This is a genomic window from Sulfitobacter sp. M13 (genome assembly GCF_053474885.1).
On sequence record NZ_CM130281.1, the window covers coordinates 1851083 to 1908753 of the forward strand.

The window sequence follows — 57671 nt, forward strand, 5'->3', positions numbered from 1 at the left end:
AATATCGCATGGGCCATGGAGTCGGCACATATTTCGAAGCGGCGGTGGTGATCATAGCACTGGTATTTGTCGGCCAGGTGCTGGAACTGCGCGCGCGTGAACGCACAGGAGACGCGATCCGCGCGCTTCTCGATCTCGCGCCCAAGACCGCGCGGCGTATCTTGCCGGATGGAACTGAATACGACGCGCCGTTGGAAAACATTATGGAGGGCGACAAGTTGCGCGTGCGCCCCGGCGACGCGGTTCCGGTGGACGGGACAGTGATCGAAGGGCGGTCGTCGCTGGACGAAAGCATGCTCACAGGCGAGTCGATGCCCGTCGAGAAAGGCCCCGGCGATGCAGTGACCGGTGCCACAATCAACAAGAATGGCAGCCTCGTGATCGAAGCGGGAAAGGTCGGCGCTGACACTGTGCTGGCGCAGATTGTGACCATGGTATCGAACGCCCGGCGATCACGTGCCCCAATTCAGGGACTGGCGGATCGGGTCTCGGCCATTTTTGTGCCGACAGTCGTTGGTATTGCAATCTTAGCTTTCGTTGCGTGGATGATCTTTGGGCCCGAACCTGCACTGGTTTTTGCGATCGCATCAGCCGTCTCTGTGCTGATTATTGCTTGCCCCTGCGCGCTTGGACTTGCGACACCAATCTCCATTACCACTGCTGCCGGACGAGGCGCGCAAGCGGGCGTATTGATCAAGGATGCAGAGGCGCTGGAGCGCATGGCTGGTGTTGACACGCTGATCGTCGATAAGACCGGCACGCTGACGAGGGGCAAGCCGAAGCTGACGGACACGCTGGTGCTGGGGGATATTTCCGAGGCAGACTTGCTGTCTTTGGCCGCGGCACTGGAACGCGGGTCTGAACATCCTCTGGCCGAAGCGATCGTAGAAGGGGCCGAAGCGGTCGGCGCAGCGCGGCAAGAGGCTACCGACTTTGAGGCCGTCACCGGCAAGGGTGTGCGCGGAGAGATTGGCGGACGCGCAGTCGCCCTCGGCAATGCCGCGATGATGCAGGAAATGAGCTTGGATACGAGCGACGCCGAAGCAAGCGCCGACGCCCTGCGCATTGAAGGCAAGACGGCGATGTTCATTGCGGTCGATGGGGCACTTGCGGGCATCGTAGCCGTCGCAGACCCAATCAAGGACAGCACCGCCCAGGCAATCAAGGAACTGCATGCCGAAGGGTTGCGGGTGATCATGGCGACAGGCGACAACGAGCGCACGGCGCAGGCGGTCGCGGGCAAGCTCGGTATCGACGAGGTGCGCGCGGGTGTCCTGCCGGAAGACAAAAAGACGCTGATCGATACATTACGTCGTGAAGGCCACAAGATCGCGATGGCGGGCGACGGCGTGAACGACGCGCCCGCACTGGCCGCCGCCGACGTCGGTATCGCGATGGGCACGGGTGCAGATGTTGCGATGGAAAGTGCAGGCATTACCCTTCTGGGTGGCGACCTCATGGGCATCGTTCGCGCACGCAAACTTGCTCGCGCTACCCTGCGCAACATCAAGCAGAACCTATTTTTCGCCTTCGCATACAATACGCTTGGCGTGCCCATTGCGGCGGGATTGCTCTACCCCGTCACGGGCCTTTTACTTTCACCAATGATTGCGGCGGCAGCGATGAGCCTATCGTCCGTCTCGGTTATCAGCAACGCGCTGCGCCTCCGGCGAATTGACCTATAAAGGAAAACGGCTGTTCAAGGGTTCAAAAGCAGCATTCGCTGTGCTGCAGAATTTTCGCACTTCGGGCTCACAGCGGTCGTTCGCCGCGCTTACACACTACTTCAGTGTCGAGATGAGAAGCGACAGTCTGCTAAGCGGACCTTCATACCGTTCGCTTCAGGCGCTCTGTTTTCGCTGCGGTTGCGAAGACCTTTGGGATGAAGGGCGGAAAGTGTGAACTCGCCGCAGGTGCGCGATGAAATTGGGTCAACGCCGACAGCCGACATTCAAATGGTAACGGATTCGAGTTCTTTCTGCGGTGTAGAAGGCGGCGCCGAACCCATTCGTCTCAAACGCTGCGATGCAGTAAGCGATGCGTACGGCCTATGGTATTGCGTATTTCGGTGATGTGAAATTCTGGTCTCCAACTGACTTGGAGGTGATTTGTTGCTCGATCATTGATCCACGTCAAAGCGTTGCCAACCAGAGAACCGCCAGTTCTGAACATCCGCTTTCGACCCCCTTCTGTAAGATAGCGTCCGCTTAGGTCAGGAGGGCTTGATTTAGATTGCCACGCGGAAGGGAGCCGGATTCTCCATTGAAAAGTTAGCTACCTTTAAGTCATGTTTCGGGTGTCAGGCATTGGTCAATGCATGATTGTACTTACTCTTCTTTGCGCGCTGTGGCTGAACTGGCTTTGAAGCGGAAGCTATCATTTCCGTTCTTAACGATCTGGCAGCGGTGGGTCAGGCGATCGCGCCGCGCTGTCGTCATCTTGGGATAGCTGATGACCGTAGCCCATTCGCGAAAGCTCAAGTCCCGACGGTCGTCAAAGAACACCTGAAAAATATAGGCACGAAAAAGTCCGCGCTCGCGAGGAACGAACGTATCCTGGCAGAAACGGCCACAAGGTGTACCGGCAATGCAGCCCCGCATTCCGCATTTATTAGCGCATTGTTGTTGGCCTAATAACGATTACACCGTAGGCGCGCCGACTGAATTGATGACGTTTAAGTGCGTCGGCAGGCAACTTTTCTGAATAACAAAGCCCGTCCAGTTCATGATAACCCAAAGTGGATAATGGTTATAATGTTGCAACACGGATCAGGATTGAAAGGTCGAAACAATGGCAAATCTCAAAATCGGACAGGCGGCACGAGCGGCGCAAGTGAATGTTGAAACGATCCGATACTATGAACGCCGCGGATTGCTGACACAGCCGATGAAACCTGTGGATGGCCGCCCGCGTCTCTATGATGCTGCATCTGTAAGCCGGTTGCGGTTCATCAAGGACGCACAAGGCATCGGTTTTTCTCTTAGCGAGATCGCAGATCTGCTTTCTTTAAGGGCGCGTGCTGATGCCAATTGCCACGACGTTCGTAAGCTGGCGGTCCAAAAACGACGCGAAGTTCAGGAACGTCTGGAGGGATTGCAAAAGATCGCGACGCTGCTGGACGAATTGATCGACGGTTGCCCCGGAAATGGCGACCTTGGTGCCTGTTCAATCATCGGTGCCATCGAGCGGCCGAAATGTTCGGTCTGAAAGTCGTGTTATACGAAGACTTTTGTTGACACCGTACCATGGTACGGCGGTTAATCTGCACCAGAATCGACAACCGCAGCAGTGCGACTATAGATCCACGCCCTGTCCTTCGTGAAGATGATTGGGAGGTGCACTGACAACCCCGACCGGAGATTATCATCGACACCATTTCACCAAAAACGCCGTCCCGTTCCCTTGTCCGACGCTGGTTGCCGCCGCTGGTTGGGGCCGTGATCGCCTTGGCTCTGATCTTTTGGTTGTACCGGGATCTGGATTTCGGCCGTTTTCTAACTGGTCTTCGCGAGGCACATCTTGGTTGGGTGTTGATGCTGACAGCCACGATTTTGCTGGAACAAGTTGTGAATGGCTGGAAGTGGCGTCAGATCCTGCATGACGTAAAGCCGGTGCGTACCCTGCGGTTAACCGGTGCATTGCTTGCCGGGTATGGGGCCAATGTGCTGGTGCCGCTGGGGATCAGTCCGCTGGTACGCTCGTGGTTGATCGCGCGGATGGAAGACCTGAAGATGGGCACGGTGTTGTCTACGACGATCATCGCGCGATTCATTGATGGTGTGGTTTTTGCGCTGTTCGCGGGGCTTGTCGCGATGGCGGGCAAAATACCGCAGGTCAGTGGCAATCTGGAGCTTGGACTTGCGGTCGCGGGGGCGATCAATTTCGTCTTGTTCGGGGGGTTGTTGTGGGCGCTGTTCCGGTTTCGGACGTTGCTGGCTCAGGACGGCCCGTTGATTTGCCGCCTTTTCGACTGGGTGGCAAAGTGGTTTCGCGCCAATGGTGCACAGTTGCGCGGCTCGCTCTGTGATGGGGTGGTATGGCCCAAGGCACGCAGGCACCGGTTAAACGTGCTGTTGGGTGCCGTCGCAGCCAAGCTCATCTCGGCCACACACTACGTTTGGGCAGGCCTTGCTGTCGGCATCGTACTTGCCCCGTTCGACTATATTTTCCTGATGGTATTTGCCGGATTTTCCTTGGTTCTGACCCGTTTCATACGGGTGCCGGGCGGCTTTGTGATCGGGTCGGCGTTTGCCTTCAACCTTTTGGGTGTCCCGGAAGAACAAGCGTTGCTGATGATCCTGTTCAACTGGATGATTTCGATCATCGTAGTCGTCGGGGGCGGCCTGATCGTATTGTGGCAATCCGGTATCGACATACGCAGCAAACATAAGGAGATCGCGCGTGACGGACAGTAGGAGACGATCTTTGCCGACTTGTCGGTCGGTGGTTGCCGCCATCGGTATTGCGCTCACGGCTGTTTTAACAGCGACGCTAAATGTGGCATCAGCCCACAGCTTCGTGGTGACATTAGATGCAACTGCGGCTGCGGAGCCTTTGAAACTGGCCCCGACAATCCAAGGTATGCGCGTCGCCACCAGTGAGCGCGACAGCCTTGCGGCGGAAACCTCGGACAGGCAACTTGGCGGTACCGATCTGTTTATCCGCGTTCAACCCGCAAACGCTGCGGAAGGCATCACCTGGCTCGAAGGTGCCCCCAGGACTGCCGCAACGGTGATCGTGAATTTTAGCGGAACGGATGTCGCACCGTCGCGCATTTCTGACGACGGGACCTTGGTCATCTCACCGGGCACGCTGCCATCCGCTGAGATCTGGATCGGCAATGCGCTCTCCTCCACAAACAGATTCGCAGCGCGTTACCACGTCGCGTATGATAGCGCACCCGACCGGCAGGCAGCCCAAGGGTACAACGCAGCCCTGCGCATTGATCGTGCTGTCCGCAACAGCGGTGGCGTGCATGATATAGCTGCTTTGCGACAAGCGCTCGGTCGATCCACCGACGGAATAGATTGGCCATGACCATGGACCGTATGCAACAAACCTGTGCTGGGGCCATGTGATGGGGAAGTCGAACCCCACGACCGAGCGCGGCCGCTTCTGGCGCATCGCGGGCGCAGGTGCTGCCTTTCAAGCGGGAAGTACTGCGATCGATTCCGCTACCATCGTGGCAAGCCTTGTTTTCCAACTGACGGGCAGCGCGTTTGCCGTCGGCTTTGCCAGCGCTGTGCTGCGTCTGGGCTGGCTTCTACCGCAACTTGTTGTCGGCTTCTTGGCTGAACGCGCGGATCGTCGCATGCCGTTCTACGTTTTTGGTGCGTTGGGGCGGGCGTTGATGGCAGGGTTGATCGCTCTGCTTCTTTGGTTTGGTGCTGGCATGTCTGCGGTCGCACTGGGATGGGTATTTCTGGGGCTATGGACGCTCTACGCCTTTGTCAGCGGCGTCGTCGCGGTGCCGTATAACGATATCGTTGGACGGTCGATCCCATCAGAGGCGCGCAGCCGGATGCTGGCGTGGCGGTTTTCGGGGGCGGTATTTTTGGGCTGGCGGTCGCCGCCTTTGTGCGGCTAACGCTTGATATCTTGCCGAACCTTCAGGCCTACGCTCTAATTTTCGGATTGGCAGCACTGTTGATGGTCCTGTCTTTGATGTTGTTCGTCTCGGCGGGTGAACCGCCGATAATACCCCCTAAGGTTGGGCGCAAACCACCGCAGGATGTTCGGGCGTTCTTAAGCGGTGGTTGGCATGTCCTGAGGACTGATAACCGGTTCCGGTTGTTCCTCCAGTCCCAGTGGCTGGGAGGCGCGACCCTAATGGCGTTGCCGTTCTATGTCGTCGCAGCGAACGGTAGCGGTGTCACTGCTGCCGACGTCGGGCTGTTGCTGGGCGCGCAGACCGTAGGCGCGCTGGTTTCCAACCCGGTCTGGGGCAAACTTGGCGACGGCGCTGGCAAGTTGCGGATGTTGCAGACCGTGGCGCTTATCCGGATCGTGCCACCGCTGCTGGTACTGGTTTTGCTGGGTCTGGGCACTGGCCTGTGGGGCTACTTGGTGCTCTTTGCGCTGATTGGTGCGATGATGAACGGCGTGACCATTGGCTATCTGGGCTACCTGATGGAAATATCGCCCGATGACAGACGCCCGGCCTATTCAGCGTATTTCAACGCGTTGGCCTCGCCTGCGGCTCTTTTGCCGCTGCTTGGGGCAGTTCTGATATCACTGATCTCGATCCATGCGGTCTTTATCGCTGCCATCCTTGCCGCATGGGCCCAATTGATGCTGTTGTTACGCATCTCGCGTTTTGACCAGGAGGCCCCCAGATGATCGCCTTTCGCCGTTTCTTGAAACGCCTGTGGTTGCCGATTATCCTGCGCTATTGGCCGCTCGCTCAGCTCTGGTACCGCGGATGGGGCCTGACTTTGGACGGCCATCCTGATGACGAGGTCTGGTATTTCGCATTCGGGGCCAACATGAACAACAGCGTTTTTCTGGGCCGTCGCAAGATGGAGCCTTTGGAATGGCGTGTAGGATGTGCGCCAGACTACAGGCTGCGTTTCAATCTTCAGGGCCGGCCACGTGGGCTGTCCGCCCCCGCAAACATCGAACCCGCGCCAGAAGAAGAGGTTTGGGGCGTTCTATACCGAATGACGCGCCGGGATATGGTCTGGCTGCATTCGACCGAAGGCGTGCCGGGTTGGCGATATTACCCGATCTGGCTTGATGCCGAGGATCGTGCAGGCAACCGGCTCCGCGCCTTCAGCCTGATCGCCGACGGCCAGCCCAAGGACGGTAAACCGTCCCTGCGCTACATCACTCTGATCCGTGAGGGAGCGGTCCAGCACAATTTGCCAGACCATTGGATCGGAAAACTGAACGCTGTGCGACATGCCGGAGTCAGCACTTAATGTAGAGAGGCACACGGATGAACCCCGATCGTATAGTCCAATTGTCGTTTCGCTTTTCGCGCAGTCGCCATCGCAATACTGGTTCTGTTGCCCAACTTGTCCGTTGGTAGGTGGTTCTTAAAAACACCCGGACTGCGTCTCGACCCATTCCAGATCGGCAGTAAGTTAAACTATTTGCCGCGCAAACTGCCAAAAGAGATGTATCGATCGCTGACAAGGGATCGTGGGTCAGAGATGGCCGGCCATCGAAAGTTCACCCTGGCGACAAAGATCGACGACTATTTTTGTGACCCTCAGTCAACTTTGCAAAGAGGGAGTAATGAAAACACCAATCGACTTCTTCGCCAATACTTCCCGAAAGGCATTGATTTATCGGGCTTTAGTCAGGCCGAGCTGAGCGCCGTGGCCCGCCTGCTCAACGAGAGACCTCGAAAGACCTCGCAATATCAAACCCCCGCAGAGAAATTTGAAGCGTGTCTTGCGGCGATCCGTTGAAACCACAGCGCTGACCGACGCTTAACTTGATAGAATGCTGCAGAATGAATAAATGGCCGCAATGACGAGCCGCACTGCAGCATCTTGAAGTCATGGCTAAGGTCCGCAAAGGGCCACCCATGTCAGGATGATTTTGCCGCAAACGCAAAATGCTGCGGTAGGGCATTTGGTAAACGGGCTCAAACCGAACTTTGGCTGCGCGCAACCGACGTGGGGCATAACATGATCGTTTTGGCACCAAGCCACTATCTTGTTCAAAGCTTTCGCTGCACTTGTTGTATCGCGATATGCATTGTGTCCTGCATGCTCCTAAGCCTTCAAGCTGTGGGTCGCTTAGTATACACCTATCTCGTGACTATACGGTTTGGGGGTGACATTAGGTCATGATAGCACTCCCGAGACCCTAACTTGATCGATTAAAATGGAGACCTGATGATGACGACTACTGGAAAACAGTTGTTCACGACGCTCGAAGCCGACGGCACGCTGACCGTCGCGGTTGAAGATGTGACCTTTGACGCTCCCACCGGCAATCAGGTTCTGGTCAAAATGGAAGCTGCGCCGATCAACCCGTCAGACCTTGCCATTCTGGTCGGCGGAGCGGACGTCGAAAACGCCGAATATACGCAAGGCAAGTTTGTCGCCAAGATGCCAGAGGCCGCAAACGCTGGATCAAAGGCGCGCCACGGAATGAAGTTGCCCGCTGGTAACGAAGGGGCCGGCACCGTAGTTGAAGCTGGTGAAAGCGGCGCGGCGCAGGCACTTGTCGGGCAGCGCGTATCTTGCGTGCCAGGCAACGCCTACAGTCAATATTGCCTCGCTGATGCCTCCATGTGTCTGCCTCTGGGCGATCATTCCGTCGAAGACGGGGCAAGTGCTTTCGTTAACCCGATGACTGCACTTGGATTTGTCGAAAACGCCAAAGCCGACGGACAGGACGCCATTCTCCATACGGTGGGTGCGTCAAACCTTGGGCAGATGCTGACGCGTATCTGTAAAGAGGACGGACTTGGGCTGGTAAACATCGTGCGCAAGGATGAACAGGTTAACCTGCTGAAGGAGCTCGGGGCGACGCATGTTGTCAATTCATCGGACGATAGCTTTATGGATCGACTGAGCCATGCCATCCGTGAAACCGGTGCGTTCTACGGCTTTGACCCTGTTGGTGGGGGCAAGCATGTTGATATGTCATTCAAGGCGATGGAACGGGTCGCAATCGAGCAGATGACCGAATACTCTCGCTATGGCTCCAACCAACAGAAACGAATGTTCATTTATGGTCGCCTTGATACAAGCCCAACACTGCTGACGCCGTCCTACGGGTTTGGCTGGACGCTGTCGGGTTGGCTTTTGTTCCCCTTTTTGCAGTCCGTCGGGCAGGAAACTATGGGTCGTATGCGGCAGCGTGTACGCGACAATCTTACCACCACTTTTGCCAGCACCTACAAATCACGCGTTTCATTGGAAGGCATGCTGAAGAAGGATGCCGTTATGGACTACCGCGCCATGAAAACAGGCGAAAAATACCTCGTGACGCCCTGGTCGTAACGCATATCGGAGCGGCGCGGCTCATCAAGGGCCGCGCCTGCTTTCCCAAGTTGCCTACTGCGGCGCAGCTTATCTGACGTCAGCACCCTTGGGACAGATTTGAGGATTTGAATAAGGAAGGATTTCGTTCATCTTATCGATTAGGCGATCGGGATGACAAAGAAACCACAGACGTCGAAAGACGCTGCCGAGAAGGTAGTCAAAAATATCTGCCGTAAGACCCGGCAGACAGTTCAGTGCAAAAAGGCAGCAGCGGGTAAAACAGCGCATTGAACCATTCAGCCCTTCCTCCAAGAGGTCTTCTCAACTTCAACGGAAACTATGCGTCCGCAGCGAACGGCAGGAAGGTCTGCACAGCGGACATCGAGCGTGTCAAAATACTGCGCCCTGTTCCAACGGCAGCTTTCGGGAGCTTAGCAAGTCGGATTTTGCTAGGCTCGAATGTCCGGTAAGGGCCGTCTTACCTTTGCAGTGTCAGCTTAAGGACGAACATGCTGCGATCGATCTAACGGTCGAAAAGAGCCCATACGGTAATATGCTGCACGGTCCACCAATAATCTCTTTATAAACGTGTGGAAATTGCACTACAGACTTAAGAGTACGAGCGATGGTGATCTTCAGGAATAGAAAATGGATAAAGCTTGAAGCAGTTTGCGAAAGAGCTTCGCATTGATTTTGTCAAAGGTCCTGTCGCCCATCGCCTTCGGTTTGGCGGTGGTCGTGGTCAAGACTTAGCCAAGGCAATGGGGCTGCGGGAGGGTAAAACGCCCATGATCGTTGATGCGACAGCCGGATTGGGGCGGGACTCGTTTCTTTTAGCGTCTTTAGGTGCGCAGGTCACTTTGATCGAACGCTCAGAGGAAATGCACTCATTGTTAGTTCAAGGCATGAAACGCGCAGCAAGAGAAGGTGGCCAGCTTCGCGAAATTATTGGCCGCATGACACTTTTGAAAGGCGACGCCCTGAATTTGATCCCTGAATTGTCTGCCGAAGCAATTCTGATCGATCCAATGCATCCTGAACGGAAAAATTCTGCACTGGTGAAGTTAGAACTGCGTCAAGTTCGCGAAATCGTGGGCACGGACGATGACGCGGCTGATCTTGTACGATTGGCGATCGCACATGCACGTAAACGCGTAGTGCTAAAGTGGCCGGCTAAGGCTGACCCTCTTGAGGGTGTTCAGAAATGCACCCATCAAATTATCGGTAAAACAACACGATACGATGTTTTTATGGTCGGTTGAGTGGGTCTCGGCGCAACAGTGGAAATCAGCATATTTCTTCTGCATATCCGGCCATGCTATACAAATGAAGTTGTGGCTGTTATCCCAGCCAGTGCCAAGAGTTATTGCAATTTTTACAAGAAAGTTGATGGAAATCACATGCAGGTTAGTGTTCGCGACAACAACGTTGATCAAGCCCTCCGGGTCCTAAAGAAAAAGCTCCAAAAGGAGGGTGTGTTTCGTGAAATGAAGCTCAAGCAGCATTTTGAGAAACCTTCCGAGAAAAACGCGCGTCAGAAAGCGGAAGCGATCCGTCGTGCTCGTAAGCTGGCACGTAAGAAATTGGAACGCGAAGGATGATCTAATTCAAAACTTGCTGTTGAATAGGTAGCCACGTTGTTCGATCGCGGCGGTGGTTTTTCCTACTCGATGAGTGTTTTTGATATCGACAGTCCAAGTTTTAGAATGTCCTAAAGCGGACTTTGCCGCGACCAAGGGAACAACCGCTTTGTCTGTATTGATGACCTCCAGCCAGCCCCAGATGCTGCGCCCCGCACGTCGGCAGCTTTGGGGAAGGCGGCCTATTGAATTTTACTAAGCTCAGAAGTCCGCTCAGGGCCATTTGCTGCCCGTTTGCATTTGTACGAATTTCATAAAATTGGGCGTCGGCGTTTGCTATGTAAGTGGCAACGCATGCTATTGGCGCATGCTGTTGCCAGGCGTTCAAAAGTAAGCGGTACACGAGTTTAGTCTCGTCAAACGTGCTCTGATCGAGCCGTCATTCAATATTGCTGGGAACATGGACATTGTTGCGATCGATGGCAGCACAAATCCCTACTGTGTTTTTATCGAGAAAACTATGATCGATCGTCCGGTTATCAGAGAGCGCTGACGACTATTAGTTTACACTGAGCAAGGCCTTTTCAACAACGTTCCCCTCAAAGTTCGCTGTCAGAACGAATCTGCGATGCGTTCCGCGTCCAATACGATTCACAGGGGATTATCGCTGCTGATGTTTGTATTTTGGCGGCGACACGCGCATCTTAGGCGAGTGAATAGAAAGACGATGACCCCGAAACATCTGCCCCAGCATCCCTTTCAGTAAAACCAGCAAGAAAAGTGGTCAAAGCCAGAGTCCTGAGAATACAACCATCAGCCCCCCCGCGCAGAGTGCAATCGTCGGGAAGGGCCGCCGCGCTCCGATCAGACCGGACGAGAGCAATGTCAGACCCAAGGCCACCCGCGCAGCCGCCAAAAGAGCTGCCAGTGGGGCGTCTGAGAGCCGCAGTATGTCGGGATTGGCGACCATGCCCAAGGGAATGATATAAAGCCCAATGCCAAGTGCCATTGCCGTCAGCGCGACCTTCAACCAGTTCTCGCCAATCATCCCTGCCGCAATGAATACCGCCCCGCAGACTGGGGGCGTGATCGTCGACAAGAGTGCGAACCAGAAGACAAAGAGATGCGCCTGAAGCGGTGAAAGGCCCAGCTCAATAAGCGCAGGCCCGGCCACTGAGACACAGATCACATAGGCAGCTGTGGTCGGCACCTCCATCCCCAAGATTAGGCAGGCCAGCGCCGTCAGCAGCAAGGACGGCCAGAGAAGCCCACCCGACCCCTCCAAAATGAGCGAAGTAATTTTCACGCCGAGGCCGGTGATCGACAGAACGCCGATAATGATTGAGGCACAAAGAATGATCGACGCGATCAGTGAAACCTGGCGTGCGGCGTTCAGAACCGCGCTTGCCAATCGGCTGGCGATCTGACGTGGAAGGAAGGTCAGCTGCGCATTGAAGAACAAAAGCACCGCCGCCGATAAGATCGCCATGGCTGCGGAATACTCAGGTGTGAACTGCGCAATGAACATCCCCCACAGAAGGACTGAGAATGGCACGAGGAAAAACAGTGACGTGATTACCACGTCCCGCAGGGCGGGGCGATCCGCCTCGGCAATACTCTCGAGCGAAAAGCGCCGGGCATAGGCGTTGATGCCCACCCAGACCGCCACGAAATACAGCAGCGCCGGTAAGGCTGCGGCGGCCATAATGCCAGTGTAGGGCACGCCGGTAAGCTCAACCATGACAAAGGCACCGGCGCCCATCAGGGGCGGCATGATCTGCCCGCCCGAGGAGGCCACGGCCTCCACCGCTGCGGCAAGGCGTTTGGGATATCCAAGCTTAGTCATTGCGGGCAGGGTGATCGCGCCGGTGGAGGCGACATTCGCCGAGGCAGAGCCAGAGATCGAGCCGAACAGCGCTGACGACAAAACCGAAACCTTCGCCGCGCCGCCCTTTAATCGGCCTGCCGCCGCCGCCGCGACATTCATGAACCCTTGGCCCGCTTCTCCAGCGTTCAGGACAGCGCCAAAGATCACAAAGATCGCCACGACCGTGACTGATACACCGGTAAGCGAGCCCCAGATGCCGCCCTCGGCTATGGTCAGCGTCCCGAAAAAACTTTCAACAGGCGTGCCGGAATGCCCGAACTCGCCGGGTATATACTGTCCAAACAGCCCGTAGAGCAGCGCGAGTGTCGCCACCAGCGGCAGCGGCCAGCCGATCACACGCCGGGCCGTTTCCAGCACCACCAAGAGCAGCGTCACCGCCACCGCGAGCTGAAAGTTGCTCTCGATAAATCCATATTGGTCCCCGAGCACATTGCTGTTGAACGCCACCCAAAGCGCTGCGGCGATGCCCAGTGCTGCAAGGATACTCCCCGTGATCCGCCGCATGGGCGAGCCTGCGTCAAGGATCAGGGCGAAGGGGAGGATAAAGACCATATGCAGCGGCCTGCTGATAAGGTTCGGCACCAGACCTGAGAACACCAGTGCCAAGTGATAAGCGACCAGCGCGATCGCGAGCGCGATCCAGAAACTCGCAGCCATACGGCTCTCAGGAAGGTTTGTCATGTGGGGGAGGTCCGGCTTTGAGTTGGGGCAGTGCGGCGCGGAAAGCCCGCGCCGCACACCATGTTATTGCGACGCCTTTGTCGCGATCCCGGCTTCTTCGTAATAGCGCAGCGCGCCGGGGTGCAGCTCAGTGGTGATGTTGGTCATCAGCTCTGGCGTGACATTGCCCCACCAAGGCGACGTGTCGGCCATTTTTGCCTTGTTCTCCCAATAGGTCTTGGTCAACTGATAGGCAGTCTCATCGTCCATCTTTGTGGTCGTGAAGGCGGCAACGGGCAGGGAGGTCGTGGTCACATCCTGCTCTTGGCCCGCATAGGTCCCCGCAGGAATTACAATCCGTGTGCGTTTGGATTGCGTGATCTGCTCATCGTTCAGCGAGATCACATTGACGGGGGTCGAAGCCGCGGCCTCAACAACATTGGGCGCCGGAAATGAGCCCGCAGTGACGAAGCCATCGATCTGCCCATTCTTCAGCGCGGCCACGGCGTTGCTCAACTCAGCATCAGCAATCTCTACGCTGTCCGACAACCCGAACATTTCCAGATACTTCGCCCCCTCGGTCGCGCCGAAAGACCCTTTGCCCAGCAAAATGCTTTTGCCCTCGAGATCAGCCATCGACGTGGCTTCGCTGTCCTGAGACATCACGACATGCATGGTCAGTGAGGGGATCGGGAAGAGGGCGCGAATTTCATCAAAGGCCGGGGCCGTCTTGCCTTCAAACATCGCCTTGCCGTCTTGGGCCAGCCCGACAAGCGATGGCGGGGTGGTAAAGACATAGTCGGCACCGCGCGCACGCACTTCCATGACGTTTTGAACCGAGCCTTGGCTCTCTTCTACCGTGACTGAAATGTCTCCGCCGCTGCCCGCTTTCATGGCTTCGGCAAGCTCCACGCCCATTTGATAGTAAGATGAGCCCGATTTGGCAGACTTATACGTCACGCGGGTCTCTGCGCCGGCCGCGCTGCCCAAAAGCCCCACGGCGAATGCCGCGCAGATTGTTTGTCTCAATGCATTCATGGTTTTTCCTCCCTCAAACCCAAAGGCGTACTCTATTCCCACCTACATAGGCGCGGGAATGCCTCCGTGGGACTTTGTGGCAGCAAGCTGTCGTATTGTCGAGAATGCGGTTTCGCTGTTTGGTCGGACGAGAAGTGCGGATTGCGAACATTGGATGCATCCGCACCTACAGCTGTTTTGAGAACCTTGCTACCTTCGCCGCGACAGTTGCATATTCTGCATTCCGCCGTAATGCAGCGCAACGTAGGTTGAAGTGGCGAGCAACGGCTGGCGCTAAGTATCAGGTTGCTAAGACACCGGCATGCTGAACATTCAGTCTCACAGATCATCTCGATCTGCCAACGCAGTCGCAATTTACTTTGCGAGCTCTGCTTCTCTCGAACCGAAAGCCGGATTGCCACGCAAGTAATTTATCGTGCCGAGAACCGAACCGTCACGGATGATCGGAACATTCAACACAGCATTAAGACCAAGCCCCAAGATTGTTGCGTGGTCCGTGAAGGCCTACCTGATATCAGCGGCACCGAAGCCGTTATTGACTCGTCGGTCAATCAGCACCTTTTTTCCCCATTCCGTATCCCGCTTGGGTTTGCGCCCGCTGACGGGGTAGCTACCGGGAAGGGTAGAATGAAGCCTTTCCACCTCCATCGTTTCAGCGTGGAATCGCATTGCGGTGAAAAGTTCGTTTGCGACTGCACTACCGCAGAGATCAAAGGCCATCTGCAATGGCGTATCCTGATCCGCAATGCGTTTGCAAATGTCGGCATTCATGGTTTCGCTCCAGTTTTGGCCGTTCCCGCGCGCCGTGGGTCCGCGACAGCATCCGCATGCGAAATGTCGCGTAAGGCGATGCAAACCCCGCCCGCCATCCAGGTTCGGGCGGGCCATTGTTCAAGGTCGTGTCCGCGGGCACGGAGGCTTTCGATCAAATTCTCCGGCATGTCGGCCTCGAAGAGCACCTTGTTGGGGTGGACGTCATGCGGCGCAAAGCTACCGGGGAATGCATAGGTCGCCACACGTGGTGCCTCAACGGCTTCGCGCGGCGTTCGGCCCAGATCTAACATGCCTATCAATACCTGCGCCATGGCCTGCACTTGAACGTCCCCGCCGGACGTACCCATGGCAAGCCAAGGCTGTCCGTCCTTCAGGCCAAGAATGGGGTTCGGCGTCAGCCGAGGCCGCTTGCCAGGGGCGAGGGCATTGAGGTGACCGGGAATCGCACGGCGCTGTCGATCACGCTGACATGAGAGGTATCTGCGCAGCCTGCCTCGAAGACCGGGCGTTCGCCCGAAGGGACCGTGGCAGGGGCCGCGGGTGCGGGTGCGGGTAGTGGGTCGGAGGTCTCATCGATGCTCCGCAAGCGGTCGGCGATGAAAGCGGGGTCCAGCAGCGCCTCCGGGGCGATTTGCATGAAGCGGGGGTCGGTGACATGCGCTTCGCGATCGGCGAACACTCGTTTCAACACCTCGATCAGAAAATGCAAATTGATCTGGTTTCCGTCTCGGGCAGCGTCTGGGCCGGCTTGTTCCAGCATGGCAAGCGTCTGCGCCATTGAGATGCCTTGACACCAGGCACCGCAGCAGTGGACCTGTGCGCCTCGAAAGTCGATGGCCAAGGTCGGCTCCTCACGCACCTCATAGGACGCGAGATCCTCGGCTCGCAGAAGGCCGCCTTTGTCGGCATGGAAGTCGACGATGCGCTGCGCAATCGGCCCAGTGTAAAATGCAGCGCGTGTGGCGGCCAGCCCAGCGCGCCGATCGCCCCCCTCGGTACGGGCGGCACTCCAGGTCGTCTGTATTGCGTCTTCGCGTTGTGCGGCAAATTCAGCTGCTGCAAGGGATCTTTGACCAGTTGAGAGACGCGTTTTTTCAAATGCAGCGATTTCAACCCGTACAAGTTCGCTCAGCAGCGCTTTGAATGTGTTCTGGTCCATGGTCGGACACCCCCGTGCATAATCGTAGGCAAGGGTGGTCATCGCCGTCAGGCGACCCGAGATATCCCTTGCTTCGGAGGCAATGTCGGTACGTAGCGAAAAAACAAAAAACCGGTTTGATTTGGAGTTTGAATCGAAAGGAAGCCTACGTCGAAAATAGTATTTCTCAGCGCGCTGCTCGAGATACGGGGTGCGATGAAGATCGGTCACGCTGCGACTCCGGTCCGGCTTTGTGCACGTGTTGTGCACCTGGTGTGACTTTTGGAGTGCGCCTATTGTGATCAAAACGAGAAAAGGCACCCAGGAGGGTGCCTTTTTTCATTTAACATCAATACCTTGCGGTAATGTTGGCTCCGACGGTAGGGATCGTAACCTCAATTCTAACGAACTGAAATTAAATGATATTCTTGGCGTGAATCCTGTCCGAATCCACGGTGTGCCACAATCGATGTACTGATTTGTGCCAGTACGCAAGAAGTTTTTTTCATCAAGCCGTTTGATGAAGTCATTCTGCCCAATTGGTGTATGGGTTAACCCACGGAGTTAGACGGCTGTTCAAAAACGGGATGGCACCGAACAGCTTTCCTATTAAGCTGATCAGTCTCCGCGCTCCAAGCGCACCGAAACTTTGTAAGTGGCAGTCTCCGTAATCAGCACATAATCACCTTCTTGTGCTTTCGACGCTTCAAAGAAGCGCCGTACCCAGCCGCGCCCACGAAAGATAGATTTGGATCCATCGATATCGGTCAGGATTGGTGTCGGCCCACCCCAGTCAATTTCAATCTGCCGTGGGGCTTCATCAGATTTGTTTTTGCCGCCAACCACGTCCTGTGGGAAGGCATTCAAGAACTTCGAAAGATTGATGTGATTGTTCCGTACATTTCCACCAGTCAGGCGGCTCCGGCCAAGAACTCTAAACTTGCCTTCTGGCAAAGGTGGCAAAGGACCATTTGCCGATCTGTTATAGACGGGCTTCGCAATAGGGCGCTCCACCTCAGAGAGTTTTGCGCTTTCTTGCAGTGATCGGGTTGGCTTTGGTATGTCCGAGCTGGATGAAGCTCCAAACGCATGGCGAAGACGGTTCAGTTCTCGCGTCTCCTCTGCGGAAAAAGTAACCCAAGTGACCGCGCCTGACTTATGTTGGTAGGGGACAGGGCGCTCCAAAGGAATGATGTCCGCGAGTTTCCAAGGGATGACCCATTTTGCAACTTCACCGCGTCGGATCATATCCTCCGGAATTTGGTGATGGTTGAAATTTGCAATCATCTCTGACGGGGTGAGTGCTTTCCCACAATCAACGAGGCGGGCAAGGCCAACGACATGGCCGCTGCCTTTTTGGATAAGGCCAAACCACCCGCGTATCGAGGTCGCTTGTGACCGCATCTCCCAATCTTTGCGACCTTCAAGAATGTGGCCGATCCAGGGATCGGCGATGATAAGTCCGCGGGTTACATTCATTTTTGTGCCTGTTTGCATGTTCATCATAATTCGTAAGCCCCTTCTGAATTAGGGGAGATAGGGGGCAAGCCGTCCCGATTAAACTGTTCCACCATAATGTCTGCGATGGCCGCATGTTGGCCACGGTTCGGCTGTGCCACAGCCTGCGTGAGGCCGGTGACATCGGCCCTGTTGTCTCCCATAGGCCAAAGCGCCTGTTCTGCCAGCCGCCGTTTGCGTTGCATCAGGCTCTGAAGCAGGCTGTCAAAGCTTTGAGCACCCAGTTCCGGGTGCAGTGCCATGGGAATATGAATGGAAACGGGGTGCGATTGACCGATGCGGTGAACGCGGTCGTTGCATTGCTCTTCGACCGCAGGATTCCACCAGCGGGATAGGTGAATAACATGGGTTGCGGCTGTCAGGGTCAACCCTGTACCTGCCGACTTAGGACCAAGGATCAACATGTCAAAACCGCCATCTGTCTTCAGATGTTGTTGAAAGCGGTTCACGATGTCTTGCCGGCGAGGGATAGGGGTATCGCCATTGATCACGTCAATTTTCTCAAGACCGAACATGTGACGCACGATTTCACCAAAACGGAACTGCATGTCCCGGTGCTCGATGAAAACCAAAACACGCTCATTTGCTTCTTTAATCTTGCGCAGGATGTCGATGACAGCGTCGAGACGTGCGCTCTTTGCGATGAACTGGTCAGGTGGTGTGGCTTCTGTATCACCAGGGTGCACCGAAACTGATCGGATATGATGCAGCATTTTTAACGCGGCTCCTGGGCCGCCATTGGCCAGTTTCAGCTGCGCCAAGTCATATGCATCTGCCTGCACCTTGGGCATCAAGCGCGGGTGCAGATAGCGCCGTTTAACGGGCAGGTCACGCGCGACTTCTTCTTTCAGGCGGCGCAATCCGAGAGGGGGCATCGGGCCGCGGTCCTTAAAGACTCTTGTGTGTAGCTCGGCCATATTTTCAGCATTGGGCGCGGCATAGCGCTCGCGAAATTCAACGCCAGAGCCAAGGCTGCCGGGTGCGATACGATCCATAATGGTCCACAGATCAATGGCTGCGTTTTCAATTGGTGTACCAGTAAGGCCAATTCGGAAGTCGGCGTTCATCGCCTCAACGGCTTTTGAGGCAAGTGTTGAGCGGTTTTTGATATTCTGGATTTCATCCATAACGATGGCAGAAAAACGAACCTTGCCCAAGGAATGCTGATAGTTTGCGAGTGTTGTGTAGGTTGTGAGCAGCCAGTATCGGTGCGCGCGACCGTCTTCAAAGGCCTCGTCCAGCCAATCGAGATCCAGCAGTGGCAGGCCCGATTGCGTTTCTGTTCCCTGTGCACCACTGCGTTTTTGAGATCCCAGCGCCCCGCCATACAGACGTATCAATGATCCGAAACCACGCCCTTCAACATGGTGTTCGACCTCTTGCTCCCAGTTGCGCAAAAGAGAGGTCGGTGCCACAATTAGAACTGGCCCACGGTTCGCCGCATCTGGTTGTTTCATGTGCTCTTTCAGCCACGTCAGAAAGGCAATTGTCTGAAGCGTCTTACCCAGACCTTGTTCGTCCGCATTCAGGATTCCCGGCAACCCTGCTTTCCAAGCCTTTTGAGCCCAATCGAAACTTTCCAATTGGTGTTGATGCAATGGGGTGCGGATCGAGCTGGGTAATTCGGTTGGAACGGTTGCATCGCGCGGTGCAAATTTAGCTTCCCACGAAAGGTCGTCATAGTTGTCGAGCGTATCAAGGATGATCGGGCCATCGGTTTCTGGCGCTGCTTCAGGGGCTTCAGCCGGAGCGTCCTGTGCTTCGCGGTGTTCGATTTCACCATTTATTGCCGCAAGGCGGGCTGGCGTGATCTGCACGGTTTCTCCGGCGATTTCTGCCGGTGTATCCTTGCCGGTTTCCAAGACGTCCGCCATGTGATCCCGTAGGGTGCGCAGCTCCGAGGTGGGCATGGCTTGAATCGCCTCTGACAAATGCTGGGCAAAAGCCTCTGGTAACCACGTGGTGCCGCTGCCCTCGATCTGGTCTTTTGGGCGCTCATAGACGACTACACCGGTCACCCGTTCCGAATATTCACGGCTTTCAATCAGCGCAGGGCCAGCGATCTGTTCAACCATCTCCTCTTGTGCCGCGGCATCGAGATTCTGAAATGCTTCGGACTGTTCAAGGTGTCGGCTCACGGCTTCGGTAATGAAAACGCGCGGGTTTTCGATAAAGGCCTGACGTTCTTCACGTGATGCGCTTTGTACACGCGCCATTTCTTCAAGAACAGGTGCGGCGCCCTTATCAATCACAAGATAGGAATTATTGCCAAGCTGGTAGGCTGGCCGTGCGCCGCGCGCGTGCAGACGGTGTTGAAACACGGCCAAAGCCTCGCCCGTGAGTTCGGCATTATGCTCAGAGATATCATCATCCGAGAGCCCTGCATCGTTAAGCTGTTGTGCGGAATAGGGCACGATTTCAAACTGTCCCAGGGAAGCATTTGGAGACACTGAAAATCTGTCCGCGATGCGGACCTCAAGCCCCCGCAGAAAGGCTGTCATAGAAAGGCCTGCCATTTCCTTATTGGCGGGCATTTCGCTTTCAATAACGTCTTCGGGTTCAATAGCGCGGCGAAAATCGGCCAGCGCCCGCCAGTGCTGTTCAACGGGCTCCGTCGCATCAAATGTATCAGCCAGATCCAAAGCGCGCTTCATCCATAGCGGGAGGCGGCGTGGTCCATTTGACGTATGCAAAATCGCGCCGGTTCTTTTGGGGATTTCGCGCCGGCCCTCACGAGACCATTCATAGTGAAGTCGAAAATCAGGGCGTCCCAATACGCCTGTCACATCGGTTTTCAGCATCAGATCGACAGTTGCAGGAAGGCCGAGGGCCTCGGCAGACGGTGCAGAAAGTTGGGCCGCAGCATGATGGGAGATGCGCAGGTGATCAGCTGCGATTTCAACATCTTCTGGGTGCGCGTCCTCCCAAGCACGCAAATCACCGATCGCAAACAGAAGGTTGCGATCTTCGGGGGCAAGATCGGTAAAGCTGCGCGCGGTTGGTTTTGAGATCAGACGTGTAAGGATGCCTTGTCTCTGCTGCGGAAAGCGGATCTCGATGTTGTTGTCGGTTATAATTGGGCTGGGTGCGCTGTCAGACATGTTGGAGAACCCACTGTGACCAATTTTGAATAGAGTTGTGAGGCTTCGAATTTCGGGAGGTGCGCATAATGTCGTCGCAGTAATATTGGCGCTTATACAGGGCTGGGGCGTTTTTGTCGTCGATTTTGAAAATATGCGTTTTGTAGCTGTGACATCCATCTACAACAATTCTGTTGCCAATCCGCATGATCAGCAGTGATGTGCTGCCGCCGCGATCAAGTTGCCGGGCGAACCGACGGTTCATGTCCGTTTTGCCACCGCGTAACAGATTAGTTTCGGCATAACGACGTGCCTCAGACCCGAATGCGACCCAGGCCTCATCGATCATGTTATCGTCATATAGTTTGAGCCAGAAATCGCGCCGTGGTGGCCACATGTGACTATTCTGAGTGGCTGTGACCATGTTGCAGAAGAACTTCATGTCCTGATGGGTCAACCATCTCAACAGGACCGCGCGTAGATCGGGGTCAAAGCCAGACCAAATGCCCCCGGCATGCAGGCGCGGGTCATTCCATGCGGCGATGATTGCTTCGCTTAGTTCATTGCGCAGGGCATCGGAGGGCGTTTTGGTACGCCAGACCGACAATAGGGCCTCAACCGCAGGACCCGCACCCGCTTGCAGTACGGGCCCATTTTGCGGGGTCAGCCAGTTGAAAAGTTTATGACGAGCTGAAGTATTTGCGAGATCGGGCGCAAGAGATTTTACAAAGAGCTTTTGTGCGGCTCTGGCCAGACCAGAGGTGTGGGGACTGGTCAATCCGATAGATTGAAGTTTGGCATATGCATCGTCTGTTTCAAGCATAAGTTCCGCCAAACCTCTCGGCGCAGCATCAGGCGTGAATACTTGGGGCAGGGCGGTGATTAAATTCCGATGCCGCCCTCGCAAGTCGCTGCCGCGGGCAGACAAGGCTCTTGCAAGATCGCGGGTGTGGTCTGCGCCAATCGTAAAGCTGTCCAGATAGATCCCTACCATGCCGTCGAGAAAGGCCCCTGGTTCACGAGTGGCGATTTCATCTAAGTAAAATTCACGCAGGTCGAGTAAGTCAGGCCGATTGCAGCGTTCTTTGTCGAAGACAGCAACCGCAGCCGAGATTACCCTCTGTGTGGTGATATTTTCCCAACTCCACTCAGCTACACGCAATCGCATGTTTTGGGCCAGGTTTTCTCGATCCCGATCCTCTGGGGCGCGAACCGTATCTGGCCAGCGGCTCATGATGTTGTCGACGGAGCGCTTAATCTGACTGAGCGGTGGCAGGGCCCGTGTGCGGAACGATTGGCCGCGTTGCAGTAAGGCTCGCGTCGATTCACGGGGGCGGTTTGTCTCAGGGGCGTTCACGGCTGGACCATGACGCCTTCCAGCGCCTCTCGGACTACTTCTATCCCGTCGGTATCCTGAGGCGTGACCATGATGAAGCGAAGGTCAATCCGGCGGTTGGTTGCCCGGCCTTTCTGTGTGTCGTTAGGCGCGACAGGGCGATCGGGCCCATATGCGGCGACTGAAAGAACGGGCTGACTCTTCAGGTTCAGGTGCTGCATAACCCCTTGGGCTGCTTGTGTCATGGCAAAGAAAGTGTTGTTGGCACGTGCTGCCGACAGCGTGCGGTTCAGCCGATCTGTCCCAACATCGTCAGTATGACCTTCAATTTGGACGGCCTCGATCATCACAAAGCCGGAATTACATGTATGATCGAAACGTGATGCGTGACCAATTGTAAAACATGGCAGTACCTCATTGAGCCGCTGCGCGAGCCGGGCGACGATGGAACTCCTATCGCTGGCCAAATCTGACCGGCCCGATGCAAAAAGGCCCTCACCCTGAAAGCGTAACGCGTCAGATTCCTCGCTTAATTCGACTTGTAAGTCAGGGAAATCAGCCTTGATTGCGTCCCGTAGTTGCGTCAGCACCTTACGCCTCGTCTGAGTTACCTGCGCCAGATATGCCTCAAGCGGGTCAATCTGTTTTAATTCGGCAAGCTCCTGGCGGAGTTGATCGATCTCGGCATCTTTTTGCTCAATCTCTGCGATCAACTGCCGGAGACGCTCTTCGAGGTTTTTGATCCGCGTTTCTGCGGTTGTGAGGTTGGCGGTCAGCTGCAGGACCAGATCCTCCAATTCCCTTTTTTCCTGCAAGAGCCTTACGAGCTGGGATTCAAGACGTTCAATTGTTTGTTCATGTGTTTCGGCTATCTGTTTCCAGCTATCTCGCGCTTCAACAACTCGGTCGTATTCAATCTTAGACACCGCATCTGGATCCCCGGCTTGGCTCGCGAAAAATGCAAGCAAAATCATCATGATGAATAGGAACCCGACCGTCATGTCGGTCATTGATACGAAGGCGCTTTCTTCTTCCTCTTCGTGGCGTATGCGTTTTGCCTGCGCTCTCATGTTCGCCGCTGCCGTTGTGAAGGCAGGAACGCCTCGGCCTGTTCAACGACGCTTTTGAGGGTGTCCAGTCCAGGAGCAAGGGCATCACGCATTTGCCCAACGTGATCTTGCGCCGACCCGAGAGCAGCCTCCAGTTGCGAATTGTACTCTGTCAGCGCACGGCCAAGCATTTCATCGATCTGGTCAAGCTTCTCTGCTTGGCTCGAAAGTTGGGACATCGCGGCATGTGTCGCCTCAAGGGAGCGGCGGATGCCTTCGCGTTCGTTCCCAAGGGCGGTTTGAGCGGTATCCAGAACGTGAGTGGCATTTTCGGCAACAGAAGCTGAGTTTTGCATCAGTGTCTCTGAGACAGTTTCGACCAGGTCACCAACTCGGCGGAGGTTGGTTTCTATTCGCTCTTGCGAGGCACGGATCGGATCGGCCGCAGCCACGAGGCTTTGGCTTGCGGTGCGGAAACCTTCGGATGCGCTGTGTATCGCATCTGCGCCTGTATTCATGCCCTTTGCCGCACTTTGAGCACCGGTAGCTCCGTGCTGCACAGCTTCGGCCATAGTTTCCAACCGTTTGCTGATAGTATCGAGCCGCGACAAAAGCTCTTCGCCTATGACGCCCCCCATATCGGCACCAAGCTTTGCGATATCTGCGCTGGTCTGATGGAAGCTGTTCATCAGGCTTTTACCGACACCTTCGATTGCTTGCCCAGCCTCTGTGCTGGTTTGTGCTATGCGGTCTCGCGCGGCCTTGCTGCTTTCTTCGCTGGCGCTGGCCAAGGTGTCGCGGAACCCTTCGGCGGCGGCCTGCATTTGTTCGGCAGCGGTGCGCATGGATTCTGCTCCCTCGCCGGTATTGTCGCGTATGCCTTCCAGCGTGTCATTCATGACGGACAACAAGCGATCTGCACCTTCATTCATTGCTTCTGATGCCGTACGACCACTGGCGGCCACTTCGGTGCGCATTTCTGCCATGGCGCGTGCCATCTGATCCAGCGCATCCCGCATCCCGTCACCTGCCTGAGTGTTAGTTGAGCTCATTCGATCAACCATCAGTCCGATGCGGTCGGTCGCCTCACCCAAAGACTCACTGGCACGGGTCAACGCGTTCCCGACGGAGTGGGAGAGCTGATGAGAGAGGTCTCCCACCAGCCCTTCCATGTTACTTGTGCCCATGGAGGTGACACGGTCGAAGATTGGATCCATCCGGTCCGCAATAGCACTCGTGATTTGTTCAGGCAGAGCCTCAAGGGGCTTTCGAAGTTCCGCGACCATTCCCATGCCGATCTCGCGCAGATGTTCGCGTTGTTCGGTTGCTGCGCGCAGCTGGCGAAATCCGATGTCTTCCAAGCTGACGAACACGAGACGTCGTTCTATACCGATGCATAGGCGATGCAGAGCTGCATCCATTGTGTTTTGGCGCGCGCGAAGCAAGAACGTGAACAAGATCGAGCAGAACAGGCCCACAAGTGACATGACGAATTTAGCAGACGCAATTTGCATAAAATTCTGCATCGCCCTATCCATTCCACCTGTCCCAGCGTTCATTGACTGTGAAAATTGGTGCAACGCTGCTACCAACCCCAAGAATGTCAACAACAGGCCAGCTGAGACCAATGTATTCGGCAAGATACGAAAAACCCCTGGACCAAACCCCAAGTCATCGACGTTTAGAAATGATGCGGGCCGGATCGAGTTACGCAGGCTAAGGGGGCCATCTACATCATCGTGTACAATGGTCTCATTAAACTCATCGAAAGCTTCCCAAACAGTCTCCCGTGGACCTTTTTTACGATAGTCGTTTCGAAGTTCATGGATGAGGTCGGAATGGCCATCCGCAAATGCCGAGATGTCCGCAAAAGCTCTAACTTTTTTGTCCAACAAATTAACGGCACTCAGTTGGCGGCTCGACCGAATAAAATACCAAATGGCAAAGATAGTCGTAGCAAAAATGATCATTCCTGCGATCTGGCCGGGTCGGCTGTCAGAGAGAGTTAGCGCCTCCGCAACAGAAATGATTCCATTTTTGAGAAAAAGTCCCAACTGGTCGCTAAATGTCTGAAACACCAAATTCTTCCTGATATATATCAACAGCCGTAGCTAAAGAATTCGATGCTATTTTCCATCTTAGGTTACTTCAAGGCTGAGTTGATCTATCTTAAATAATAAATTTGCTATAGGAACCGCCGCTGCCGTTCTCTTAGAAAGGGTCCGCACATCTATCTTGGTTGAGGTACAGGAAGATCGGTGCAAATATGCACACCAAGCAGATCACCGGCAAAATAACCAGCATTTCTACTCGTAGCTGTACCTTACATTTTTAGGAAATACGACCGATCTAACTGCTTAATTGCAGTTACTAAATCGTTGATGGATTTGAGATATTTAGAAGGCGTATATGCAGCATACGCATCTGCCCCAAGAAGCTCATTCAGCATCCATTTCGACATTAGTTAGGTCCATGGTTTTGGATTTTGCTTTTACCTTTGACAGCGCGTAGGGACCAATATGCAAATAAAATAGAGTTTCAGGACTCACTTTTGCCAGTTTTTCAAGTTCTATGTCGTCTGGAGTGGTCTTAGTAAGGGGCATGGCTGTGTATAGTCCAAAATTGAAATTTGTCTGATTGATAGGTATCAGGTTTGGCTTTTTGTTCAACGCTGTAGGCTGTCAGCTTAAACTGATCCAGTAGGGGTGCAGATAAAAAGTTAGACTATCTTGGAGATAGTCTATGTACAGCTACGAAGAGCGAATGCGCGCGGTTAAGCTTTATATCAAGCTCGCTAAGCGTGCAGGCCACGATCCGTGAATTGGGGTATCCAATGAAGACCACGCTTGTCGCTGGCCAACCAAAAGCCTGCCGAGCGCTTGAGCGATTTGAGGGTACTGCGCACGAAGCCATTGCCCGAACTGTCGACGAAGAATGTGAAACCCATACCCGCAAAATCTCGCTATGAATGAGTGATCGGTGGGGGGCAGGTCAGGGTCTATAGAGCACTTTCACCAAGAATCAGAGAATGAAAAAATCTTTACCGAAAATGTAAATATTTCAACGCAAGTTGGCCTTGAGATCGGAGTAAAGTGCAACGATTTCGGTCTTCGCTATCGAGGCTTGTCCCGCCGTTCTCGCTTTTGCTTCAGTAAAATCGATCGCCCGGAATTTGGCAAGTAGCTCTTCGATTGATATATTCGCGCGTAGAAAGTTGTGTGAGTTTTTCGAAACCCCTGTGAGGCATGTCTTCACTTTGCCCGCATTCTCGCCGACACGCTGTATTGCAAAATCTGCCTCCTCACGGACGACGAAGTCGAAATCTGGATGCACAGTCGGCAACTTAGTTTTGGGTCGCAAGTCATGCCGTCGCTCCCAAACCTGGAAGACGCAAGAAACAGGGTGGCTCTTACCCTCGAACATAAAACTATCGCGCTCAAGCACGCGCTGATTAAGTAGATGAAATTGAGGGGAAAGGCGGTTTTTTATGCTGTCCTTCTCAAATGTTCGCGGAACAATGAACGCTATTTGTTCAGCAAATGTTGCCGCGTGATTGAAAAACAAGATTGCAAGACTGCAGCTCTTACCGAATGGGGGATTGCCGATTACAATGGCAGGTTCGCTACGCTCCAGCTTCAAGAAGTCTTGTCGCGCAATCCTTCGATCTTCCGGCAGAAGGTCATAGGCCAATGTGCACGAAGGCAAGAAGTCAAGGAACGCGCCTGCACCAGCGCTCGGCTCCAATAGGTCAGTTTTCGTGGTGTTCAGATTTATACCTGTCCAATTTTCGAGGTCACCTACACACTGGCGTGCTACCTCTGGCTTTGTGTAAAATTTGTCGAGATTTCGAGACAGCTCTTTACTGCTGATCGAAAGATCGAACTGTGCGGGTATGAATGATTTTTGATTGTGATAGATCGTCATGGAAAGGACTTGGGTCCATGTCGATCTTGCCGGAAATCTGATATGATGATTTGATGCGATCCGCCGAGAGGACTGCGCAAATGGACTTATTCGAGCTTGTGATATCGGCTGTGATGGTCGCTATTGCACACTACGGCCGACGGTAAAGGTCGCTCTCCCTTTTCGGGATCTTGCTGAGCATCACTTTGCCGGTGCAATGGATCAAAATTTTCATCGAACGGATGTGCTGGGAACATAAACAGGCGCTGTAGGCCGTTCGTGTTCAACGACAGCAAGGGCGGAAAGCAGACATTCGCTGCGGTTGCGAAGTATGGATCCAGCGTTTTAGAAAGCGGACGTTCGGCAGCACGTTGCACTTTCAATCGCAGCGAAGGCTCGGTTTAAGCCCAATCTTGCCAAAGCGCGGGGATGCATCTGAGTAAAATTCGTTACCGCATACGTGCTCACTCGCCATGGACAAATGCGGCTTATCGACCGGGACGCAGACCCCGATTACCACGCTTTCTGGCGGGCAGCGCAGCACGACCGCTCTTGTGCCAAGAGCGCATAATACCCTTAGCAACATATCATTCGATGAATGGCAGCGCTTTGATAAGCGTTTCGTACTCATCAGTAATATCAGCGGTTTCTATCATGCGCTCCGCCTCGATGGCTATCAACGGGATACCATCTACAGGTATCTCGGCGGTGCTTTTTGCCATAATCGTCAGGCGTGCCGTTATCTGACGATAAGGAAGATAGATAGTGCAGCTTGCACTGCTCGGGGTTGATTGGACAATCGGCTTATTACATTTGAAAAAATGGGGTGGCACCTCATATCCATCAATTTTTGGACCTATATCAAATAGATAGAACGGATTAGCTTGCCCAATCCACTCATGAACCAAGACTTTATACTTCAAGCCCGAGATAGTCTCGACAACGGTTTCGGCATAATTCTTTAGGTCTTGACCACGCCGACTTTCCCAGTTTTCGTGGCTATCCAAAAATAATCCCCTCGTCACCTTGGTTGTTGAGAGACCCTTTACCAGAGCCGGATTATACGTGAGATGCATTACTTTTCTGAATGGCGATTCCTCCGCCGTTCCCCACCTGCAAATTCGAAAATAATACGGGCCCACTTGAGTAATAGCACCATCCGGTCCGTAGCTCTGTTCCCTGGTCACGGGAATATCACCTTCGCACCATTTTGCGCCTGGGTCATAGGGAGGTGCTGGCCTGTATGGACTCGCATCTGACTCAGCGGCAGCCAGAACTGAAACCATTGCGAAAGCGAGTAATCTCTTGGTCAGTTCCATATGAAATGCCTCAATATATTAACGGCTTGCAGTTATAAACTACAGATGACCGATCAAATTTCAAACACCAAGATCCGTCACGTTCAAGGGTATGTTTTCACTGGACACTGCCCTTCATGCGCATAGCCTGTTTCCGGAAGTTCCCAACGTCTATTGGGAAGCCTAATTGAGCAGTCGGAGTACACAGTTGAAACTGAACCTAAAGAAGGTACGCGGCGAGCACGGTATCAATGATGACCTCATTCTGAGCTACAATACGCAGCAAGCTGCATTTGCGGCAAGCCAACAGGACATGTTCGCAAATATCGAACAAGCGATTTCAAAAACGGATGAGCGAGGTAAGATGCCTCTCTGGGATGGTTACGATCAGATACCTAACTACGCAACAAGCACGGGCCCAGCATCAAAGCGTAAAATCTCCCAGGTAAGGACAGGTCGTGGAATCTGCCAGTTCTATGCCTGGCTTGCGGCGCAGAAGAAGCCGGAAACGATCCTGGAATTCGGCGCAGCTTTCGGTGCAAGCGGTATGTATTGGCTGGCAGGCCTCGCCGTCTCAGGAAAAGGTCAGCTGGTCAGCTTCGAGCCAAACGAATTGTGGTGTTCTATCGCACGTGAGAACTTTAAGTTAATCAGCGACCAATTCCTGCTCACAGCAGGGACATTCGAAGATAACTTGGCGTTGGTTTCCCCTAAAGCAACGATCACCTTGATAGACGCCATTCATACAAAATCTGTGGTGATGGCTCAATTCGAGTTGGTAAAGCAGGTCAGTCAGTCAGGATCTTTGGTGATCTTTGACGATCTGGGGTTCTCCGACGATATGTGGGCTTGCTGGCAAGAGGTTGCCGGGGCACCTGATATCTCATCGGCGTGGCAAATCGGCGATCGGGTCGGGATTGTAGAACTGACTTAGAATTTCGATCAGCAGAACCTTTGAAACCTACAACGAATTGCAGCTACGTCCGCATATCAGGTCTCAACACCCGTGAATGCTGCATATTTTGTCAATGTCTGCTTTTGGGAAGCTGCACCGCAGCAACCTAATCTACGGCAAATGTCCGCTAAGGGCCGTTCGTGCTGATCTACACCAATAGCGGAAACCGGACTTTCGCTGCGCAGCAAACAAAAATGATCCACCTGAAGAAAGCAGACTCTCGGGGTTGCGACGCGACATTTTTCGGGTGCAGGCGCGGCGAAGGACTGGTTCGAGCCGATGCTCATCAGTGACGATCTGCGCAGCGAACTTGCGCCTTGGGTCTACAAAGCCACCATGCAGCCCGTCAGCACAGTCATGAACTCACTCTGCGAAAGATTGAGCGCAGCCTCCCACCACGCGTAATGCTTCAGAGTGATCGACAGGGGGCACGCGTTTCATGCCAGTCCCCGACGATGCCCCCCCCGTGAGGCTGGGACCGGCGCACCCCGGGGTTCGGAACTTCCACCCGCCTGACGCGTTCCAGCCCTATACAGTTTTTCAGAAACCGGCTCGGCCGGAGGGGGAGTTTCGCATGGCAGAGAACGAAAGCTCATCTTGGGATGTAAAAACAATCGGAATCGCGGCGGCGGCAGTCGTTGGGTGGGGGGCTGCCATATATGCATTCACCGACACTGCAGAACTTCAGAAGCAGACCGACCGCACCATCTCGCGCTTGCAAAGCGATATCAGCACGCAGCAGGAAGCAGCCGGAAGCGTCGAGGAATTGCAGGCGGAGCTCGCATCGCTGGAAACGGAGACCCAGTCCCTGCAAAAGCAGCGCGACGGCATCCAGTCGGACATCGACACCTTGCAGCCGAAGCTTGACGAATTGAACGTACAGCAGACCTCAATCGACGAAACGGTGGCGCAGAAGCAGCAGCAAAACAATGAGCTGGAGCAGCAGATCTCGTCGATGCGTGAAGAAATGACCAGCTTTGAAACCCGCAAGGCAGACATCCAAAGTCAAATTGACTCCCAGACGCAGGAGTTGACCGACATAAATACCCGGGTCGAAGAAGCTCGGGCGCGTGAGGCCGAAGTGCAGGAAAGCCTCGCAACACTTAGTGAGGACAACGCGCGGCTCGCCGAAGAAGTCTCCACCGGCGAAGGCGAACTCCAGTCTCTGACGGCGCAGGAAACGAATTTGAGAGACGAGGTCGCAACGCTGGAAAGCAGCCTGAACGACATGCAGGCCCGGCAAACGGAGCTTGAGCAGAGTTTCGCCAGCATGACCGAGCGGAAGACCGCCCTGGAATCCGATGTCGCTGACGCCCAAGAGCAGCGAAACGAAATCCAGAAAATGTTAACGGACCTTACCAGCAATGTAGAAGAACGCTCCAACAAGCTGTTGGAGATTGAAGAGCGAATCTCAGCCGCAGAAAACGGTCAAAGGTCTTCTGCGAGCGGCAACGACAGCAACGGGTCGGAAGACAGTCATTCGGGGGCCGAACCATCCGCCACGCGCGAGATGCAAGGCGCGCCAGAGAATACCGGCAACGGCGATGCTTCGGTCGCTTCCCAAGCGGAAACTTCAAACTCAAACTCCTCCGGGCAGCCCGCCGAAGAGGATGAAAGAGGCGACATGTCGTCCGACGCCGAAGGTGAGGGCGTAACAGAGATCGACAGCGACATTAACGACAGCGCCGACTTGGTGGATTCGTTACAGGAAACTGGCGGCCTCCCGCCCGAAGACCCGTCAGAAGCGGGTAGTCAGAATGCCGGATCCTCCGGCACATCATCGAAAGATGAGATGCAGAGCCCGACATCGAGCAGCGATCAGAAGACTGACACAGCGACCGATGGCGCATCGGGTGATACGTCCGTGATCGAGGGCAACGCGTCTGACACGTCATCGTCGGCGGAGGCGGAAAACCAGAACACCGAAGGCGAATCTGCTGGTTCTGATACCGAAACCGAAAGTGAGAACGCCGCCGAACCGATTCAGAAGCCACAGAAAGCCGGTAACTAAGCACAGATACTCACGCTTTCGGCGATCCGAGGGCTCGTGAGACGATACTTGCGCTAATTTACCGGCAAGACGCAGCCTCCCAAGCAAAAAAAATGCCGATTGATAGGCGCGGAAAATATTGCGAAAATATCAGATTTAGGCACATAAATAACTGCGGCCCGTTGGGTCGTAGTTATTTATTTCATTCGATTGCTCTCAATGAGACTGCATAATAGCCTCCCACCGCGCTGAATGCGTCAAGCATGCATCAACAGCCGCTTCGACGGGCCGCACCGCAGCATCCGGGGTGGTTGCTGGAAGTCGGCTCTGGGCCGTTCGCTTCGGCCGACACCAAGGGCGGTCTGCCGACATTCGCTGCACCTACACCTGCACCTGCACACTAAATCGGAAATTCCTAAGAAAGCAGACGCTCAGTGCCACTACCCAATCTATTCGGGGTGCATCTGCAGCGAAGTCCGGCAGTGAGCCCATTTGGCCTGTCAGTGGTTAGTGCGCCAAAGACCCATAAACTATTGCCGGCCAGCACATGGTGCTGAGTCATGGATTATCACGATTTCAAATAAATCCAGTAGCAGAACATTGCGACAAGCACCAAAACGACCTGTAACACCATTGCGCGGATTAGGAATTTAGAACGCTTGAGGTCGGCATCGACATCGATCTTTTTCATGGGGAAGCCTTTTATAAAGAGCTGTCGCTTACTCTGCAATGCACAGGCAGCAACAACTGAAGTAGTGGCTAACACCTATCACAAAACACTGAGGCTGGCACTTCCAATTTCGACGAAGGGCAGCAAAGCCCGCTCAGCAAACTTTAGTCCTCCGTCAAACTAACTTCTGCAACGAGCTTATATTTCCAGATGCTTCATTGAGCATGAACGTCTGCCTCATACTATTATGTTTTGAGGCGAATACGCTTTCCTTTCAGCACTAAGACACCGTGGCGACAATTCTCGACCACATGCCGCGCGACAACAGTAAGTTGTAGAGCCTATACAAGGGCATCTCGATCTCGGCCCGGAATGCACCCGACCAATGAGGATAAAAACATGACCCGTAACCCAGAAATTGATAAAGCCAATGTGATCGCTTTCTACGAGATGATGTTCAACGACTGTGAACCGTCAAAGGCCATCGCGACTTTTGCTGGGGACGATTACATCCAGCACAATCCACATGTCGGTGACGGCAAGGGCGCCTTTATTGCATATTTCGAGCGAATGGCTGCGGAAAACCCCGAGAAGCGTGTCGAGATCAAACGCGCCATTGCCGAGGGGAATTTCGTGGTTCTGCACTGTCATCAGATTTGGCCGGCGGGGCTGGAATATGCCGGTATCGACATCTTTCGTCTCAATGTGAACGGAAAAATTGTAGAACACTGGGACGTGCTTCAGGAGCTGCCCGACAATAGTGAGAATGACAACAGCATGTTCTAATTTGCGTCTGGAGAGCGGTTGTTCGAAAGCAGATGCTCGACGTTTGGTTTGTCCACTCTGCAGTCATCTATTCTAAAAAATGCTGCACGATGTGCTAATGGCCGCTCCGACGGGCTGCATTGCAGCATGAGGTCGGCGATTGAATGGCAGGTCTGGGCCGTTCTCGTCGATCGACATACGGGGCGGAAACCGGACTTTCGCTGCGTGCCCGAAAGAACCCCGGCCCGACTGCGGAAACGGACATTCAGTCAAGCGCTGGAGCGATCGGCACTGAGAATGATGAGCGGTACTTGCGAGTAGGTCAAAACCACAACAGCTTGGAATATGTTGCAGTCACTGCTACACTTTAAGCTACCGAGTACGAGTTCTCCTATAGCTTGATAGCGCTCGCGGAAGATCCATTTTCAGTTGGATCTGGTAAACTTAATTCAAAGCAAGTGCCTACGCCAACTGCGCTGCTCACGGTGAGGCTGCCATTTTGCAAAATTGCTAAACTTCGGGCAATGGCTAAGCCCATTCCGGTACCACCAGCCCGTCGTGTCGCGGTGGAGTCGACCTGATAAAAGATATCAAAAATGCTATCTAAATCGTCCTCAGGTATTCCTGGTCCGCTATCTTTGACTGAAAAGGTCACAATCCCTTGCGCAGCTTTAATATCCAGTCGAACAAATCCGACATCGGTAAATTTTATCGCGTTACCTATCAAATTAAAGAGAATTTGACGCGATCTGACAATGTCAGCAAACACCAAGTCGGCATTTTGCACTACCTCAAAATCCAGTCCTTTCTCATGAGAAAGTGTTCTAAGCTGATCTATGACGGGTTCTACAATGTCTGACACTGCACACAGCGTCGGTTCGACAACCAGGGTGCCCGATTCCACCTTCGCAACATCAAGCATCTCATTTACCAAAAACAGCAGATGCTCTCCAGATTTGATCAAGCGATCCATCATGCTTGAAAGCTGGTCAAAAACATCATTCACCAACGCCAATGCCTCTGACGGTGATACGCTTCCACCTTCGTGCGCTTCAAAAAACTTCCTGGAGGCGGGCATCAAACGCGCAATCTGAGATATCTTAGCAACCCCAAGTATAACGGTTAGAGGCGTTCGAAGCTCGTGGCTTAAAACCCCCATGAAGTCAGTTTTGGCGTTATTTGCAGTCTCTGCTGTTTTTTTGGCTTGGCTTAATTCCGTAACATCTACGCGGAGGCCAACGTAGCTGCCATTTTCTAAGCGATGGTCCGAAACTTTAACGACTCTGCCATCCGACAAATACTGCTCGCTATCAGCCGGTAGCGCTGAACGGTAAGATGCCAATCGATGCTTCATCCACACGGTTTCGCCAGTTCGATCTTGAGATTTACTTTGTTTTTTCACCCCGGCGTTTAGAAATTGCCTCAGATGCGTCCCCGGCTTCATCAACGACTGTGGGAAACCATATATCTCTCTGTATTTCTCATTACTCATTATCAGTCGGTCGTGTTCATCAAACATCACGAAGCCATCACTTAACGCCCCGATGCCCCTATTTAGTATAGCCTCCGCTTGCTTTCGTTTTTCCGATAGCCAGAGCACGTAGAAAAGAGTTGATATCAGTATCAGGCCGGCAACCGTTATCGCGGTTCGATGCATCCATCTATCTGGGTAAGTTTTCGGCCAACCGCCCTTTGTTATAGCATGAAGCACCCAGTCTTCGAATTCAAAGTCGAACTGTAACTGTACAGTATTTTCTTCGAGCACTGCCTGATTTCCATAAACGAATGTACCTTCATCATCGGGCGATTGACCCGAAATATCGATGTAAAGTTCGTATCTGTCTTCAGCTTCTGTGATACCAGACTTCGCCAGAAACTGATCATAGTCGAGCACCAATGAAGCAACTCCCCAGAACAGTCGGTCAGCTTCGCCGGCTACAACATCATATTTAGCGCCAATCTCGGGTAGATAGACCGGTGCCCTCAAAATTAGTCCGGAGCCACCCTGTGCCAAGGCTACGGGACCGGTGATCATCTCCTCTCCGGACTCGAACATTCTTTTTACCGTGGGGAATTGCTCTTTGTTAGTTCTATAGTCTAAACCCAGCGCGCCTCGATTGCCTTCCAGTGGATGGACTAAGGTGATGATCATATCAGGGGCCGCGGCAATACTTCTTACGCTACCATCCACACCACGAATGTTTGAAACACGCTCCGAAAATTGCTTTTGTGAGATATCTGGATTTTCTCCTATGAAGGTCGAAAGCTCACGCAGAACAAGTGACTGGGAATGGAGTATGCCCTCAAAGCCTTCTCGCACTTCCAAAAGTTCACTATAGGTAGTGGCTCGAACATCTTGAAGATGTGTAGCGTATAGCAACCGATCAATGCGATATGCTGCAGCCGCGATGATCATGAGTGCGACGCAGATGCCTACCAACGCCCATGGCCCACCAATCCGCGTTTGCCTAAGTATTCTTAAGTGCATAACAACATTCAGCCTGCTTGTTTGTGGTTACGCTATCTTGACCATACGTTAAGCGTAGCATTCTAAATAACACAACATTCGCGACGCGCAGTTGCCGTTACGGCACTTTGCATAGGACGCGATATCGTTCTCTGACTCTCACCAATCGAGAATTCTGCATGATGCGTGAATGGCCGGTCTCGGGAAGCCGCAGTGGGCGGTTTGCGGACTTTCGCTGCGTTTGAAATAGATGTCGGCTATGCGGCAAAGCTGCCGTTATTCTCCCCGCGAGTTTAATAAGCGTTTCGGCCTTGAAGCAGATTGAGCCGCGGGATTTGGCTGTGGGTCCGTCAACTGTCCGATGATAGCAGTGAAAGACCTAATCGCTTGGCCGCATCAAGAGCGGCCTCGCTATGCAGGGGCCATGTTTGCGTCAGTCCTTCGATGATCAACAACAGTGTGATATCGGCATCCTTCAGATTGGTCGCTGCTGCGGCCTTTGCAGCGACCTCTGCCTTGTGACGCTCGAGTAGAGCGCGAAGAGGCTGACTTCCCGGTTCGGCCGCCACCGCAGCATGAAAGAGGCAGCCATGCGAGCTCTCGGTCGCCATCCAGTTCCCGACGCGGGTCAGAACCTTGTCGAGCGCCTTTCTTGGGTCCTCTGGCAGGTCATCAAAAACGCGGGCGAGATAGCGCTGGTGCCGGTTCTCCAACGCAGCAAGCACCATTTCCGCCCGGGACGGCGTGTACTTGTAAAGCGTGCGGAGGCTCACGCCCGCAGCATCCCGCAGATCCTCGACGCTGGGCTCGGCAAAGCCCCGATTGGCAAAGGCACGCTCAAGCCCTGCGGATATCTTGTTCATCATATCGCTCATACTTGACGATGTAGAACGATCTCTCTACCTACGCAAGTAGAGTAATCATTCTACACTGGAGTATGCCACAATGACACTTCCTGAAACGATGAAAGCTGTAATCCTCACGGGCCATGGCGGGTTGGATAAGCTTGAATGGCGTGACGACGTTTTGGTTCCGCGGCCGGAAGCTGGCGAGGTATTGATCCGTGTGGGCGCGTCGGCGGTGAACAACACGGACATCAACACCCGAACCGGCTGGTATTCGAAAGCGGTGCGGGGCGACACTGGTTCGGCCGCGACAGAGGGCTATGCAGGTGCCTCTGATGCCGACGGCGCATGGTCCGGTGCGCTCAGCTTTCCGCGCATCCAAGGTGCGGACTGCTGCGGTGAGATCGTTGCGGTTGGTGACGGTGTGGACGCTGCGCGGATCGGTCAGCGCGTGCTGGTGCGGCCTATGCATCGTCCAAACGGTGCCGGACCAGATGCGCTTGTGACCTTCGGCTCGGAGCGCAATGGCGGCTTCGCCGAATACACCACCGTGGGCGACGAACACGCATTGCGGATCGAGAGCCCCCTTTCGGATATCGAACTCGCGTCCTTCCCTTGTGCATTCTCCACCGCCGAAGGCATGATCCAACGCGCCGGACTGGGCGTCGAACGTGTGCTGATCACAGGCGCATCAGGCGGCGTCGGCTCGGCGGCGGTGCAGCTGGCCAAGCGGCGCGGCGCGCATGTCACGGCTTCTACCAGCCCGGCCAAGATGGACGCGCTGAAGGGGCTTGGTGCTGATGTGGTGATGGCCCGCGACGAAGCTTATCCAGATGAAGCTTTCGACGTCGCGCTCGACCTTGTAGGTGGGCCGCGCTGGCCCGAACTGCTCAATACCTTGGTCCCTCGGGGCCGCTACGTGACGTCAGGTGCTATCGCAGGGCCAATTGTTGAGCTTGATCTGCGGACTCTCTACCTCAAAGACCTCACACTGATTGGTAGCACTCGGCAGGAGCCAGGCGTTTTCGCTGACTTGATCAGCTACATTGAAGCGGACGAGATCAAGCCCGTGGTCGCCGAAACCTATCCACTGACCGACTTGCACGCGGCGCAGAAGGCATTTCTGGAAAAGTCACACATGGGTAAGATTGGGGTGGCGATCGCAGGCTGACAGCCACGAGGATGCGATCGGAGCCTTCGACAAGAAGCATGCTTGGGCAAAAACCTCGAACCGGACCTTCGCAGCCTACTATGTAGGGGTCCGGTTTGGGCCGTTCGCTTCGGCCGACACCAAGGGCGGGAAGCAGACATTCGCCGCGGTTGCGACATATGTCCATCGATGACGAAATCGACATTTTCATTCGCTATGCTTTGATAATCTCAACTTTGGGCAGGCGCACGACGGCTGCGAAACCGCGTGGATTGTCCGGACGGGGGCCATAGATCTCGAATTGGCAGCCAGACTGATTGCACAGATCCTGAACGATCGACAGTCCAAGACCGTATCCGTCTGAAACTGTGTCGCGTCGGATAAATCGCTGTTTCATAGCTTCAAAATCGGTAGTGGATAGCGGGGCGCAGTCGTTTGATACCAACACATCTCCCGGCCGACTGGCATCCACGATCGTGGCTGCAGTGCCACAGGCGTGTTTCAGGGCGTTGTCGAATATGTTGGTCAGGATGATACCCAATGCGTCCGGATCGACGCGGCTTAAACAGCGGCCTGTGGGGAATTTCAGCACCAGCTTGTCAGTATCCGGGCATTGATTGCGCAATTCGTTCATCAGGAGCGTGATCACTGGATTTAGGTCTGTCACAGACGCATTCAGGCCCAACCCGGACTGCGCCCGTGACAATTGCAGCAGGCGTTCAATCAAGCGTTCCAGACGTTTCAGACCCGTCTCGATTTCGACAAGGTTGCCGGTTTGGACCGGGTCATTGATCTTTGCCCGAAGCCTTTGCGCCTGGGCCAGGCAAATCGCGACGGGTGTGCGCAATTCGTGGGCGGCATTGGTGGCAAAGGCACGTTCCGCATGCAACGCGCGGTCGAGCCGCGACATCAGCCCGTCGAGCGTGTCAATCGCCGGCGTGATCTCGGCGAATGTATTGTCACGATCAATAGGGGACAGGTTGTGTTCGTTCTTTTCGGCGATGTTTCGGCTGAGCTCTGCAATCATCGCAACTGAACGGCGAACCGCCCAGAATGACGCAAGGGCAAAGAGCAGTCCCAGCAGTGCTAAACCGACAACGACCCCGATGATCACATCGGTTATCGCTTCGCTGCGTTCGATCATCGGTTCGGCCACCACCACGCTTCCCATCCCAGGCTGATCCGACGGCAGAACAATGACACGATGCCCGCGCGTGGTGCTCAGACCTGGAAGCAGTGGTACAGGCAGCGCGAAAGTTCCTACTGTCATGGATCGCGCCATGACCTCACCGTTCACACCGACATACCACAGCAAAGCCCGCTCATTCGGCTTGCGCAGATCGCTTTCGTAGTCCAGCAGATTGCCCGCACCGGTGCCGATGCTTCCCGTGGTCCTTTGGGAGGTTTCGATGATGTCGCGCAGCAGATGGGCCTTGCCAGTGAGGCTGGCATCGAGCAGTTCGTCATATTCGTCCATGAATACATGGAGGACGATGAAAACGCTCACCACCATGACGATCAGTCCGGGCAAAAGCAACGAACCCAGAAGCGACTGAAACAGGCTTTTGCGGCGGTTAATCATTTTGTCAGTGCGTACCCCATACCCCGGTGCGTTACGATCAGGTCTTTGCCCAATTTTGTGCGGAGGCGGCTGATATGTGCTTCGAGAGCGTTGCTTTCTATCTCTTCACCGTAGGCATAGATAGAGGCCTCGAGGCTCTCCTTTGGCACGATCTGTGACTTTCGGCGCAGCAGCGTTTCAAACACACCCCATTCCTTTGCGGTCAGCCGGACCGGTTGCCCAGCACGGATGACACTGTGATCCGACAGGTTGATCACCAGATCGCGCAGCTGGACAGTTTGCGCAATCTGGTTTGCGCTCCGCCGACATACGGTGTGAACGCGCGCTTTTACCTCATCGAGATCGAAGGGTTTTATCACATAGTCATCGGCACCACGGTTCAATCCGTCAATCCGGTCCGAGACCTTGTCGCGCGCAGTCAGAATGATGATCGGCGTCCGCAGCATCCGCGCCCGCAATGAACTGAGAAAGATGAGCCCGTCTCCATCAGGCAGTTTCAGGTCCAAAAGAACCACATCATAATCCAAGGTGCGCAGCGCGGCATCGGCCTCGTCCAGCGTGTCAAACCATTCGACAATGTTCTGATCAGCCTCCAGATGCTCTATGAGCGGCCGCGCAAGTGCAGCTTCGTCTTCAATCAGGAGGATGCGCATTTTGGTCCAGTCCGATCCGATGAGAAGCTTGCCACAGTTCGCCCAACGCTTGATTTCGACTGCCGTTTGCGCATGAGAAACGTCTCCTTTCTCGACCTATCCATCGGATGCCTTTCAGCCTATGCCGTAAGAACGCAAAACCACAGCACACAGAAAAACGCCATTCGCAAACAGCAGGCACATTGTTGCAAGTGATCCCAGATCCTTTGCGTCGCGCGCGAACACCTCCCACTGCGGTGTCAGGTGGTCGACGATACATTCGATCGCCGTGTTCAGCGCTTCCACTGCGATGAGGCCGGAGAACAGGATCAAAAGGATCAGGTAGTCGAAGAGTTCCGCATCCATGACGTACAACAGCACACCACAGAGCGGCAAAGCCACGACGATATGCCGGAACGCAGTTTCTAACCATAGCCTGCGGATGCCCCCGATCGAATATCCTGCTGCGGCAAAGACATGGGCAACCCCGGTGACCCGCGCAGGTTTCTGAGGCCGGATTGCCTTATCAAACTTCATATCTTGGCCAACTCTACTCTGGTTTTGCAGGAAGAAAAGATATCCAGATCGGCATTTCGCTCTGCTGTGTCGATATTAAGCAAACCAAGTAACGAGTGGAACAGGTTGTCATGCGAAAGCGGGTTGTTCTCCTGTTCGGCGACGCAGCTTTCGTCAATGCCAAAGCGGGACTTGAAGGCATCAGACAGCCACAGGATCATCGGCACATGGGTCTGCGTTTCCGGAGCCATGAAATAGGGTGCGCCGTGCAGATAGAGCCCATGCTCACCCAGAGATTCACCGTGATCCGACATATAGATCAGCGATGTGGCCAGGCGGTCATCTGCGGACAGCATGCCAATGATCCGGGCGAGGATATGATCGGTATAGGCAATGGTATTATCGTAGGCGTTGGTAATCTCCTGTGGCGTGCATTTTTTGAACTCTGAGGAGCGGCAGGCCGGTTTGAAACGTTCGAAGTCTTCTGGGTAACGCTGGTAGTAGGTCGGTCCGTGGCTTCCCATCTGGTGGAGGACCAGAACGGTATCTTCGGTGATCGACGCGATGTAGTCTTTGAGGGGCTCAATGAATATTCCGTCCATACATTCACCCGTCGAACAGAATTCCGAATTGTTCAGGTCGGTAAATTTGCGCGTCTTGAACCGCGCGGCAATCCCTTTGTCACCGGTGTTGTTGTCCCACCATTCAACATGCAGCCCTGCGTGCCCCAGCACATCCAGCACGTTCTCGGTCGAAATGCCGTTCTCATACGAATAGGTGTCGCGGCTGAATTTCGAGAACATGCAGGGCAGCGATACGGCTGTCGCGGTTCCGCAAGACTGCGCGCTGCTGAAATTGATGATCGGCAACTGTGCCAACTCGGGGTTTGTGTCAACATCATAGCCGTTCAGGCTGAAATTTTGGGCGCGCGCTGTTTCACCGGCAACAACAATCGTCAGCATGGGCTTTTGCGGCTCGTCATACGCAGCGCCGGTCCGTGCGTCCGTTCCGGTTCTGACGAGGTCCAGCTTGGCTGAACGCGACATCATTTTAGCATATCGGATCGCGGCCACGAGCGGCGCGCCTGGCTGATAGCTGCTCATGAAATCTTTCCGTTCGCGCAGGATGGAAGAATAGGATTTCAGGTCGGCCATCAACAAGCCCGCCGCCAACGCAAAACTTAAAACGCATGTCAGCATCGGTGTCACGGCCGCACTAACGCGCCGCTGCGGTCGAATGCGGACACAGAGCACCAAGAGTGAGGGTAAAATGCCGAAAATAACAAGGTGGGTGATGTAGCCAGCCGTTATCAGATGTCTGGATTCACTCACGGTCGTGACAAAGATATTCTGTATCATGTCACGGTCTATGATGATCCCCAGCGTATCAACGAAATACGACGTCATAGCAGTCAAGATCAGCATCGAGATCAGAAACGGTTTAACTGTCCACGGAAAGGCAAACAGGCTGAATGCCGCCAGCGTCAGAAGAAACAATGCTGCCATATATCCTAACAGGGAAATCAGATGGCCCGAGAAGACATCCGCAGCGATCACCCAGAACGTGCCATTGTCGACACAAAACATGAATGCGATGGTCAGAACGGACAGCAAGAGTGGCGAAATAGTTGACCGCTCACGCAGTTCTGCCGTTCGGCATCTAAGGGAGTGAAAAGTTGGCATTGTAGAGCTCTCGCAAGGTCAATTGCGTGCTCATGATCATTGGAAGCTTACGAGAAGCTTACGAATGAAAACCATTCGAGTTCGAGCGCCGCCTTTTCTGTGAAGTAGCAGGTTCGGCCAGAACAAATTTGCGGTGGGGTCAAGGCTCACATGGTACCATTGACCTGCCGCAGCGCAGCATTACAGCAGGTAATGGCAGCATTACAGCAGGTAATGAATGTCCGCTTCGGGCCGTTCGTGCTGATCTACACCATAGGCGGTGAGCCGATTTTCGCTGCGCGTGCCTTAGGCGGGCAGAGCGACATCAAAAGTCGACGTTGTCTTAACGAAATTTACTATTGCGCGAGTGCAGACCCACATTGGCACATCGATGCCGTCGGGGGGGGCGGTCACATCATCAAAGCCAAGTTAACCTTTTCGTATTGCCTTAGCTGCCGATGGACCGCCATTCGGGGATGACAGTGAACCATTGATCGAGGCAGATCTTGCCGTGCTGATCTTCGTCGCTGTCGGTCTTGCGCCAAGAGACGAGGGCAAACACCTCGGCATAGAACTCCTCTCCGGCCACACCCGGCGAGAAGCCTCTCTGCATCTTGCCGATCCGATGCAGCCCATTCTCGATAAGTGCAAAGACATGCCAGGGATTTCGATCCCGTTGGCTCTGGGTTTTCTTAATCAGGACGCGATCACTGGGCTTCAGCCCGGAGATGACGGCCTTGGTCTTTTGCCTGTCGCTCTCGTCGGAATAGCACCCCGGCCCATCCCAGGCCGGGAAAGACAGAAAGACATCCCGGACAGAGCAGGGGATCAGCGGTGCCTTGGCTTGAGCTTCCAGTGAGGGTCGGTGCGGCTCAAGATCGAGCGGCGAGAGGTGCTCCGACCTCTCTCCCGAGATCAACCGCCTCGTCGGCGCCATGAAGCCCCCTGTTGTCAGGCTCAGGCTATATCGGGCCCGGGTGGCGGCAACATAGAAGAGCCGTCGATCTGCGCCAGTGATCGACAAGCCGTGAAGCCAGTCGCAATCGCAGATGACGACATTGTCGAACTCAAGGCCCTTGGAGCTGTGCGCGGTGAGCACCATCACGCCGTTCTGCTCGGGCCGCCAGCCATGCGCCCATTCGACGAACTCCTCAAGCGCCAGGCGCGGCGAGATCTCCGCCGGCTGTTCCTCGGCAGCCTCGCTTCTCTCGGAACTCCACTCGGGGCCTTCTTCGTGCGCATCCATCTGGTCACGCAGGTAATCCCTGAGCCATTGTGCCACGGCACGCGCCCAGAGGCTTCCATAATGCCGTTCCAGCCAACCGGCGACCCGCTCGATGTCCTCCGGCAGGAGCACTCGGCCTACGCGCTCCTTCTTCTCGAGCCACTCCCTGACCCGGACAGCTTCCTTAACGCGCGCCATGGGCACGAGCCCCTGGAGATCACGCGACACCTCGATCCCGGCACCCACCAGTGCGCGCTCGACCACCGGTATATGCGCGCGCCGGCGCACCAGCACGGCGGTTGATGCCCAGCGCCATTTTTCCTTGCCTACCGCTGCGCGCAGGCGGAGCAGCTCGGCTGTCGCGAGGGCCGCGTGGCTGTCGATGGTTCGATCGGCATTCTCAAGGATCGTTACCCGACCAAGATCTGGATCGCGCGGTCGGTGATAGCGACCTTGCAATGGATCATGGGCCCGGTCTGGATCGATTTCGATCTCCCGGGTCTTCAGGCGATCGGAGCAGTGGGAGATAATCTCTGCCGCACAGTGCAGGATGGCTCCGCTCGAGCGGTAGTTCCATGTCAGCTCAGGCATATTCTTGGGCGTGTTGAACAGCCGGTCGAAAGCGCGGATGTGCTGCCCGCTGGCACCGCCGAAGTCATAGATATTTTGGTCATCGTCTCCGACCGCAATAAAGCGGACATCGACGAGGTCGGCTGCGCTGCGCGCTTCGCTCGCGGCCTTCTTCTGACTCTGCTGGGAGATCTCTTTGATCAGCGCGAAGGAGTCCGCAGTTACGTCCTGAAACTCGTCGACGAAGACCCAGCGGAAGCGCCGCAGGATGAGGTCCGAGAGATTGCCGCCGTCATCGCGTTGCTGGGTGAGCCGCGCACTGGCGCGCGACAGGATGCGATCGAAGGCGCTGGCCTTGCGCCCGCTGTCGGCCTCGGCGTCGGTGAGCCCGACTTCCTCGCCCACCGCGTCATCCGAGAGCTCTGCGAAGGACTGGCCGAGCACCTGCAGGGCAAAAGAGTGATAGGTGTAGACCGAGACGACCGCGCCGCGTCGGCCAAGCGCGGACTTTGCACGCAGGCGCGAGCGGATCTCTTCCGCGGCTCTCCGGTTGTAGCACAAAGCCAGGATCTGGTCTGGCGGCACGCGCTCGACGCCGACGAGCCAGACGATGCGTTCCACCAGCACCCGCGTCTTGCCGGCACCCGGGCCGGCCAGGACCAGCAGATCTTTCAGGCTTGTGTCGTCATGCACGATTTTAGATTGCTTTGCGTCGAGCCTGCTGCGCAGTTCAATCTGCCGCTGGACCGGGGCAGGGCGGTTTTCACGGACCACCTTCAGCTCTTCGCCCTCGAAGAAGGTCGCGAGGCTCTCCTTCGACGGTGTCGCGAAATAGGATTTTAGAAGCTCGGCCGCCTCATCCGGCGCATCGAGCACCTGCCGGGCGTATCCGTCCATGAGGTGCAGCTGGCGGATCTCTTCCTCCTGAAAGGCCTCCACCCCGGTGCGGAACATCTCCTGAGTGTAGGAGCGGACGGTCAGATTGGTATCGCGCGGTGCGATCTCGACGCAGACGGCCTCACTCTTGCTGTAGAGCCCGGCCGAGATGTCGAGCGCCTTGATCCGTGTCAGAAGGCGCAGATGACGCCGCACGAGCCGCTCTGCTGCACCCGCCGCGAGCCTGGAGCCGTCCGGAGCGCGCCAGGTCCCTTCGACATCCATATCGGAACTTGCCACTTCTTCAGCGAGATGATCCGTTTCGATACGCAGGTGGCGCTCGTCGTCCGCAAGCTTTTCGAGCACCTCGAAGACGCGTGATGTCTGTGCACGGTGTTGTTCGAGCCGAGCCCGGAGGCCGTCCGGCTCGAGATCGGACGCGTAGATCGTGAGCTGTCTCGTCAGGTTGGCCGGCGCCACCTTGACGCTGATGAGTTTGAGTCGGCGTAGCTCCTCGAGGAGTTGAAGAGCCTCATTGGCGGTGAGGCGCACGCCTTCTTCAACCTCGCTCTGAACCTTCTGAAGAAGCGCTGCGAGCGTGATTTGGAATGGCCGCGGCGCGGGCTTGTCGGGTTGCTCGCCTTCCTCGACCGCCTGGGTGTCGTCGAAGCTGTCCTCTTCCGCCGCAGCCCGGGCCTCGAACAGGTTGATGATGACTTCGACCACTGCGTTGCTCTTCTCCGCCCAAGTCGAGATGAGGCGCGGCGCAATCCGCGCACCGCCGAGCTTGATGTCGACGGTCTTGTCGAAGTGCAAAAGATTACGCCGGTCCCGGAGCGCGCCCACGGCTTTGCGCACGACCTTCAATCGCCCGGTTTTTCGCAGACCACAGATATCTGCGAGCTCCTCAAGGTCGTCGGGCAGCTGGGGTTCTTCCCCCCTGGCCGCCTGGGTGGAGAAATGTTGGACGATCCGGGTCTGGATACGGGTGAGCCCCTTGGGATCGCGCTGTAGCGCGTCCAGAACCTGACTTTTGACACGGAGATGGGAAAATCCGGATTGCAGCCCGACCTTGCGAATGAAGCCATGGGCCTCGAGTTCATCGACGATGCGGTCGACCCGTGATCTCTGTAGCTCCTCGGCGCGCACGTAGGTCGAGTCCTTCAGAAACCCCAGCACATCTTCAGCGACCACTTGGTAGGGCAGTGAGATCGGAGGGAAGCGGTTGGTCTTGCGCTGCACGCGGCGCTGGATGTCGAGCACATAGGCCAGGACAGCATCGATGTCTTCCTTATGGAGATGCCCCTGGGCGCAAACACCAAGGCGGCGGTCATGCTCATCGGGGTCGTGCAGGAGAATGCAGGTGGCTGGCTTTTTGTCGCGCCCGGCGCGCCCTGCTTCCTGGGCAAAGGCTTCGAGAGAGCCAGAGGGTCCGGTATGGAGCACCAGACGCACCCGCGGGCAGTCGACACCCATGCCAAAGGCGATGGTCGAGACAATGACCTGTAAGCGTCCCTCGGCGAAGTCGCGTTCGACTCGCGCCTTGTCCTCCGGGCTGCGGTCGGCGTGGTAGAACTCCACACTGTGGCCGAGGGCGTCAAGACTGGACGCTATTTGCTGAGTGTCTTTTCGGCTGTAGGCATAGATGATTGCTTGGCCACCTGCGGGCAACAGCTCCGGATCGCGAAGCATGTCGCTCAGCTGCTCGTGCGTTTCGCCGTTACGGGGCAGCACGCGGTAGGTGAGGTTGGGACGTTCGGCCCCACCGTCGATCACCGCGAGCGACCGGCCCATGCCGGTCTTAAAGGCTTTCTGTATGTCTTTCTGTGTCTCGGGCCGGGCGGTGGCGGTCACGCACAGGAGGGCGGCCTTGTCGCTGCCACAGGAGCCACACTCGGCGATCCACTTTGGCGCGCGCCGATAGTCGCCGCGAAAGCCATTGCCCCAAGCTGGAATGCAATGCGCCTCGTCGAAGACCCACATGCCGATGCGCCGGCTCTCGAGCACTGAGCGTGTCGATTTGGAGCCGAGGCTTTCCGGTGCGAGGTAGAGGAGGGCGATCCGGCCCTCGCGGATGTCCGAGAGGATCTCGTCGCGAGTTACGACATCGAGATCGCTGTGCAGCCGCGCGACGCCGGGCAAACCTTCCTCTTCTGCCTTGGCGGCCTGGTCCTCCATTAACGCCTTGAGAGGCGAGACCACCACGGTGAGATCGCCGGTGCGTTCGTGATGCTCGAGGGCGGGCACCTGGAAGCAGCGCGACTTACCGGTGCCGGTGGGGAGAATGCCCAAGGCGGAGCGCCGAGCCAAGGCTGCGTCCATCACGCGTTGCTGATAGGCAATACCCTTCCCGTCGAAGGGCGGCTGGAAGCGCGGGGTCTCGCCCTCGACCGGCGGAAACCACCGGTTCATGCTATGGAGCGATGTATCATGGTCCCGGCAGCGGCGGCAGCGGGACTGGCTGCATCGCCGCTTGCCCAGCTCATCCAGGGTTTCCTGGAAGCCGAGCTCCCCCTTTAGGAGCCACTCGGCCGGTGCCGGCCGCTGGTCGCGATGCCGAACCCAGCTCAGGGCCCAAGCCAGCGGCCAGCCGTTCTTTGCCTCGAAAGCATGGAGAAGCTGGCCGTGCAGCCCGCGCATGCAGACCTGGCCCTGAAACAACCGGATGATCGTGTCGATGATCGGCTTGGCCCCCGTCAGATTATCATCTGAAGGAGTAGAGGCTCGCCCCAAGACGGCATCGAAGAAGGCCGCGTAGCCATTGTGGCTTGCGCCGAGCCCGCACAGCCACCGCAGGACCTTGATCCACTCGCGATCCATCGTCTCGAAAGCCAAGACCTCGGAGCGAAGGAGGGCGATGGTCTCCAAGGTGTCCTGAACGGGATCTGCCAAACCTGTCTGGGCAAGGTAGGGCTTGTTCAGCGCATGCGACTTGAGGGCGGGAAAGGCGAGAGGGCTGAGCCAGATCGTATCGATGAGCTGAAGGTCATCGAATGATCTCCGTGTCAGCGCTTCAAGCTCAGGGAGATCGTGGATCGCTGCATTGTGGCCGATCGCGAAGAGATGACTACGTAGTTCGGCCTCGATTTTCGCGGCCGACAGTCCGCACTTGTTAGCGGCCTCCTCTGGCTCAGCGTCGGCAGGAAATGCGGCGGCGTCACGAAGACGCCCCAGCCCCTTGGCGTCATCGATGATTTCGAGATCGAAGCCAACTGAGGCGGAAAGTAGGTCATCAATGGTTGCATTTGGCGTCGCCGAAGCGGTGGTGCCACTGTGCTCCCTAACTACTTGAAACCCGTCGGACAAAAAACGCTTGAGCAAGTGATACCTCCATGGGGGAGGAGATAGAAACTACAAGCCGAATTCAATCGAAAAAGTAGGTTGCGACCAAGTATGGGTGAAGGTCCGGTATGGGGAAGCAGCGCTGCGGCAATGGTGATCTTGAGTAATGACCGCTATGGGCCGTTTGCGAAGATAAACACAAGGGGCGGGAAGCGGCCCTTTGCTACACCATGCATAGATGTCAGCTGTGCGGGCAAAGCTGCCGTTCGAAGCGGCCGCGCCAAGGTCCGCTTCCTCGATCAGTAAAATAGGGATTTTTTTTAAGCAGACAGATCACTACTATTGCTTTCGAAAGCTCGCATTTAGTTTCAACGGAAAAAAGGAGGATTTCGCCCCTATTAAGACCGTGGCGGGTCTTCATGCGATCCCCGTAAACTTGGTGAACAGCTCTGCTGAGCCGACTACTGTTATGTCCCGCTTATCGCGGTGTCCTGGCATCGTCGGCGCGCAGGCCAGATTTCGAGAACACCTGCGCAGAGCACCAACGCACCGCCAACAAACTCCAAAGGGGAAAGTCGCTCCGCGGCGATCAATGCGGCAGAGGCGGCACCCACCACGACCTCTGACATCAACAACAACCCGACGCGCGCAGGTTCAAGCCGAACCGTCGCCCACATCAGGCTTGCGATGGAGATGCCCCACCATAAGCCACCTGTTGCCAAAGCCCAACCAAGCGGTTTTACGATATCACCACCACCGCTCGGCAACGGGCTGAAGATAGGTGCAAGGATCAGCGCTGTGATTGCTGCGCCACTGGCAAAAATGAATGCTGAGGGGCCCGGGGTCAGATCTGATTTCGCACGCATGCCCGTCGTGCCTATCGACCACAGGATACCGGCGGCCAGCGCCATCCATTCTCCCATCCCGCGTGGAAGAGGAAGCTCTCCTTCCGCGCCGAGCATGATAAAAAGCCCAACCAAGCCCACCAAAATTGCTGCCAGTCGCAGGCGCGAAATGGGCCATCGCATAACGTAACGGCCGATAAGGGCGCTCCAGACCGGCGTCAGGAAGTAGAGAAGGATGATGATGGCCACGCGTCCATATACAAAACCTATCGAATAAAGAGCAAAAGCCGAACCGCCCAAAGCAATTGATGCCAGCGCAAGTGGATCGGCCTGAAATAGCTGTTGGCGTTTATGATATGCGACGGGAGAAAGCAGCATTGCGGCAGCGGCGGTGATTGCCAGCGTTCCCCAAGCCCCCAGCAAGCCAAGCTCGGCCAGCGCCCTTACGGGTATCCAGTAAAACCCCCAAATAGCGCCAGTAAAGACAACAATTAGCGATGCCATAAGCGGTGCTTGCATGTTTGTCATGGCTTCATCTTTCATTAAACAAAGGTTAGAATTTGCGTCACTATCGGTATACTCGCCCCTATATCAATTCATTTGATCTTCAATATGAAGTTAGATTATCTTTCTTTTATGCCGGACTGGTTACCCTCCCTCAATGCGCTGCGTGCCTTCGAAGCGACAGCCCGCCACCTGAGCTTTGTTCTGGCGGCACAAGAGCTGCACGTTACGCCCTCGGCCGTAAAACAGCTCGTGCGGAAGTTAGAAGGCGCTCTGAACGCGCCGCTGATAGAACGGCATGGAAGTGGCTTGCGTTTGACTGCGGCTGGTCATGCAGGATTAGGCAACATTGGGCAGGGTTTTGACCAAATCGCGCGCGGTGTTGCGCAAATACGAACACATGACGGTCGAAAAAGGTTGATCATTTCTGCGGAACCGTCCTTCGCTACGGCGTGGCTTGTCCCTCGGTTAGATCGTTTTCGCAGGGCGTTCCCTGATGTTGATGTGCTTATCGATTCTTCACTCGCACTTGTCGACCTTCGCAAGGGCACGGCAGATGTGGCCATCCGGTTCGGGGCCAGACCTGAGGATGGTTTGGTCGCGCAGCGGCTATTCGACGAAGCACTTTGCGCCTTTTGCGCGCCCAGCCTGACCCAAGGCGAGGGCGCTATCCGGTCTCTTGAAGATCTTGATCGGGTTCCGCTTATCCATTGGGACTTAGCAGATCTTGACTGGGCCAAGGCGACACGGACTTGGATGGGCTGGAAGCCTTGGCTTGACCGGCTTGGGGCCGAGCATATTGACAGCAGTCGAGGGACCAAATTCAGGGATTACAATCTCGCCGTTCAAGCGGCCATCGCTGGTCAGGGTGTAGTGCTGGGCAGCTTGCCTGTCATGCAGGATTTCATATTATCAGGACTTCTGGTTCGCCCTCTTCGGGAAAAAGTCGAAACCGATATTGGCTATGATCTCACGGCGACCATGGCAGCAATTGAAAGGCAAGAAGTGCGAGACTTCATCAGCTGGGTCACGGATGAAACAAACGAAACGAAATCTGCAATCACATGTGCGTGATTTACATGTTTACCGAAAGCAGACTTTAGCCGCACGACAGAAAATCGGTCGAACTGGGCTCGAAGCGGACGTGTCGCTTAGAGGCTTTGAAACGAATAACTGCAAAATGAAATGCAAAGGGCAGGCATGGCACCAACGCTATATCATCTTAGCTGAACCGCAGATCTTTCCCATTACGTGAAACCACCTCACATTGCTGTCTTTCTAAAAGAGCTTGTCGAAGATATCCTCCATCTCCCTTCCTGCAGCGGCGAGCGCTGCTTGCTTGGCTTGATCGCCGGTGTACTTCTTCCGTGCTTGCTGGGATGTGTGATCATTCATAAGCATACCGGCCAACGTCGCATCCTCGCTGATCGCAAATACAACATCGTAAACGATAGACCTGCAGATATGCGCGCCTGTTCCGAATTCCCTCGACCAGATCTGAGAAACATAATTTTCGGATACTGATAATCCATTGGGGTGGACGAAAAGGGGCCACTCGTCTTCTTCAGCCGTGGCTCGCAGTGCGTTCAGGTATTTTTCGTTGTCATCTTGTAGCAGCCGCGCATCCACAAAGCCTTGGACGCTCGGATGAACCGACCCCGGATAGGCCTCTCGTCCAACCCGGTGCCGGGTTTTGCGAAGTTTATAGTCGCGCAAACGGTAGCGTCCCTCTGCCCAAACTAAATCACGGCCGAAACGCAGATCGTGCCACTCCCTTCGAAGTGGCGTCAGCGGTGGTATTGCAATCGCCATCGCACGGTTGCGTTGAATGTGACGTTGTGCAGGATTTTTGTATTTTTGAACTTGGTGCCGAATATTATCGGCACGAGGAAGGATTGTGATAATGTCGATTTTTGCGAGAGCAGTAAATTTCTGCGAAGTCACTATATCTGAGCCATCACGCAGCTTTTTTAGAAGCCGGTTCAAGTCTTCGATAATCTTTGGTGAAAATCCTTTTGAGAGCTTTATAAATTCCCGGAGGTCCGAGAATGTTGCTACGAGCGTTGAGGGGCGCAGAGGTCTTCCCCTGTTAGAAATCCGTGTCGTCTCGTAGACATAGAACGAGTGAAGTTTCGCTGTTTCAAATTCCAGCGCCAAGCCGTTTTCATGAAGAAACCAACCGTACTGGCAGACCTTGCGCGTCATTCGCTCGTAGAGATCCGAGACCAGCCTGATCTCACCGCCTTCCATGCGGTTCCGAATAGAGATAAGATGTTGTTGCCAGCATTCAGGAAGGTCTTCGGGATACAGAGAGATCAGACGTTTATAGTCACGACGGGCTTCTTTTGAGATGCCGGCAAAACGCACGCAGGCAGTGTGCATCTCTTGTGCCACGCGCAGTGCTGCAAGCGGCGGTGCGCCAGTGCCATCGGTCTTGATCATAGCTTTAATAGCATGATCAATTGCTGACGCGTTTTCATTCAGGCGTGCCCAAACATGGCAGTCGGATGGCGTGAGCTCGGGGCAGTTATGTTGGGTCATGAATTCGATCAAACTGTCGAGTGCCCATAGCTCATTGAGCGGCATGCTAAGTAGGACGGGGGACGCCGCATTCGGTTGCCAATGCGGTTTCGAAAGGATTGAGTGTCTGTTCATTTTCCGGCGAGCGCCTCTGCGAGCAAGTCTTGAACTTCCTCCAGTTTCTGCTGCTTGTCGATCCAGCCATAATACGTATCCAACACACCCACTGAGCAGCCCAAATACGCAGCGGCTCGGCCACGATTGCTCCATGATCGTGCCAGAAGCAGGGTTGCAAACCCGTGCCTGAAATTATGCGGAAACATTGGTAGACCAATTTCGGCGCTACTGCGGGTCAGCCACTTGTATAGCATCGCACCGGCGACAGGGTTAGGCGACTGTTCCGAGACAAAGAGGTGTGTAGCCATCGGGCATTCCAGATGTTTACAAAACTTGGGGTTGGCATAGTTGAAGAGCGGTCGCGCGGTTTTCAGATACCAGTCCAGGACCTCGTACCCGCAATATTTATCATCCCTGACGTGAATGGGGGGCAGATCAACATATGCGCCCTTCATATCTTTCTGCGCGATCCGCAACTCAAAGATTCTTTTGTCGCCTGTCGTCTTTCGGAACAAGTTCTGGTTTACGCCTGCGCATTCGATCGCAAGGGCGCTGCCTTTTCTAAGGCCCGCCCCGCGGATCTCGAGAGCGGAAAAGGCTGCGCAGCTTGCAAACCGCCTCGCATCGCGGAGCTGCTGGATAGAAAGGGGTTTGTCTGTGGCGAGGATATCTTGCGCCCGTTCTTTGTAAAGAACATGCTGACTTAGGAATATTCGGACATCGGAAGGATTGTGGATCAGGCGCTCGCAAAATACCCGGTTCTTGGGGGACATCTTTTTTCCGACGGTTTGTCCTTCCCGCAGGTGCGGATTTTTCTTCAGACTCTTAAGCCACTTCTTGGTCTTGAGACCGTTGGCATTGCCGATCTGCGCGACGATCCGTACGTAGTCTGCTGCGGTACGGAGACTAAATCGGGGGTCCTTTTCCGAAAGACCAATCCAATGCCGGATTGCACTGATGCGGATCTCGTTACCGAACAAGTGATCGAGACAATCCAGCGAAGCCAGATCCGCCTGGTTCGTTTCTTGGGCGGCGCGGGCAAGTGCTATCAGCGCGGCCCTGTAAGTCGTGGCCGTTTTCTCGTTGAAATTCTCCGAACAAGATTCCGATACATCGTCGTAGGTGGTACGGTCGAAGCGCGCGTTCTCGACCATGTCGGCGATCATAGCACGGACGGGGTCCGGGACCGGTGTGCACGCGGCCGGAACAAGATATGCCGTGTCGTAGCCTGGCGGAAGATGCGCAGCAATCACTTGAAATGTCATTAGGCGCATAATCGCCTTGAGGGCGTTCGATGACTTTACCTGTTCATGAAATGGCATCGTTTTGAGAAATCCTGGCACAATTTGCGGCGTTAAATCTATAGGGTCGATCCCGGCTGCTCGCGCCTTATCTGAAAACGTCCGTATGGCTGCAAATGTAGCCGGATACACAGGGCCTCGATCTTTTGATAGTTGATCAAGGAGGATTAGAAACGGGGTCCAGCCATCATCGCGGGCGCGAATCTCAGCTTTGGCACCGACCATGCCGAGCGTTGTCTTGATGCGGCGGCGGACAACTTCACGCCACTTCGCGTAGCTACTCTTCGAAGACCAGAAATTACGATCCGCTCCTGGCAATGGTCCTCCTCCAATTTCTTTCAGCAACGGAAAATGATCGTCAAACCACTTGAGAATATCACCACTGAAGGCCGATAGCGGCGTATTAAAAAAGTCTCCAATGCGCGCGATGCGGTTGCGTTCAGTTTCATCTTTGGTTTCATCGAAGACCGTTTGCATTGTTTTTGCGACGGGCAAAATGGTAGCTGTTAAGGCTGTCTGCGATGCGCTGGAAAAAATTCCCATTTAGAAATCCTTTTTAGGAGGGTGTTGCACAGCCGTCATGCCGGCTGTGCGTTTGCGTAGTTAAGTGGAATTTAGGGTCGGAATATGCCTTTAGGAAATGTGCGTGATTTTCAGATTTTTTGTTTCGAGAGCGATGAAATATTCTTTTAACTGGTCGGAGGGGGATATTGGCCGCTTAGCGTGCATACGAAGTGAAAATGCGCGCTGGAGTCGAAACTATCGAAAACTAAGCCACGCCTTATGTTTCCGACAGTTTCGCCTCGACCGGGGACCCGTGCGTGCAATCGCCTCCGTGTGCGTTGGCACCGGATCCCGTGCAGATTCTACCCGCGGAAGCTTGGCGAGTTGCATGATCCGCTGCATTGGAGAACAAGCCACCATCGCTATTGCGTGCGAAAATGGGCGAGGCTTTCGATGTGCTGTGTTGCGGTTCTGAACTCGGTGCCGCACCATCCGTAACCGTAACCAAATTGGAACTTGAGGACGCGAGCCTGTTGGCTACATCGGCGATGATGTAACGGACACGGCCTTGCATAAGGATACGCGCTGGCAAGTCGCGTTTTACTTTAAGCAGCGTGTCAATTCGCGATTGCGGGACGTTCAGGTTCCGCGCCAGACACGATGCTGCGACAGCATGGCCCATGATCGGCTTAAGAGGATCCCACGCGTTTTTCGGACTCGACAGCATTTGTTCGATCTGAGCGCGGAGCATAACGTGACGGTTGGGCCCAAACGCGTAGAGCGGCGGGTAGCTGTTGCCTGGTGCGCGAAGCCTGCTCAAAAGGTGGTCGCTGGTTGTGCCGAAACGCTCTGCGACCGTACTGATGCGTACTAAGCCTTGCCCGAGCATTTCTTCCTCAGCGGTGGTGGCGGGCTCCAAACCCAATAGATGCACATATACACGCATCATCGGGTATTTAGCGCCCAGTGGTGCAATGCCGAACCGGGCAAGGAACGGGCCGATCTCATTACGCGACAGAGTTGACCACTTGTGCAGTTCGAGACGGGTTGCAAAATGGAATTTCGATAATTGTAGCAATGGCATCTCCTGTTTTTCAGGAAATGGTGCTGATTTGGACGATACGGGAAAATATCATCCACGAAAGTGGGAGGCACTGACCTATAGCAACCCGATCTGTCTGTCGCGCCAGTCGCGGATACACTGTATATGCAATCGAGCCGATTGTGCCCGCATGAAGCATTGTTCTTTTTCGATTAAGTCAAGATAATCGTCGTCGACCAGTTTGCCAGGCGCAGGATCATCTCCGCGCGAACAAACGCCGAAGGTCCGTAAGCATCGCCACACGAAATGCCCAGCCTCTAAAAGCTGTTTTGATCCGCCTTCGAGTGCCGCTTCAAACCTACGTGGAAGGGGTAAATGGGCGTTCTTTAGACGTGCGCCTATCTGGGGCATCGGCCCGAGACGGTCTGAAGGCAACAGTTTGGTCTGTGCAATGCCTACTGTGTCATACAGTGCGTCAAAGTTAGTTACCGCACGGTTCCATTTGCGCCGCAGGTCCGGTCGAAGAGATCGCTCGTAAATCCACGCCCATTCTCTGTCCAAGTGCCATGGCTCGAGCCCTGTATTGGCAGCAACGCTCATCAGTGTGTCTATCGGATTGTCTGCGCGCGGAATGCCTGCCGCTACAATTGCGACCTGTAAGTTTTGCCAGCCAACTGTCTTTATCCGGTCAAGACGATCTGCGAGTCGAAGTAACTCTGTCCGGTAGTGCGTCAACTTCTGTTCGTGCGTGGCCATGGCCTCCGCGGTCAAAGCACGCCATGGAATGGCAGCGTAGTCTGCTGCGAACTTGGTTTTGTCGGGTGTCAGGGAATAAAGGCTTCGAACCGCGACGATCATCGCTCTCACGCCGTTTTTGGTATATCCTGCTTTTTGCGCGTCAGACCGCAGTGCGTTCTCAAGTGCCTCAGGTAGGTTTCCGCTTTGACGCTGGAGCCAGTCTCGCTGGTCGCCGATGGTAGGTCCTGGCAAAAAATCAGGAAGCGCTGTGCGCAATTGGTCAAGGGATGCGAGCCCCTTTAATAATTTGGGCGTTTCGCGGGACTCGAAGGCTATCGTAAGGAACTGTTTCGCAACATTTTCATCGACCTTAGCAGGGGGCACCGGCGGTTCAGCATTCTCTGCATATCTCCTGATCAACAGAAGCCCGGAGAGGTCGACGCCATTCACATCAGTCGCTTGGGCGCGAGTGATCAAACTTTCCCAAGGAGAAAGACGGTTCGTATGGGCGAGAAATGTGCGAAGAACGGTCTGGTATGATCTCAGTGTTAGATCAGCGAAATCAGGGAATGTAGTTTCGAAAATAGACTGCGTATATTCGAAAGAACTGTGGCCATCAATTTCATACCCAGCTTTAAGAAGTTTGCTGAGGAGCCAGCGTAAATCTTGTATTCGTCTCGGGCTTGCAGAGCGGTTTTGGGCAAATGAAGCCACCTCTGCCTCGACAAAGGCCGGCAGCACAACCTGCTTTCTTCTTGTATGTGTTGGCTGAGATTCAGGTTTTGGCACATATATCTCGGGTCGCCGCACCCGATCGGTAGTGACGTCTGCATGCACGAACGCAGAATTCGTGGTGCGAAGCAATGAGAGAAGAGCGCTCAGATAAAGAGTAGCGGTGCCTGAAGAAACCATCCTTTGCACGGCCGCGTGGTATCGCGCAGCTTCCGCGATTCCTAAAGACCAGCCAGGACGTGGTCCATTCACGCAAAGTATGCCGAAATCCACCCCAAGTTCAAACGCACGCCGAGCGTGAAGCGCGTAGCTGATAGGAAGCTGTCCAATTACTATCGCCAGCGCTTTCGGCAGCTCGATGCGCACCTTGTCGCCGTCGCGGTAGATTGGCATGGGCCCTATGTCTTCGGAACAAAGGATATTTGCCGCTAAAACCCGAGGATCGGACCTCAAACGATCGATAGTCGAAAGAGATCTCCTAAAGACCATCCTTTTATCTCCCCGTAGAGGGCGATCAGCAACTATTGCTTGGTTTCGCGTCAGATCACGTAAGGCCAATCCAGGGAAGAATAGTTCAAATTGTTTTCGGTTCACTCCGGGAAGGCGCTGCTTTTTAGCAAGCAGGTTCAACAAGGTATACGGATCCTTTTCAGGCCAAGCGCCTGCAAGTTTGGCGTGCCGAAGAATGCTGGCTCGGCAGCGATTGTACAGTATGGCATCGCCGAAAGCTTCAACCAAATCGCCATTTGGGCTGTGTGGAAACCAGGTCGCGAAATCCTCTTCCGATGCGAGTACCTTGGCGTCATAGAATGCAGATCCAGTAACTGCCTTCGCAAGTTCGAGGAATGCCAGCGCAGACTGGACACTTGACGTGGGTACGATACCATTTTCAATGCGCTCATGCAGTTCGGCAAGGCTTAAAGTGTGTTTTGTTTTTTTCATGTAGTGGATATGTGTTCTTTTGGGAGCGACCGGAAATTCTGGCACTTCAATAGGAGTTTCAGTCACTCTATAGTCGCACTTAAAGTGACATTGATCTCTCCGCGGATGAATAGATTGCACTTGGAAAGCTTTTCATAAGCCAGCTTGAGACTTAACGAACGTCCGAACTCAGGACGTAGTCGCCGAGGGAATATCCCCGGCGACCTGCAGTGTGCAGTTGATCGGCAGATTTTGTCTTAGCCAGCATTGCGGAAGCGTGCATGCAGTTCACTGATCCGTGCGCCGTGCCAGCGCAGAGCCGCAGAAGCATCAAAACCTCGTTCGCTTGCGGCGCTGTCGGCGGCCTGTGACGTTTGATTTCCCAGAGCGCATTCGATCTCCTGAAGCGCTGTTTTGATTACTGCTGCATCCGGGTGCCGGCTCCCTAAGATACCATGCAAATCGCAGAGTGCGTCGGAACCTGCTGGTGCATCAAAAATACTAAATAGATCGCAAAGGGCATGACCGTGACGGCGTAAGTGGCGTTGGGTGTCCGCGATCCGGTCATATGCGGCCTGATTGGTGTTTTCTGTAATGTTGTTTTGCATGAGAAACCTCCTGTTCATGCGGGAAATCGACTGGATTGGGTGCCTATTCTTCGGCGTCACGATCACAGCATGGCTGGAGGTGGTCTTTTCGTAGCGTGTGCGTTTTGTTGGTTTCGAAGGGTGTCCTGTCTGTTGGTATCTATGAGATTGGTCGATTGCGAAAAGGACGAAGGAGAAAAATGTCGGGGAGCGTTTCTTTCTTGAACGAGCGAGCAGCTGACCGGGAAAGACACCGGAGGTCTTGGCATGCCGCTTGGTTAGGGTGCGAACACAGGGAAGAGGTATTGCTGGCGGATGGATCAGACCCCTCGGCCAATTTGAAAAAATTGCAAGTAACAGCGATTGCTAACGATATGTTGTGCCGATACAAAAATAGCAGTTGTGTGTGAGCAGGTTTCGCTGCCAGCAGTCTGCTGCATGTCCGAACTTATGCCACACAGTCAGTG

Annotated in this window: 39 protein-coding genes and 3 pseudogenes (1 of these 42 cut by a window edge); 16 read left to right on the top strand and 26 right to left on the bottom strand. The window is 54.9% G+C overall.

Annotation, left to right across the window (positions count from 1 at the left end; translation table 11 throughout):
* Positions 1–1685 (top strand): annotated as a pseudogene (locus tag ACVBAU_RS08895) (heavy metal translocating P-type ATPase) (it extends 650 nt beyond the left edge of the window).
* Between the two features lie 642 nt (positions 1686–2327).
* On the opposite strand, the pseudogene ACVBAU_RS08900 reads toward ACVBAU_RS08895, so the two are convergent.
* A pseudogene (locus ACVBAU_RS08900) lies at positions 2328–2483 on the bottom strand (ATP-binding protein); the annotation flags it as partial.
* A 307-nt stretch (positions 2484–2790) separates the two neighbouring features.
* Between ACVBAU_RS08900 and ACVBAU_RS08905 the strand changes: the two are divergent.
* The 10 genes from ACVBAU_RS08905 to rpsU all read left to right on the top strand — a co-directional run bounded on the left by ACVBAU_RS08905 (position 2791) and on the right by rpsU (position 10546).
* Positions 2791–3207 (top strand): MerR family transcriptional regulator, encoded by a 417-nt coding sequence (locus ACVBAU_RS08905; RefSeq protein ID WP_448325778.1) that lies wholly within the window; start codon positions 2791–2793, stop codon positions 3205–3207.
* Positions 3208–3437: 230 nt separating this feature from the next.
* Complete coding sequence (locus ACVBAU_RS08910) at positions 3438–4415, top strand: lysylphosphatidylglycerol synthase transmembrane domain-containing protein (RefSeq protein ID WP_448325780.1); 978 nt, start codon at positions 3438–3440, stop codon at positions 4413–4415.
* Between the two features lie 10 nt (positions 4416–4425).
* Entirely contained in the window at positions 4426–5037 is a 612-nt protein-coding gene (locus ACVBAU_RS08915; protein ID WP_448325782.1) for a hypothetical protein, read from the top strand.
* A gap of 40 nt (positions 5038–5077) precedes the next feature.
* The gene (locus ACVBAU_RS08920; protein ID WP_448325784.1) at positions 5078–5587 is read left to right on the top strand and encodes a hypothetical protein; all 510 of its coding nucleotides are present in this window, start codon (positions 5078–5080) and stop codon (positions 5585–5587) included.
* The gene (locus ACVBAU_RS08925; RefSeq protein WP_448325785.1) at positions 5530–6339 is read left to right on the top strand and encodes an MFS transporter; all 810 of its coding nucleotides are present in this window, start codon (positions 5530–5532) and stop codon (positions 6337–6339) included. The genes ACVBAU_RS08920 and ACVBAU_RS08925 overlap by 58 nt, the downstream gene beginning before the upstream one ends.
* Positions 6336–6920 carry a gamma-glutamylcyclotransferase family protein gene (locus ACVBAU_RS08930; RefSeq protein WP_448325787.1) on the top strand — a complete coding sequence of 195 codons (585 nt, stop codon included), beginning with the start codon at positions 6336–6338 and terminating at the stop codon, positions 6918–6920. The genes ACVBAU_RS08925 and ACVBAU_RS08930 overlap by 4 nt, the downstream gene beginning before the upstream one ends.
* Positions 6921–7016: 96 nt before the next feature.
* On the top strand, positions 7017–7415 hold the full coding sequence (locus tag ACVBAU_RS08935; RefSeq protein WP_448328954.1) for an IS30 family transposase: 399 nt from the start codon (positions 7017–7019) through the stop codon (positions 7413–7415).
* Positions 7416–7847: 432 nt separating this feature from the next.
* Positions 7848–8963, top strand: a complete 1116-nt coding sequence (locus ACVBAU_RS08940; protein WP_448325789.1) for a zinc-binding dehydrogenase — start codon at positions 7848–7850, stop codon at positions 8961–8963.
* 641 nt (positions 8964–9604) lie between these two features.
* Positions 9605–10207, top strand: coding sequence for a class I SAM-dependent methyltransferase (locus tag ACVBAU_RS08945; RefSeq protein WP_138923480.1), 603 nt, complete (start codon positions 9605–9607; stop codon positions 10205–10207).
* A gap of 138 nt (positions 10208–10345) precedes the next feature.
* Positions 10346–10546 carry a 30S ribosomal protein S21 gene (gene rpsU / locus ACVBAU_RS08950; protein ID WP_040700433.1) on the top strand — a complete coding sequence of 67 codons (201 nt, stop codon included), beginning with the start codon at positions 10346–10348 and terminating at the stop codon, positions 10544–10546.
* A gap of 763 nt (positions 10547–11309) precedes the next feature.
* On the opposite strand, the gene ACVBAU_RS08955 is transcribed toward rpsU, so the two are convergent.
* The 11 genes and pseudogenes from ACVBAU_RS08955 to ACVBAU_RS09005 form a co-directional block, all read right to left on the bottom strand.
* On the bottom strand, positions 11310–13094 hold the full coding sequence (locus ACVBAU_RS08955) for a TRAP transporter permease (protein ID WP_448325791.1): 1785 nt from the start codon (positions 13092–13094) through the stop codon (positions 11310–11312).
* A gap of 63 nt (positions 13095–13157) precedes the next feature.
* The gene (locus tag ACVBAU_RS08960; protein WP_448325793.1) at positions 13158–14111 is read right to left on the bottom strand and encodes a TAXI family TRAP transporter solute-binding subunit; all 954 of its coding nucleotides are present in this window, start codon (positions 14109–14111) and stop codon (positions 13158–13160) included.
* Between the two features lie 504 nt (positions 14112–14615).
* The gene (locus tag ACVBAU_RS08965) at positions 14616–14882 is read right to left on the bottom strand and encodes a hypothetical protein (protein ID WP_448325795.1); all 267 of its coding nucleotides are present in this window, start codon (positions 14880–14882) and stop codon (positions 14616–14618) included.
* A pseudogene (locus tag ACVBAU_RS08970) lies at positions 14879–16086 on the bottom strand (gamma-glutamyltransferase). Before ACVBAU_RS08970 ends, ACVBAU_RS08965 begins: the two are co-directional and overlap by 4 nt.
* Before the next feature lie 555 nt (positions 16087–16641).
* Entirely contained in the window at positions 16642–17529 is an 888-nt protein-coding gene (locus ACVBAU_RS08975; RefSeq protein WP_448325797.1) for a hypothetical protein, read from the bottom strand.
* Positions 17526–20642 carry a DEAD/DEAH box helicase gene (locus ACVBAU_RS08980; RefSeq protein WP_448325799.1) on the bottom strand — a complete coding sequence of 1039 codons (3117 nt, stop codon included), beginning with the start codon at positions 20640–20642 and terminating at the stop codon, positions 17526–17528. The genes ACVBAU_RS08975 and ACVBAU_RS08980 overlap by 4 nt, the downstream gene beginning before the upstream one ends.
* On the bottom strand, positions 20635–21855 hold the full coding sequence (locus ACVBAU_RS08985) for an EH signature domain-containing protein (RefSeq protein WP_448325800.1): 1221 nt from the start codon (positions 21853–21855) through the stop codon (positions 20635–20637). The genes ACVBAU_RS08980 and ACVBAU_RS08985 overlap by 8 nt, the downstream gene beginning before the upstream one ends.
* A 119-nt stretch (positions 21856–21974) precedes the next feature.
* Complete coding sequence (locus ACVBAU_RS08990) at positions 21975–23027, bottom strand: OmpA family protein (RefSeq protein ID WP_448325802.1); 1053 nt, start codon at positions 23025–23027, stop codon at positions 21975–21977.
* Positions 23024–25084, bottom strand: coding sequence for a hypothetical protein (locus tag ACVBAU_RS08995; protein WP_448325804.1), 2061 nt, complete (start codon positions 25082–25084; stop codon positions 23024–23026). The genes ACVBAU_RS08990 and ACVBAU_RS08995 overlap by 4 nt, the downstream gene beginning before the upstream one ends.
* A 982-nt stretch (positions 25085–26066) precedes the next feature.
* Positions 26067–26930 carry a hypothetical protein gene (locus ACVBAU_RS09000; protein WP_448325806.1) on the bottom strand — a complete coding sequence of 288 codons (864 nt, stop codon included), beginning with the start codon at positions 26928–26930 and terminating at the stop codon, positions 26067–26069.
* 566 nt (positions 26931–27496) lie between these two features.
* On the bottom strand, positions 27497–28228 hold the full coding sequence (locus ACVBAU_RS09005; RefSeq protein ID WP_448325808.1) for a hypothetical protein: 732 nt from the start codon (positions 28226–28228) through the stop codon (positions 27497–27499).
* A gap of 187 nt (positions 28229–28415) precedes the next feature.
* On the opposite strand from ACVBAU_RS09005, the gene ACVBAU_RS09010 reads away from it, so the two are divergent.
* Together ACVBAU_RS09010 and ACVBAU_RS09015 are read left to right on the top strand one after the other, a co-directional pair.
* The gene (locus ACVBAU_RS09010) at positions 28416–29141 is read left to right on the top strand and encodes an O-methyltransferase (protein ID WP_394442164.1); all 726 of its coding nucleotides are present in this window, start codon (positions 28416–28418) and stop codon (positions 29139–29141) included.
* A 595-nt stretch (positions 29142–29736) separates the two neighbouring features.
* Positions 29737–31173 (top strand): hypothetical protein, encoded by a 1437-nt coding sequence (locus ACVBAU_RS09015; protein WP_448325811.1) that lies wholly within the window; start codon positions 29737–29739, stop codon positions 31171–31173.
* 547 nt (positions 31174–31720) lie between these two features.
* Here the strand turns inward: ACVBAU_RS09015 and ACVBAU_RS09020 are convergent.
* Entirely contained in the window at positions 31721–31843 is a 123-nt protein-coding gene (locus ACVBAU_RS09020; protein WP_448325813.1) for a hypothetical protein, read from the bottom strand.
* Positions 31844–32221: 378 nt separating this feature from the next.
* Between ACVBAU_RS09020 and ACVBAU_RS09025 the strand changes: the two genes are divergently transcribed.
* On the top strand, positions 32222–32608 hold the full coding sequence (locus ACVBAU_RS09025; RefSeq protein ID WP_448325815.1) for a nuclear transport factor 2 family protein: 387 nt from the start codon (positions 32222–32224) through the stop codon (positions 32606–32608).
* A 370-nt stretch (positions 32609–32978) separates the two neighbouring features.
* On the opposite strand, the gene ACVBAU_RS09030 is transcribed toward ACVBAU_RS09025, so the two are convergent.
* Both ACVBAU_RS09030 and ACVBAU_RS09035 read right to left on the bottom strand, forming a co-directional pair.
* A complete protein-coding gene (locus ACVBAU_RS09030; protein WP_448325817.1) occupies positions 32979–35003 on the bottom strand; it encodes an ATP-binding protein in 2025 nt (674 codons plus the stop codon).
* A gap of 401 nt (positions 35004–35404) precedes the next feature.
* Entirely contained in the window at positions 35405–35920 is a 516-nt protein-coding gene (locus ACVBAU_RS09035) for a TetR/AcrR family transcriptional regulator (protein WP_448325819.1), read from the bottom strand.
* A 79-nt stretch (positions 35921–35999) separates the two neighbouring features.
* Between ACVBAU_RS09035 and ACVBAU_RS09040 the strand changes: the two genes are divergently transcribed.
* The gene (locus ACVBAU_RS09040; protein WP_448325821.1) at positions 36000–37070 is read left to right on the top strand and encodes an alcohol dehydrogenase family protein; all 1071 of its coding nucleotides are present in this window, start codon (positions 36000–36002) and stop codon (positions 37068–37070) included.
* Between the two features lie 193 nt (positions 37071–37263).
* Here ACVBAU_RS09040 and ACVBAU_RS09045 read toward each other — a convergent pair whose 3' ends face one another.
* From ACVBAU_RS09045 to ACVBAU_RS09070, 6 genes are all read right to left on the bottom strand, one after another.
* On the bottom strand, positions 37264–38631 hold the full coding sequence (locus ACVBAU_RS09045) for a sensor histidine kinase (protein ID WP_448325824.1): 1368 nt from the start codon (positions 38629–38631) through the stop codon (positions 37264–37266).
* Positions 38628–39284, bottom strand: a complete 657-nt coding sequence (locus ACVBAU_RS09050; protein ID WP_237272618.1) for a response regulator — start codon at positions 39282–39284, stop codon at positions 38628–38630. Before ACVBAU_RS09050 ends, ACVBAU_RS09045 begins: the two co-directional genes overlap by 4 nt.
* 114 nt (positions 39285–39398) lie before the next feature.
* Positions 39399–39800: a diacylglycerol kinase gene (locus tag ACVBAU_RS09055; protein ID WP_237271140.1), complete on the bottom strand. Its 402-nt coding sequence runs from the start codon at positions 39798–39800 to the stop codon at positions 39399–39401.
* Positions 39797–41461, bottom strand: a complete 1665-nt coding sequence (locus ACVBAU_RS09060) for a phosphoethanolamine transferase (protein WP_448325827.1) — start codon at positions 41459–41461, stop codon at positions 39797–39799. The genes ACVBAU_RS09055 and ACVBAU_RS09060 overlap by 4 nt, the downstream gene beginning before the upstream one ends.
* A gap of 427 nt (positions 41462–41888) precedes the next feature.
* Positions 41889–47432: a RecQ family ATP-dependent DNA helicase gene (locus ACVBAU_RS09065; protein WP_448325829.1), complete on the bottom strand. Its 5544-nt coding sequence runs from the start codon at positions 47430–47432 to the stop codon at positions 41889–41891.
* Between the two features lie 428 nt (positions 47433–47860).
* Positions 47861–48766, bottom strand: coding sequence for a DMT family transporter (locus ACVBAU_RS09070; RefSeq protein WP_448325831.1), 906 nt, complete (start codon positions 48764–48766; stop codon positions 47861–47863).
* Between the two features lie 84 nt (positions 48767–48850).
* On the opposite strand from ACVBAU_RS09070, the gene ACVBAU_RS09075 reads away from it, so the two are divergent.
* Positions 48851–49816 (top strand): LysR substrate-binding domain-containing protein, encoded by a 966-nt coding sequence (locus tag ACVBAU_RS09075; protein ID WP_448325833.1) that lies wholly within the window; start codon positions 48851–48853, stop codon positions 49814–49816.
* A gap of 204 nt (positions 49817–50020) precedes the next feature.
* Here ACVBAU_RS09075 and ACVBAU_RS09080 read toward each other — a convergent pair whose 3' ends face one another.
* The 5 genes from ACVBAU_RS09080 to ACVBAU_RS09100 all read right to left on the bottom strand — a co-directional run bounded on the left by ACVBAU_RS09080 (position 50021) and on the right by ACVBAU_RS09100 (position 57225).
* The gene (locus tag ACVBAU_RS09080) at positions 50021–51283 is read right to left on the bottom strand and encodes a hypothetical protein (protein WP_448325835.1); all 1263 of its coding nucleotides are present in this window, start codon (positions 51281–51283) and stop codon (positions 50021–50023) included.
* Positions 51284–51393: 110 nt separating this feature from the next.
* Positions 51394–53223, bottom strand: coding sequence for a hypothetical protein (locus ACVBAU_RS09085; protein ID WP_448325837.1), 1830 nt, complete (start codon positions 53221–53223; stop codon positions 51394–51396).
* Between the two features lie 238 nt (positions 53224–53461).
* Complete coding sequence (locus ACVBAU_RS09090) at positions 53462–54262, bottom strand: hypothetical protein (protein ID WP_448325838.1); 801 nt, start codon at positions 54260–54262, stop codon at positions 53462–53464.
* A gap of 81 nt (positions 54263–54343) precedes the next feature.
* Positions 54344–56638, bottom strand: a complete 2295-nt coding sequence (locus tag ACVBAU_RS09095; RefSeq protein ID WP_448325840.1) for a hypothetical protein — start codon at positions 56636–56638, stop codon at positions 54344–54346.
* Positions 56639–56874: 236 nt separating this feature from the next.
* The gene (locus ACVBAU_RS09100) at positions 56875–57225 is read right to left on the bottom strand and encodes a hypothetical protein (RefSeq protein WP_448325842.1); all 351 of its coding nucleotides are present in this window, start codon (positions 57223–57225) and stop codon (positions 56875–56877) included.
* Positions 57226–57671: the final 446 nt, after the last annotated feature.

What these genes read in the sequence shown, in the direction of transcription:
- ACVBAU_RS09025 (WP_448325815.1), top strand. Translation starts at nt 32,222, where the DNA reads ATGACCCGTAACCCAGAAATTGATAAAGCCAATGTGATCGCTTTCTAC.
- ACVBAU_RS09045 (WP_448325824.1), bottom strand. Translation starts at nt 38,631, where the DNA reads ATGATTAACCGCCGCAAAAGCCTGTTTCAGTCGCTTCTGGGTTCGTTG.
- rpsU (WP_040700433.1), top strand. Translation starts at nt 10,346, where the DNA reads ATGCAGGTTAGTGTTCGCGACAACAACGTTGATCAAGCCCTCCGGGTC.
- ACVBAU_RS09015 (WP_448325811.1), top strand. Translation starts at nt 29,737, where the DNA reads ATGGCAGAGAACGAAAGCTCATCTTGGGATGTAAAAACAATCGGAATC.
- ACVBAU_RS08965 (WP_448325795.1), bottom strand. Translation starts at nt 14,882, where the DNA reads ATGAATGCCGACATTTGCAAACGCATTGCGGATCAGGATACGCCATTG.
- ACVBAU_RS09095 (WP_448325840.1), bottom strand. Translation starts at nt 56,638, where the DNA reads ATGAAAAAAACAAAACACACTTTAAGCCTTGCCGAACTGCATGAGCGC.
- ACVBAU_RS08980 (WP_448325799.1), bottom strand. Translation starts at nt 20,642, where the DNA reads ATGTCTGACAGCGCACCCAGCCCAATTATAACCGACAACAACATCGAG.
- ACVBAU_RS09020 (WP_448325813.1), bottom strand. Translation starts at nt 31,843, where the DNA reads ATGAAAAAGATCGATGTCGATGCCGACCTCAAGCGTTCTAAATTCCTA.
- ACVBAU_RS09050 (WP_237272618.1), bottom strand. Translation starts at nt 39,284, where the DNA reads ATGCGCATCCTCCTGATTGAAGACGAAGCTGCACTTGCGCGGCCGCTC.
- ACVBAU_RS09100 (WP_448325842.1), bottom strand. Translation starts at nt 57,225, where the DNA reads ATGCAAAACAACATTACAGAAAACACCAATCAGGCCGCATATGACCGG.
- ACVBAU_RS08975 (WP_448325797.1), bottom strand. Translation starts at nt 17,529, where the DNA reads ATGATGAACATGCAAACAGGCACAAAAATGAATGTAACCCGCGGACTT.
- ACVBAU_RS09030 (WP_448325817.1), bottom strand. Translation starts at nt 35,003, where the DNA reads ATGATCATCGCGGCTGCAGCATATCGCATTGATCGGTTGCTATACGCT.
- ACVBAU_RS09075 (WP_448325833.1), top strand. Translation starts at nt 48,851, where the DNA reads ATGAAGTTAGATTATCTTTCTTTTATGCCGGACTGGTTACCCTCCCTC.
- ACVBAU_RS09000 (WP_448325806.1), bottom strand. Translation starts at nt 26,930, where the DNA reads ATGACGATCTATCACAATCAAAAATCATTCATACCCGCACAGTTCGAT.
- ACVBAU_RS09040 (WP_448325821.1), top strand. Translation starts at nt 36,000, where the DNA reads ATGACACTTCCTGAAACGATGAAAGCTGTAATCCTCACGGGCCATGGC.
- ACVBAU_RS09055 (WP_237271140.1), bottom strand. Translation starts at nt 39,800, where the DNA reads ATGAAGTTTGATAAGGCAATCCGGCCTCAGAAACCTGCGCGGGTCACC.
- ACVBAU_RS08960 (WP_448325793.1), bottom strand. Translation starts at nt 14,111, where the DNA reads ATGAATGCATTGAGACAAACAATCTGCGCGGCATTCGCCGTGGGGCTT.
- ACVBAU_RS08905 (WP_448325778.1), top strand. Translation starts at nt 2,791, where the DNA reads ATGGCAAATCTCAAAATCGGACAGGCGGCACGAGCGGCGCAAGTGAAT.
- ACVBAU_RS09070 (WP_448325831.1), bottom strand. Translation starts at nt 48,766, where the DNA reads ATGACAAACATGCAAGCACCGCTTATGGCATCGCTAATTGTTGTCTTT.
- ACVBAU_RS09060 (WP_448325827.1), bottom strand. Translation starts at nt 41,461, where the DNA reads ATGCCAACTTTTCACTCCCTTAGATGCCGAACGGCAGAACTGCGTGAG.
- ACVBAU_RS08990 (WP_448325802.1), bottom strand. Translation starts at nt 23,027, where the DNA reads ATGAGAGCGCAGGCAAAACGCATACGCCACGAAGAGGAAGAAGAAAGC.
- ACVBAU_RS09080 (WP_448325835.1), bottom strand. Translation starts at nt 51,283, where the DNA reads ATGACCCAACATAACTGCCCCGAGCTCACGCCATCCGACTGCCATGTT.
- ACVBAU_RS09005 (WP_448325808.1), bottom strand. Translation starts at nt 28,228, where the DNA reads ATGGAACTGACCAAGAGATTACTCGCTTTCGCAATGGTTTCAGTTCTG.
- ACVBAU_RS08955 (WP_448325791.1), bottom strand. Translation starts at nt 13,094, where the DNA reads ATGACAAACCTTCCTGAGAGCCGTATGGCTGCGAGTTTCTGGATCGCG.
- ACVBAU_RS08930 (WP_448325787.1), top strand. Translation starts at nt 6,336, where the DNA reads ATGATCGCCTTTCGCCGTTTCTTGAAACGCCTGTGGTTGCCGATTATC.
- ACVBAU_RS09035 (WP_448325819.1), bottom strand. Translation starts at nt 35,920, where the DNA reads ATGATGAACAAGATATCCGCAGGGCTTGAGCGTGCCTTTGCCAATCGG.
- ACVBAU_RS08985 (WP_448325800.1), bottom strand. Translation starts at nt 21,855, where the DNA reads ATGAGCCGCTGGCCAGATACGGTTCGCGCCCCAGAGGATCGGGATCGA.
- ACVBAU_RS08940 (WP_448325789.1), top strand. Translation starts at nt 7,848, where the DNA reads ATGATGACGACTACTGGAAAACAGTTGTTCACGACGCTCGAAGCCGAC.
- ACVBAU_RS09085 (WP_448325837.1), bottom strand. Translation starts at nt 53,223, where the DNA reads ATGGGAATTTTTTCCAGCGCATCGCAGACAGCCTTAACAGCTACCATT.
- ACVBAU_RS08920 (WP_448325784.1), top strand. Translation starts at nt 5,078, where the DNA reads ATGGGGAAGTCGAACCCCACGACCGAGCGCGGCCGCTTCTGGCGCATC.